This window comes from Nocardiopsis sediminis (genome assembly GCF_042650565.1).
In the GTDB taxonomy this organism is placed as follows: domain Bacteria; phylum Actinomycetota; class Actinomycetes; order Streptosporangiales; family Streptosporangiaceae; genus Nocardiopsis_B; species Nocardiopsis_B sediminis.
On sequence record NZ_JBHSBH010000008.1, the window covers coordinates 137,415 to 195,085 of the forward strand.

Annotated in this window: 23 protein-coding genes and 1 pseudogene (1 of these 24 only partly in view); 17 read left to right on the top strand and 7 right to left on the bottom strand. The window is 71.0% G+C overall.

Going from position 1 to position 57,671, the window contains the following annotated elements:
• The 4 genes and pseudogenes from ACFOVU_RS12490 to ACFOVU_RS12505 all read left to right on the top strand — a co-directional run.
• Window positions 1–1,392, top strand: a pseudogene (locus ACFOVU_RS12490) (hypothetical protein); the annotation flags it as partial.
• Window positions 1,328–1,654: a YbaB/EbfC family nucleoid-associated protein gene (locus ACFOVU_RS12495; RefSeq protein ID WP_378533550.1), complete on the top strand. Its 327-nt coding sequence runs from the start codon at window positions 1,328–1,330 to the stop codon at window positions 1,652–1,654. The pseudogene ACFOVU_RS12490 and the gene ACFOVU_RS12495, both read left to right, overlap by 65 nt.
• A 59-nt stretch (window positions 1,655–1,713) precedes the next feature.
• Complete coding sequence (locus ACFOVU_RS12500) at window positions 1,714–2,067, top strand: hypothetical protein (RefSeq protein WP_378533078.1); 354 nt, start codon at window positions 1,714–1,716, stop codon at window positions 2,065–2,067.
• A 30,254-nt stretch (window positions 2,068–32,321) separates the two neighbouring features.
• Window positions 32,322–32,930 (top strand): TIGR03086 family metal-binding protein, encoded by a 609-nt coding sequence (locus ACFOVU_RS12505; protein WP_378533080.1) that lies wholly within the window; start codon window positions 32,322–32,324, stop codon window positions 32,928–32,930.
• A gap of 367 nt (window positions 32,931–33,297) precedes the next feature.
• Here the strand turns inward: ACFOVU_RS12505 and ACFOVU_RS12510 are convergent, their stop codons facing one another.
• Complete coding sequence (locus tag ACFOVU_RS12510; protein WP_378533082.1) at window positions 33,298–33,690, bottom strand: ester cyclase; 393 nt, start codon at window positions 33,688–33,690, stop codon at window positions 33,298–33,300.
• A 521-nt stretch (window positions 33,691–34,211) separates the two neighbouring features.
• Window positions 34,212–34,964, bottom strand: coding sequence for an SDR family NAD(P)-dependent oxidoreductase (locus tag ACFOVU_RS12515; RefSeq protein WP_378533084.1), 753 nt, complete (start codon window positions 34,962–34,964; stop codon window positions 34,212–34,214).
• Window positions 34,965–35,077: 113 nt separating this feature from the next.
• On the opposite strand from ACFOVU_RS12515, the gene ACFOVU_RS12520 reads away from it, so the two are divergent.
• On the top strand, window positions 35,078–36,037 hold the full coding sequence (locus ACFOVU_RS12520; protein WP_378533087.1) for an AraC family transcriptional regulator: 960 nt from the start codon (window positions 35,078–35,080) through the stop codon (window positions 36,035–36,037).
• Window positions 36,038–36,072: 35 nt separating this feature from the next.
• Here the strand turns inward: ACFOVU_RS12520 and ACFOVU_RS12525 are convergent, their stop codons facing one another.
• Window positions 36,073–36,675, bottom strand: a complete 603-nt coding sequence (locus ACFOVU_RS12525; RefSeq protein ID WP_378533089.1) for a TetR/AcrR family transcriptional regulator — start codon at window positions 36,673–36,675, stop codon at window positions 36,073–36,075.
• Between the two features lie 117 nt (window positions 36,676–36,792).
• On the opposite strand from ACFOVU_RS12525, the gene ACFOVU_RS12530 reads away from it, so the two are divergent.
• The 4 genes from ACFOVU_RS12530 to ACFOVU_RS12545 all read left to right on the top strand — a co-directional run bounded on the left by ACFOVU_RS12530 (window position 36,793) and on the right by ACFOVU_RS12545 (window position 39,935).
• Entirely contained in the window at window positions 36,793–37,446 is a 654-nt protein-coding gene (locus ACFOVU_RS12530) for a hypothetical protein (protein ID WP_378533091.1), read from the top strand.
• A 20-nt stretch (window positions 37,447–37,466) separates the two neighbouring features.
• On the top strand, window positions 37,467–38,714 hold the full coding sequence (locus ACFOVU_RS12535) for a DUF418 domain-containing protein (RefSeq protein ID WP_378533093.1): 1,248 nt from the start codon (window positions 37,467–37,469) through the stop codon (window positions 38,712–38,714).
• 394 nt (window positions 38,715–39,108) lie between these two features.
• Window positions 39,109–39,258 carry a hypothetical protein gene (locus ACFOVU_RS12540; protein WP_378533095.1) on the top strand — a complete coding sequence of 50 codons (150 nt, stop codon included), beginning with the start codon at window positions 39,109–39,111 and terminating at the stop codon, window positions 39,256–39,258.
• Between the two features lie 95 nt (window positions 39,259–39,353).
• Window positions 39,354–39,935 (top strand): hypothetical protein, encoded by a 582-nt coding sequence (locus tag ACFOVU_RS12545; RefSeq protein ID WP_378533096.1) that lies wholly within the window; start codon window positions 39,354–39,356, stop codon window positions 39,933–39,935.
• A gap of 72 nt (window positions 39,936–40,007) precedes the next feature.
• Here ACFOVU_RS12545 and ACFOVU_RS12550 read toward each other — a convergent pair whose 3' ends face one another.
• On the bottom strand, window positions 40,008–40,502 hold the full coding sequence (locus ACFOVU_RS12550; protein ID WP_378533098.1) for a MarR family winged helix-turn-helix transcriptional regulator: 495 nt from the start codon (window positions 40,500–40,502) through the stop codon (window positions 40,008–40,010).
• Window positions 40,503–40,566: 64 nt separating this feature from the next.
• Between ACFOVU_RS12550 and ACFOVU_RS12555 the strand changes: the two genes are divergently transcribed.
• The 3 genes from ACFOVU_RS12555 (at window position 40,567) to ACFOVU_RS12565 (ending at window position 44,378) form a co-directional block, all read left to right on the top strand.
• Window positions 40,567–41,430, top strand: coding sequence for a p-hydroxycinnamoyl CoA hydratase/lyase (locus ACFOVU_RS12555; RefSeq protein ID WP_378533100.1), 864 nt, complete (start codon window positions 40,567–40,569; stop codon window positions 41,428–41,430).
• An 83-nt stretch (window positions 41,431–41,513) separates the two neighbouring features.
• On the top strand, window positions 41,514–42,821 hold the full coding sequence (locus ACFOVU_RS12560) for an MFS transporter (protein WP_378533102.1): 1,308 nt from the start codon (window positions 41,514–41,516) through the stop codon (window positions 42,819–42,821).
• Window positions 42,822–42,842: 21 nt separating this feature from the next.
• A complete protein-coding gene (locus tag ACFOVU_RS12565) occupies window positions 42,843–44,378 on the top strand; it encodes an acyl-CoA synthetase (RefSeq protein ID WP_378533104.1) in 1,536 nt (511 codons plus the stop codon).
• Window positions 44,379–44,473: 95 nt separating this feature from the next.
• Here ACFOVU_RS12565 and ACFOVU_RS12570 read toward each other — a convergent pair whose 3' ends face one another.
• The 3 genes from ACFOVU_RS12570 to ACFOVU_RS12580 all read right to left on the bottom strand — a co-directional run bounded on the left by ACFOVU_RS12570 (window position 44,474) and on the right by ACFOVU_RS12580 (window position 47,744).
• Window positions 44,474–45,103, bottom strand: a complete 630-nt coding sequence (locus ACFOVU_RS12570) for a TetR/AcrR family transcriptional regulator (RefSeq protein ID WP_378533106.1) — start codon at window positions 45,101–45,103, stop codon at window positions 44,474–44,476.
• On the bottom strand, window positions 45,100–46,644 hold the full coding sequence (locus ACFOVU_RS12575) for an FAD-dependent monooxygenase (RefSeq protein WP_378533108.1): 1,545 nt from the start codon (window positions 46,642–46,644) through the stop codon (window positions 45,100–45,102). Before ACFOVU_RS12575 ends, ACFOVU_RS12570 begins: the two co-directional genes overlap by 4 nt.
• Window positions 46,645–46,751: 107 nt before the next feature.
• On the bottom strand, window positions 46,752–47,744 hold the full coding sequence (locus ACFOVU_RS12580; protein WP_378533110.1) for a LacI family DNA-binding transcriptional regulator: 993 nt from the start codon (window positions 47,742–47,744) through the stop codon (window positions 46,752–46,754).
• Between the two features lie 219 nt (window positions 47,745–47,963).
• On the opposite strand from ACFOVU_RS12580, the gene ACFOVU_RS12585 reads away from it, so the two are divergent.
• From ACFOVU_RS12585 to ACFOVU_RS12605, 5 genes are all read left to right on the top strand, one after another.
• Window positions 47,964–49,307: an MFS transporter gene (locus tag ACFOVU_RS12585; protein ID WP_378533112.1), complete on the top strand. Its 1,344-nt coding sequence runs from the start codon at window positions 47,964–47,966 to the stop codon at window positions 49,305–49,307.
• Between the two features lie 43 nt (window positions 49,308–49,350).
• Complete coding sequence (locus tag ACFOVU_RS12590) at window positions 49,351–54,438, top strand: family 78 glycoside hydrolase catalytic domain (RefSeq protein ID WP_378533114.1); 5,088 nt, start codon at window positions 49,351–49,353, stop codon at window positions 54,436–54,438.
• Entirely contained in the window at window positions 54,435–55,301 is an 867-nt protein-coding gene (locus tag ACFOVU_RS12595) for an alpha/beta hydrolase (protein WP_378533116.1), read from the top strand. The genes ACFOVU_RS12590 and ACFOVU_RS12595 overlap by 4 nt, the downstream gene beginning before the upstream one ends.
• Window positions 55,302–55,304: 3 nt before the next feature.
• A complete protein-coding gene (locus ACFOVU_RS12600; protein ID WP_378533118.1) occupies window positions 55,305–56,777 on the top strand; it encodes an NAD-dependent epimerase/dehydratase family protein in 1,473 nt (490 codons plus the stop codon).
• A gap of 163 nt (window positions 56,778–56,940) precedes the next feature.
• Window positions 56,941–57,671 carry the 5' portion of a DUF418 domain-containing protein gene (locus tag ACFOVU_RS12605; RefSeq protein WP_378533120.1) on the top strand. The gene runs 514 nt beyond the window's last position, so only the first 731 of its 1,245 coding nucleotides appear in the window; it begins with the start codon at window positions 56,941–56,943; its stop codon lies beyond the right edge, outside the window.

The window sequence follows — 57,671 nt, forward strand, 5'->3', positions numbered from 1 at the left end:
GCCGGCGGCCTGGGCGGCGACGGTACCGGAGAGCCGCCCACGGCCGAGGAGTACGAGCGCCGCCTCAACGAGTACTACGAGGAGCAGACCGGGGGCCTCGACCGGCTCATGTCGGAGTCGCCCGACCCCGACGGCGACGGCCGCAACGACGACGGCCAGGCGCTGACCCCGGCGGAGCAGGAGTACCAGCAGGCACTGGACGAGTACTCCAAGAATCAGCGCGAGGACCTCGAACAGCTCCGGTCGGGTCCCGAAGGGGGCGGCGGCGACCTCGGTGGCGGGGGCGACGCCGCCGAGTACGAGCAGCACGTCCAGGAGTACGCCGACCAGGAGAAGGCCAACCTCGACCGGCTGCGGGACGACGTCAACGGCATCACCGACGAGAACGGGAACCCCGCGCCGGAGCTGGAGGAGTACCGGCAGCAGCTCAACGACTACTACGACCGGCGCTCCCAGGAGCTGGACGACCTCGTGTCGGGACCGGACTCCGGCGGGGGCGACCTCGGTGGTTCCGGCGGGGATGGCTCGTCGGCCGATGAGTACCAGGACCGCCTGAACGAGTACTACGACCAGCAGGCCGCGGACCTCGAGGAGCGGATGAACTCCGGCCCCGAGGGGGGCGGTGGCGACCTCGGTGGTTCCGGCGGGGACGGTTCGTCGGCGGATGACTATCAGGACCGGCTGAACGAGTACTACGACCGGCAGACGGCCGACCTCGAAGAGCGCATGAACGCCGGCCCTGATGGCGGTGGCGGTGGGCTCGGCGACTCCCTGGGGCGCGACAACGGCGGGGACCAGGAGGGCTCACCTCCGCCGTCGTACTCCATCGGCAACGGGTGGGACAGCCCGGGGTCCAGCGAGGACCCCGACGAGCAGGGCGGCCGGCCCGACGCCAACGGCATCAGGGGCGGCGGCGGCGACCTGCGCAGCAACCCGCCCGCCGACGAACCCGACGCGTTCACCGGCGGGGTCGACAACGGCAATGGCAATGGCCAGGGCGGGGGCAACTTCAGCGGCCTCGGCGGCGCCGGGATGGGCGGCATGGGCGGCGGGATGCCGCCCATGATGCCGCCGATGGGCGGCATGGGCGGGGGTATGGGCGGCGGCGCCGGTCAGGGCGAGAACGCGCGCACCCGTGCCGCCTGGATGTCGGAGGACGAACGCGTCTGGGGCACCAGCGCGGGCGAGCGGATCTCGGTGCTGGGCCGCCCCGGCGCCGACGGGAACACGAAGGGAAGTCCTGATGAGTACGTACCCGGAGGAGATCGAGCAGGCGCTCGCACGTCTACGGGAGGACCAGGAGAAACTCACGCAGGCAAGCGCAAGCCTGGCCTCGGCAACCGAAGAGGCCGTCTCCAAGGATCGGGCGATCAGCGCGAAGATCGACGCTGAGGGCCAATTGGTCGAACTGAAGTTCCGCACCAACGCCTACAAGTCGATGGCGCCGGCCGAACTGTCCGCGGCCGTCATGGACGTCGTCAAGCGCGCCCGCGACCGTATGCAGGACCGGGTGATGGAGGCCTACGCCCCCTTCGCCCCCAAGGGGATCGACATGGAGGCCGCCCGGACTGGCGGGTTCGACCCCACCAAGATGATGGCCGATCTCGGCCTGGACAAGTTCGACTTCCCCGACCCGGGCCGCACCGGCCGCTGACACGCGCGGCACGCCGGCACCGACCACCGAAACCCGAGCCCCCTGAGAGGAGCCCTGCCATGTCCAGTAACTCCATTGACGTGAAACCCGATCCGATGGCCATTGCGGCCGCGAACATGAACGAGGCGACCGACCTCGTCCACAAGATCATGGGGGACTTCAACGAGCAAGTAGCGGCCCTTCGCAACCGCGCCTGGGGGGAAGGCGACAAGATCGCCGAGATCGGCGGGGAGCAGTTCGACCCCGGCGCTGAGCAGATCCGCGAAGGTGGGACCGCGCTTGAGGGAGCACTCCGGAAGACGACCGAAAGCACCATCAACTCCTCCCGGATACTCGGCGGCATGGAGGAGGACAACATCGTCATCTCCAACGACCTCGTCAACGGCATGCCCGGTGGCGGGTCCAGGCGATAGCGGGTAGACGGTCATGGCGGGCATGCAACTTCCGGAGGGTCTGCGGCACCTCTTACTCGGGCTCGGCTTCGAGTGGTTCACCGCGGACGAGGTGCTGCTGCACGCGCTCGCCGATGTCTTTGAAGGCACGGGTTCGCGCCTCGAAAAGGAAGTTCCTCCCGTCATCGACGCCGTCAAGCGGCGGGTGCGCTCCACCTTCGATAGCCGGGCCGCCGAATACTACGAAGAATCGATCAACAAGTTCACCACGGGGGACACCAACTACGTACAGATCACGGCCGACGCGTGCTACCAGATGGCCGACTTCCTGCGGAAAGTGGCCGCGCAGGTCGCCTACTCAAAAAGAATGATCATCGGGCAGCTCTTCCAGCTCGCGGGGGAGATCGCCTGGGCCATCTACAGTGCCAAGTTCAGTTTCGGCGCCTCCTTGCTGATGATCCCCATCTTCGAGCGGATCGCCAGCCTGGCCATCCAGCGGATCCTCAACTTCCTGTTCAGCACGCTGCTGGCCCACGTCACGATCAACGTCGCCCTCGCGATGATGAACGACCAGCTCGTCCAGCTGAGCCTGATCGAGGACGACTACCAGGACAAGAACGACGACACGTTCAGCAGGGACGCGGTGGTCGGCGGTGCGGCCGAAGGCGTCTTCGGGGCGGTCCTCAGCGCGGCCGGCAGGGGGCTCAGCGACTGGATCAGCAACAACTTCGGCGATATCCTCAAGCTCAACCTGCGCGACGGCGGGCCAGACCCGGCGCCGACCCCGAACGCCGCCAGAGGACTCGGGGACGACACCCCGGTTCCGCCCCCGCGCAACGATGTCGATGCGCCGACCAGCAGCCCGTTGCCGAACGGCGCCCCCCCGCCCAAGGGGGACCGCGACGTCGAGACCGGTCCATTGGGCGGCCACGGGCGCAACCCCGACGAGGTCCCGGGCACCGGGCCGACCCCTGTTCCGCCGCCGGTGCGCGGTGCCGACGGGGCCCCGCCGCCTCCGGTGCGCGACGCTCCGCCTCCGCCGACGCGGGATGCTCCGGCTCCGCCCGGCGGGGGCGGGAGGAGCCTTCCGCCGAACCTTACCGACGATGTGTCCCGAGTGTTCGCCCGCAATGTCGAGGACCTGATGCGGCCGTTCGGGCGCCATCCGCGCCCGTGGGACAACGTGGCCACCGTGAACCGGTTCCGCGACGACATGGGCACGGTCTTCGCGAACAACTTCGGCGACCAGATCGGCCGCGACGCCGCCCGCGACCTGGGGCGCGACTACGCCGGCACCTTCGCCGCCAACTGGGGCCGGCGCGACATCGGCGACGCCCTGGCGCGGGTACTCGACGACGTCCCCGGCGGCCCGGCAGGCCGACTGTCGCCGGAGGTGAACCTGTTCCTGGCCCGGGACCTGCCCGAGGGGATCGGCCAGAGCCTCTCCGAGTTCGCCGGGAACTGGCGGCGCATGGCGGCGGAGCTCGCCATCAACCCCGTTGAGGGGGCGGCGTCCAACTTCCTGGGCGATTTTGTCACCAGCGTGATCCTCTATAACGACCCCGCGGCGAACCCCTGGGCGGCCCTCGGCGGGGCCACGAACGCGGGGCTCACCGTGGCCGGCGCGATCGGCGGGGTCAAGGCGCTGGACGGGCTGGAGAACCTGCTCGCGTCCAAGCCCGACGGGCCCATCGCCGCCACACCGCCGCCGGCCATGGAGTCCGACCCCGTGACGGGCACCGGCGCTCAGGGAGCGTCCGGCGACGGCGGCGGGCCCGCCGACCGTAACGGTTGGGGAGGCAATGGCGGGCAGGGCGGGGACCGCGGCAATGGGCCGCACGACCGGCAGGGCCCGGCCGACGATGAGGGCATCGGCGAAGCCCCGGGCCGACTCGACCTCCGTGAGAGCGACGACCTCGCCGACGACGCCCCCGACGCGGGCCCCGGGCACAGGGACCTGCCGGGCACCGGCGACAACGCGCGCCCTGCCCCGCCGCCGGAGACCCCCGAGCACCCGGCCCCGCCGCCCGGCGACCCCGCGGCCCAGGACATCCCGAGCCGGCCTCCCGGCCCGCAGGACTCGCCCACACCCGTGCGCGAGAACGACCCCGGCGTGGCCGTGACCCCGCCCGCCGGCCTACCGGGAGACGCGGATACCCGCGGCGTGGACACCCCTGCCGCCCCGCCCCGGACGTCCACCGAGTCCCCGGCGCCGCCGCGGAGCGAGGACCCTCTCGCGGACGAGGCCCTCGCAGAGGGCCCCGACGAGGTCGCCGGGGCGCCGCAGGGCAACGGCGACGGGGTGCAGCGTCCCGTCGGTGACGTCCCCATCGCCCCGGTCGGATTCGCGGGCACCCCGCCCCCCGCGGCGACGGCCCCGCCCGCGCAGGGCGGCGGGGACGGCGCGGGAGCCCCGCGGTCCAACGCCGCCGCCCCGCGCGCCGGCGCCGACAACGGCGCGCCGCGTGGTGAGGGCGCGTCGGCTACCGCGCCCCGGCCCGCGCCGGGCGAGGACGGTGCGCCCGGCGTCGCGGACGACGCCGCCGCCGTGACCACGGAGAAGGAGCAGAACGGGACGCCCCTCCCGGAGGGCTCGCCGACCCCCGAGACGGCCCCCATCCCGTTGGTGAAGACCTTCACCGACGCCCTGACCCCTCCGGTCACGGAGAGCACCGACCAGCCCCGGACGGACACCGACGCGGATCAGCAGGTCCCGGATCTGGCTGCGCACGATGCCGTGGCCGATGCCCGCGAAGAGGCGGCCCGGTTGCGGGCCGTGGCCGATGCCGCGAGGACGCGTGCGCAGGAGGTGGCCGCTGGGGCCGAGTCCGAATCCGTCGCGCAGGAGGCGCAGGCCGCCGCGCACGCCGCTGCGGTCGCGGCCGATGATGCGGAGTACTTCGCCGATCTGGCCGAGGTGGAAGCGCGCACCGCCGAAGAGCGCGCCGAGAACGCCCACCGGGCGGCGCAGACCGCCGAGCGGCACGCCGCCGACCTCGCCCGGGAATCGTCCCCCGAAGCCGAGGCCGACGAGCGGGCAGTTGTCGACGGCGCCGCCGACGATGCCGGGAGCCCGTATGACAGCCTGTCGGCGAAGTCGCCGGCCGTCGCCAAGGCGGCTGATCCTGATGATTCGTGGCGCGGGAATCCGCCGACGTCGTTGGAGCTTTCGGCCCTCATCGGTCCCAAGAAGGCATCGGGAGACGTGCCGGTCCTCCCGGGTGGGCTCGCCGATCCCTATGGTCTGTTCTCCGGGGGGCAGCCGCCGCTTCAGGTCTTCATGGCGGGCCAGCGTCGGCGCCGCCCTCGCCGCTACGCCGACGCCACGCAATACATGCAGCCCGGAGCTTCGTCCCAGGAAACCGGATACCCGGCGACCTTCCCTGCTGAGACGCAGATCCCCCAGAACACGGAACCCGAGTACTCCGAGCAATCCCAGTACCCCCAGCAATCGCCGTATTCCCAAGACACCGGGCAATCCCAGTACTCCCAGTACTCCGCTGGGTCCTACGACGCCTCGGCGGTAATGCATGACCAGCAGCCCGAAGCTTCGTCCGGGGAAACCGCGCAGGCCCAGGTCGATCGGTCCGAAGTGCTTGAGTGGTGGAACGGGACCTTCGAGGGCATCGAGGACCTCTCCGCCGGCATCCAGGATCTCGTCGCCGCCGCCGCATCGGAGCCTGTGCACCGGCAGGTGTTCGACGACCAAGGTGACGACGGCCGCACCGAACTCGTGTACTTCGGCGACGGCACGCAGGCGGTCTACAAGGACATCGCGTCGAGGTGGGACCGCAGCAACCGCGCCGATGCCGAACACCTCGCCTCCCTGGTCGGCCGCTCCATCGGCGCCAACGTCCCCGGTGTCCTCCGCCTCGGCGAGAACGACCTCTACATGCACTTCATGGACGGCGTATCGGGGTTCACCCACTTCGGCAACCCGGAGTCCCCCCTCACCCACACGCGCGACGGGCATGTTCTGGGCCTGCTCGACCTGCTGATCGCCAACGGCGACCGCAGCCCCGGGAACTGGCTGGACCAGGGCAACGGCCGCGTCGGGGGTATCGACCATGCCAGGGCGTGGCTCTTCACGCCCGAAGACCCCACCGACCTGGAGGGAATGCGCCACACCGACTCCATGCGGCCGTTCTACGACTTCGACCAGAACAGGTGGATCGCCAACCCGCTGGCCCAAGCCGACATCGAGTGGCTGCGGCCGCGGCTGGACCGGCTGCGTCCGGAGTTCGAGCGCCTGGGCCGGAGCGCGTGGTTCGACGAGATGATGGCGCGCTTGGACATGCTTGCCCGCAACGCGCGGGGGACCACCAGTCTGCTCGTGGAGGACAGCGGTCTTCCCCGTTCTCGCCGTGATGACGACCCGCCCGCGCCCGGGGGCGGGCAGGGCGGGTCCTCTTCGGGCCGGGGCGCGTCGGCTTCCGGGGAAGGTACCCGGCGGCCGGACCACAGTTCGGGCCATGGGGGCGACTCCCGGCATTGGCACTCGGGTCCGAGCGGGCATCGCAGGCACGATGTCAGTGAAGCACCGCTTCAGGACTCCACTACCGCGGATCAGCAGGTCCCGGACCTGGTTGCGCACGACGCCGTGGCCGCCGCCCATGCCGCTGCGGTCGCGGCCGATGATGCGGAGTACTTCGCCGATTTGGCCGAGGTGGAGGCGCGCACCGCCGAAGAGCGTGTGGAGAACGCCCGCCGGGCGGCGCAGGCCGCCGAGCGGCACGCCGCCGACCTCGCCCGGGACTCGTTCCCCCGAGCCGAGGCCGATGAGCGGGCAGTTGTCGACGGCGCCGCCGACGATGCCGGGAGCCCGTATGACGGCCTGTCGGTGAAGTCGCCGTTCGTCTCCGAGCCTGTTGATCCCGATGCTCCGTTGCGCGGGAAGCCGTTCACACTGCTGGATCTTTCGGCCCCCTTCGATCCCAAGCAGGCGTCGGGGGACGTGCCGGTCCTCCCGGGTGGGCTCGCCGACCCCTATGGTCTGTTCTCCGGGGGGCAGTCGCCGCTTCAGGTCTTCATGGCGGACCCTCACCGCTACGGCTACGGCTACGGCGCCGATGGCTACGGCGCGGACCCCGGCCCCTCCGGCCAATACCAAGGTACGGACGGATACGACAACCCCGCTGAAGCCTCGGGCCCGCAGTATCCGGAGGGGACGCAGGTCTCCCAGTTCACAGCCCCTCAGTACTCCCAGTACTCCACGCAAGACCAGTACTCCCAGTACCCGACGGCAGACCAGTACACCCCACACTCCACTGGGCCTTACGACGCCTCAGCACTGACGCACTACCAGCAGCCCGCGGCTTCGACCGCGGAAACCGTACAGGCCCCCTACCCCGCGTACTCCGGCGCCCCTGACCAAGGCCACGCGCCCACGGCGCCCGCGCAGTCCCGGCAACCCGCGGGCAGCCACACCCAGGCGGGACCCGCCAGATGGCACGGGTCCTACAACGGGATCGACGACCTGATCGCCTCCGCGCACACCGGAATCGCCCAACGATGGGCGTTCGGCGAGGGAGGAGGCGAGGGCGAACTCACCGAACTCGTGCAGTTCGCAGATCGGGATGGCTCGCTGGCGGTCCACAAGGTCACCGAGAACACCGAACTCACCGCGGACCCCGAAGCCGACCCCGAGGACGTCGCCAACGAGTCGGCGTCGGCCCGCCAGCGCGCCGACGCCGAACAGCTCGCCTCACTGGTCGGCCGCGCCATCGGCGCCGACGTTCCCGGTGTCTACCGGGTCGGCCCCTACGAGTTGTACATGCACTACATGGCCGGCAGGTCAGGGGAGGAGCTGGGCGACCGGCTCGGCCCCCTGCTGACCGAGACGGCGTCCGGGCGCAGATTGGGGCTGCTGGACATCCTCATCGGCAACAGCGACCGCAACCCCGGAAACGTGCTGTACACCGACCACGGGACGGTCATCGGCATCGACCACGGCGGTGGCTGGACCCTCGTGGACGACGAACCCTACGATCCCAGCGATCCACCGGACCTGAGCGAGACTCGCCACACGACGGCGATGGAGACCTTCTACGACTTCGCGAACGACCAGTGGATCGCCAACCCGCTGACCCGGGCCGACATCCAGTGGCTGGGTACCCGGCTCGCCTCGCTGCGTCCCGAGTTCGAGCGCCTGGGCCGGATGGACTGGTTCGACGGGATGATGGCGCGCTTCGGCATGCTGGCCCGCAACGCGCGGGGGACCGCGGGCCTGCTCGTGGAGGACAGCGGTCCTCCCCGTTCTCGCCGTGATGACGACCCGTCCGGGGGCGGGCAGGGTGGGTCCTCTTCGGGCCGGGGCGCGTCGGGTTCCGGGGGAGGTACCCGGCGGCGGGACCACGGTTCGGGCCATGGGGGCGACTCCCGGCATTGGCACTCGGGTTCGGGCGGGCATCGCAGGCACGATGTCAGCGAGGCACCCCTTCAGGACTCCACGACCGCGAATCAGCGGGTTCCGGACTTGGCTGTGCACGACGATGCCGCCGATGCCCGTCGGGAGGCGGTGGAGCTGCGGGCGGTTGCCGATGCCGCTCAGGAGCGTGCGCAGGAGGTGGCCGCTGGGGCCGAGGCCGAATCCGTCCGGGGGGAGGCGCAGGCCGCCGCCCATGCTGCCGAGATCGCGGCTGATGATGCGGAGTACTTCGCCGATTTGGCCGAGGTGGAGGCGCGCACCGCCGAAGAGCGCGTGGAGAACGCCCGCCGGGCGGCGCAGGCCGCCGAGCTGCACGCCGCCGACCTCGCCCGGGAATCGTCCCCCGAAGCCGAGGCCGACGAGCGGGCAGTTATCGACGGCGCCGCCGACGATCCGGGGGGCCCGTATGACAGCCTGTCGGTGAAGTCGCCGGCCGTCGCCAAGGCGGCTGATCATGATGGTTCGTGGCGCGGGAATCCGCCGACGTCGTTGGAGCTTTCGGCCCTCATCGGTCCCGAGAAGGCATCGGGAGACGCTCCGGTTCTTCCGGGTGGGCTCGCCGATCCCTATGGTCTGTTCTCCGGGGGGCAGCCGCCGCTTCAGGTGTTCATGGCGCTCGGCGGCGAGGGGGCGTCCTCTCCCTTCCAGCTGACCCGGCCGCTCCCCGGCGCCTCTGGCGATGACTCCGGTGGTCAGGCGCGGCCATCAGCTGGTGACGACAGCACGAGGATCTCTGTGACGGCCCTGGAAGGGGAGGATCGCACCATTGTCGCCCTCATCGGGGAGCAGGGTGAGGGGGAGCGCGACCCCATCAATAGCGTCTTTCGGCAGATGGCCAGAATAACGGAGACCCAGGTCGACAGCCGTCTTGGCAACATCCGTAGCAGGGTGGGGGCGCAGGACAACGCCGCCCTGGGGCGGATGGCCCGCGAGAGCGGGCTCAAGCCCGAGGCCCGCTATCTCCGCGCTACGCCCATTGTCCTTGTCACGGACCTGGATGGGGAGGATCGCACCATGGCCGCCCTCCTCGGGCAGCAGCAGGGCGAGGGGGGGCGCGTCTCCGTCAACAGCGTCTTTCGGCAGATGGCCGGAGTGTCGTTGAGTACGGTCCATAGGCGCCTTGGCAACATCCGTAGCAGGGTGGGGGCGCAGGACAACGAGGCCCTGGGGCGGATGGCCCACGCGGCCGAGCTGGTGCCCGAGGCCCGCTACCTCCGTGTCCCCACCGGCGGCCAGACCACTACCGCGGGCGCGGTCCCCGAGTCCGCGTCCCACGAGGTCACCAGCCCCGATCCTGAGAACCTGCCTGATGCCGGCGATGTCGTGAGTGGTCCCGGTGATGGCGAGGTCGGCCGTGTCCTGGTGGCCCCGCCTGCGCAATGGTTCGGCCGTGACCCGGACCAGGATCCCGGCGGGGGCATGGGCAACAACGTCCGTGCAAGGGACGACGAGGCGGCCGATCAGTGGGCGCGGATGCACCTGCCGATCGTGGAGACCGTGGCGGGGGCGGTGTCTGGGGTGGAGGGTGCCCACGTCCTGGGTATCACCGCCAACCAGGCCGGATCCTTCCTGGAGTACACCGGTTATGTCGGCGGCATGGTCGATGAGGGGCTGGCCGGCGGCTATGTCGTACCCGATGACCGCGACGATTTCGCGTGGATCGTCGGCGATATCGATACGGTTCTGGGGTCGGCGGCGCTGCCGGTGGCGGTCACCGTGCACCTGGGGGCCGGGGCGGGGTTGCTAGAGCGATTGGGTATCGACCCCCACCGTCCCCTTGATGCCGCCGTGGGCACGGTGGCGGATGTTCCGCACTACCTCGCCGGCACGTTCGGTTCACGCGCGGTCGAGGATGCGTGGGCCTATGTGATGGTCCGCGTCCCTGGGGGGTTCCCGGCCGTCCACGTGGCCGGGGAGCCGGCCGACGGGCCAGGGCGTGTGCTGGTGGCGCGGGGGTCGCGTCTTGTCGTCCATGCCGTCTACCGGCATGCCGGTGAGCGTGTCCCGGGTGGGGGTGTGGGGGATTTGTTGTTCGTGGAGGCCGAGGTCGTGCCCGCGGGGTGGGTGCCTATGCCGGGCTGGGTGCCCAGCCCTTCCGGCGATGCCTACCACGGCTACCAGGTGGTCGCTGATACCACTTCGCGGGAGCAGGACGCTTTCAGCGGCGGCTTCGGTGACTGGGGGACAGCGGGCGAATCCGGCGTCGGTGGTGACATTGACCGTGCCATTAGCGAGGACCCTTTTGCTGTCCTGGATGCAGCGGGCGTATTGGATGACGCGGAGGACATTTTCGGCGGTGCCGGCCGGGGGCAGGTGTCCGGCTCCCTTCCCCCTGCCGTCGACGACCTTTACGGCTTCTTGGGCGATGCGGGCGCTGGTGCGCGCCATACCACGGACTTAGGAGACCTGCCCGATGCGCCTGACGATGCGGACCGCGGCTCCTCCGATGCCAGCGACAGCGACGACCTCTATGGCGTCTCCGACGACGAGGGTCGCGATGGCATCCGGTCCCGGGCACCGGAACCGGCCCGATCCGCCGACTATGCCCTCGGCCGTGGTGGCGATCCCGAAAGCCTTCCCGACGCCCCTGCCGCCCTGGCCCCGGTCAGGGAACTCACCGCCGAGCAACTAGAGCGGGCTCTCGTCGGCATCAGTAAGCTGAGCAACCGCGAATTCGACTTCTTCGTGGCTTTGGGGGCCGGGCGCACCGACGAGGACATCAGGACCGGACTCGATATCCGGACGCGCCAAGCTTTCTTCGCCCTCATGGAGGGGGTCACGGGTTCTCTCGGTGTGGAGGGCCGCGAACAGGTGGTCGCCGTAGCTCGTGCCGCCGGACTGACCGATGACTCCGTCCCCACCGATCTGACACCCCAGAAGCGACAGGAACGGGCCCTCATACGGGTCGGCACCCTGGACGACGACGGGCGTCGGCTCTTGAACCTCCTGCCCAAGAGAGACAGGGATATCGCCCAGGAGTTCCGCTCGACCCGCATCGGGGCCAAAGACCGCGTCAGCAAGCTCGTTCACCGCCTTGGGGTGCTGGACCGCGCCGAAGCGATCTCCGTCTCCCACGCCGCCGGACTGGCTCAACTCACCGCCGAGCAAATAAGCCGGGCTTCGGACAAGATTAACGACCTGAACGACAGGGATGTCGAAGTCTTGCGGGATCTGGGGGCCCGGCGGGATATCGACAAGATCCACAAGCGCCTGAAGAAGCGCGGAGGCTCAGCCCTCAAGAAGGAGTCGGTCGCCAGATACGTCCGGGAGGTCGTCCGTACCTTGGGGGTGAACAACGCCGCCGAGGCGGGCGCCGTCGCCCGCGCCGCCGGCCTTGCCCCTGCCACCGCCGACAGCGGCCAGGCGTCCGCCACAGCCGCAGCAGCCGACCCCGAGCCCATCGTCGTCGACGACGATTCCGACTCCGATTCCGACGATGACGACGGGGACTTCGGTGATTTCCTCGGCGGTGAGGGTGGTCCCGGCCCCGGGCGTGGCCCGGATGATGACGGTCCTCCGGCTCCCGCGGCGGCGGGCGGACAGGGCGGATCCTCCTCAGCCGCCGGCCGGCGCACCGGTCCTACAGGCGGCGGCGGTGGCCGCACGGGCGGCGCTGGCTCGGGTCGAGGCGGCTCCTCCGCCGATCACCGTAAGGACGACGTCCGCGGCACCTCCGACGGCCTCTCCGACGGGCGGGGCCCGGTCGGCGCCGAGGCGGGCGCCGTCTCCTTCGCGTTGGAGCGGCAGGTGCCGTTGCCTCCGTCTCCCGCCCCCGCCCGGTCGGTATCAGGGTCTGCCACCACCGCTGGCGAGTTCCCGCATCCCCCAGAGGTGTCGCGGTCGGCGCACGGCCAGGGCCTTGCTGAGCTGTTCAGCAGCGAGCTCAATCGTGAGGCCGCCACGTCGCGGGGCCCGGCCACCGAGCCGGAGGCACGGGCTGAGGTGACCGGTGCCGCGTCCGAGGGGAGCGATAACCGCGCCGTGCCCCCGGCACACCAGACCCCGCTCCTCGCCGATGACCCGCGAGACGGTCACGACCCCGACGACTCCAGCCACGACGACCTGTTCGCCCCTTCGCAGGCCGCCGCGCGCGCCGCGGAGGTCGCGGCTGATGATGCGGAGTACTTCGCCGATTTGGCCGAGGTGGAGGCGCGTACCGCCGAGGAGCGCGCCGAGAATGCCCGCCGGGCGGCGCAGGCCGCCGAGCGGCACGCCCACGACCTGACTCGGGACGTGTTCCCCGAAGCCGCGGTCGAGGAGCGGGCCGGTATCGACGGTGCTGCCGACGATGTGGGGGGCGCGAATGTCAGCCTGTCGGTGAAGTCGCCGTTCATCTCCGAGCCTGTTGATCCCGATGCCCCGTTGCACGGGAAGCCGTTCACACCGCTGGATCTTTCGGCCCCCTTCGATCCCAAGAAGGCATCGGGGGACTCTCCGGTTCTTCCGGGTGGGCTCGTCGATCCGTTCGGTCTGTTCTCCGGGGGGCAGTCGCCGCTTCAGGTGTTCACGGCGCTCGGCGGCGAGGGGTCGTCCTCCCCTCTCCAGCCGACCCGGCCGCCCGGAGCGGCCTCTGCCCAGGCGGGACCGACTCAGGGGCGAGGGCCCTCCCAGGCAACAGGAGCACCTGCTCCCTTCGGGGTTCCTTCCCAGATCCGTCCGGCGGAGTTCAGGCCGAGCCAGGACACGGGCGAGGGGGATGGTGAGGGGCAGAACCCGGCGGTGGCCTCCGCCGATCCTGCCGCGTTCCCCCGCGCTCTAGCGGAGTCGGCCGCCGCGACGGCCGGAACGGACCTGTCCGAGAGCGGTCCGGTCGAGGCGGACCCGGACCTGCCTCGGCCCGGCGTCGACGGTGGCGCCCCGCCACCCCGTCCCCAGGACACAGGGCCAGACGGAGTCGATCCCGTGACTCGGGCGGCCGAGGCCCGGGGCGAGGCGGACGCGGCGCGCGTCGAGGCCATACGGCTGCGAGACGAGGCCGCCGATGCCGGCGAGGAGGCGGAACAGACGCGGGCCGAGGCCCGGCGGCTGGACGACGCGGCCGAGGCCGCCCAGCAGGACGCGCGGAAAGCCGACGACGCGGCCGAGCAGGCGCACGCCGCGGTGGCGCCGCGGCGCAGGGCGTCGCAGGAGGCCGCCCAGGCGGCATCGGAGACCGCCGATCGCGCGGACGAGCTGGAAACCACCGCAGACGCTGCCGAGGCCGAGGCCGACCGCCTACAGGAGGCGGCCGAGGACGCCGACGCCCACGCCGACGAACTGCGCACCGAGGCCGACGGCGCCCATGCCGCGGCGGCCCAGCGCGCGGCGGAACTGGAGGACATCCTCGCCACCGCCACCGGTGCCCAGCGGTCCGGCCTTGAGGCCGAGCAGGCCCGTGCCGACGCCGCCGATCTGACCCGGCGGGCCGAGCGGATCGACGGCGAGGGGAGGGGGTTACGGCGGGAGCTGTCCGCGCTGCGGGCGCAACCCGAGGGGGATCGGTCCGCGCCGGACGCGGATCCCGCGCAGGACACGCCCGATCACGTCGCGCGGATCACCGGCCTCGGAGCCGACATCGCCGAGGCCGCCGCACAGGCGGCCCGCCTGCGCGAGNNCCCCGCCCGGTCCGGTGCCGCTGAGCAGGCCGACCTCCGTGCCGCGGACCTGTGGGAGCGCTCGGGCATCGGGCCCGATGAGGTCGAGGGCCTCCGCACCGAGTCCGAGACCGTCTTCGACCATGCGACCGAGCTCGACCGGGCCGCCGACGCCGCACGCGAATCCGCCGACCGGGCTCAGGACGACGCCGACGCGGCCTGGGACACCGCGGACGGTGCGCGCGAGGCGGCCGATGCCGCATGGCGCGCCGCCGAGACGGCCACCGAGGAGGCCGACATCGCGCGGCACCGCCTGCACCAGGCCGAGCAGGACGCAGTCGACGCCGAGACCGCCCGGACGGAGGCGCGGGCCGCCGCCCATACCGCGAAGGTCGCCGCCGACGACGCGGACTACTTCGCCACCGCCGACGAGCAGCGTGCGCGCGACGCCGACGAGGTCGCCGAGACCGCCCGGGCCGAGGCGCAGGCCGCCGCCCACCGGGCCGACGACCTGGCCCGCGATGTGTTCCCGGAGACGGCGCGGCTGGGGTGGATGCTGCTGTCGTCCTGGTTCGGCACCCATCCCGTGGACACCACCGGCCTGCTGCAGGACCTTGAAGACCGCATCAACGGCAGCACCGTCCCGGGCCTCACCCCGCGGATGCGCGCCGACATCCTGGACCAGGTCCGCGCCCAGGCGAGGCAGGACATCCGGCCGTTCTTCCGCAAGGGCGGATTCACCGTCACGGTCCAGGGGCCCGGTGGGGAGTGGAAGGTGCGGTTGCACGTCGATCCCGACGCCGAGTACCACCGCGTCCCCGCGGCCTCACAGCTGCCGCCGCCGGGGCGTCGTCCCCGGCCCGTGTTGATGCACGGGGTGGGCGACCCCGCCTACGCCTACGATTTCGGTGGCGGCCACGGCGGCAACAAGTCGGTCTCGCTCGGCGTCCTCGTCACCCCGTTCTACATCGCCCCCATCGGCCCCGGCATACCCGAGGTGGACATGGTCGGCGCCCGCCTGGTGTTCCGCGGGGGGATCGGCTACCGGGTGCGCACCAGCGCGCTGGGGGTGGACGGTTCCAGCGGCGATTTCACCTACACCGAGGTCGCCGGGACGCCCGTGCCCTACGACGCCGATCTCCTTGCCACCCTGACGGTCACCCCGCCGCAAGCACCGCCGCTGGTTCAGTCATGGCCGTTGCCGGTGCGGTTGTTCGTTCCGGGTGGGCCGGGCACCAACCCGCCGGATGCCCCCGAGCGCATCACCCTGGCCGACCCGCGTTCCCCGGACGAGGCAGGGGTGCCCGGGCCCGGTGCCCGGGCGGTCGACCGCAGCTACCCGCTCTATGTCGGGGACATCTCCTCGGCCACGCCAGAGGGGCGTATGAGCCTGGCCGACTGGGTCCGGGACCGCCTGCTGGGCTACTCCTCGGCGGCCGTGAAGGACCGCCCCAACCCCTCTCCCGACGCCTCGGGGCGCAACCGCCTGGTCAAACAGCCCCCGAAGCCGTCCGCGGCGTTCACCCGGCACAACGAGACCACCCTCAACGGGTTGCGGAACGGAAGCACCGTCCGGCACCGCCTGGGCGCCATGACGACCGGCCACGCGGACCTGCCGTTCGTCGACTACGCGGGCCGCCACCGGCGGTTGCGCCTCACGTCTTCGCCGACGTCGTACCGGCGGCTGCCCACCCCGCCGAAGGCGGCCGAGTTCTCCAACATGACCCGGGTGGACGCCTCGGTTGCGCAGACCGCGAGCAAGAGGTCGTGGTGGACCGTGCTGTTCGGGGGCGGGGCCGATTTCCGTATCTCCGACCGCATCTTCCGGTTCGCGCCCGCGGTCGTGGAGTATGCCTACCGCAGGGTCATGCGCCAGACGCACGACACGCTGCAGGACGACGCCGGGCGCTATCCGCTGATGTGGGGGGCGACGGACACGGTGGCTTATGAGGTGGAGCGGACCTACTACGTCCAGTTCGACGGTGACCCGGTGCCCAGGGTGTTCCGCGGGACGACCATCGAACTCTTCACCCTTGAGGACGCCCGGCTTCTGCACACCGCCGACACCTCCGCCCCCGCGCCCGAGATTCCCACCGGGACGGGCACCCCGCCGGTTCCGCAGGACACCACTGTCCCGGCGGAGCCGCCCTTCCCGCACCTGCGCGGGCCCCGCCCCAAGAACTTCCATGGCGCCGTGCCGCGGTCGTTCGCCTACCCGGACGGTTCCCCCTTCTTCACCGGGGGCCCCGCCACCCAGCGCGAGGACGCCACCGGCGCACCGGTCGCTGAGCCCGGGAACAGCACCGAGGGGGGAGGCGCCGCCGACGGCGTGAACACGCGCGACGGACAGACGGATGGCACCGTGGCCGTCCCTGCGCGGGGTACGCCCTTCACCGAATGGCTCGCTGACCGATTGGTGCAGGCGGTCGCCCGGCGCTTTCCCGGGCTGGTCGTCCCGGAGACGTCGCGCGGCGAGTCGGACTTCGCCCACCGGCCCGACGGTCCGACCTCGCGGGTGGGCCGGGAGCACCGCCCCTTGAGGCGGGACTACGCCACCGCCCTGGAGAACACCCACCGCATCCGCACCGCGGTCGCACAGGCCGTCCTCAAGAGCAACCTGGACAAGCTCACCCACGACGGCCTGCCTGTGCACCTGGAGGACACGGCCAGTGTGGACGTCAAGGACCTGTTCCGCAGCGGGAAGAAGTTCATCCGCCCCGAACTGGTCACGGTGCGGCTCTTCGCCGTTGTCGGCGAACTGCACCACAGCGGGACCAGCGACCGGATGACCGGCGTCTACGTGAGCGGTAGCTCACAGCGGGGGGCCTCCCACGGGTCCGGGGACTCCCACACCCTGGCCGCGCGGTTCGTGGGGGGCTACGCCGGGCAGGGGGACCCGGACGCCTCCGGGACGCCCACGGGCGGCGCAGTCCAGCAGCAGCTGCGAGCGGCGCTCGTCGGCGAATCCACCACCGGCCAGGGCAATTCCACCGGGTTCGGGACCGACGCGTTCCTGCTCTACACCGGCGCGACCGACACGTGGTCCAGTGACGTGATGTTCTACGCCGTGATCGACGACTCCCAGCGCTACCATGGCACCGACCTGCTGCGCGATCGGGGTGACCTCCTGGACCAGGGCATCCAGGCCCGCATGGAGATCTCGACACCGCGTCTGGAGCGGCCCCTGCCCGCCGACGTCACCCCCCTCACCATCGACGGCGGCCCCGGCTCCACCACCGGTGACCGGCCTGGACCGGCTTACGAGCGGCTCACCTCCGAGCAGGCCCGGGCCATCATCACCGGCCGCGGGATCACCCCACCGGTGCCGGTCGCGGAGGACGGCGACGCCGCCATCGGCGATGGCGGCGATGGCGCCATCGCGAGGGTCAACGGCCGCTCGCTCAATGACCGGCTGGACGGCGCGGTGTTCATCGACTGGGTGAACACCGGCGGTGAGACGCCCGGGCAGCCGTCCCTGCTCGACCTGATCCGCAGCATGTTCTCCGCGGAGTTCATCGGTGCCCGCTACGCCGGCCAGCGGGACGGCTTGGCGCGCAAGGTCGATTACTTCACCGGCGAGGACAAGGCGGGCCGGGAGCTCTTCCCGCAGGTGCTGGAGAACCTCGCCAACCACTTGTTCAACGGGATCGTCATCCGGCCGGAGTTCGACGGCGGGATCTGGTCGCCCCACACCATCCGGCCCACGGTGGTCACCGACAGCGTGGTGGAATCCCTGACGGCGGTACCGGTGGACATGGTGATGTACTTCGAGGGCACCGCTAAGACCGCCCTCAACCACATCCGGGAACGCATCTGGCGGGTGGCCCTGGGCGGCGTCTTCCTTCCCGTCGGCAACACCAACCCCTCCAACGCCGACCCCGCCTCGACCCGCGGTGATGCCGCCGCGCCGACGATCTTCACCGGGCCCAGCGCCGGGTGGATCCGGATTCTCAGCTCCGACTCGGCGACCACCGCCCGCAACTACAGCATCCGCACCACCTTCATCCACGCGGCGGCCATCTCCTTCCTGATCCGGGGGTCCGGGATCATCCGCCAGATCGCGGAGATCGCCCGGGAACTGGACATGGTGGCGACGTTTTACCGCTCACCGGTCTACACCGGGTGGCAGATGCGCATGGACGAGTTGTTCACCGGGTTCACCCACGCCTGGGACGCCATCGCCAACCGCCTCGTCCTGGACCGTTTCACCGGAACCGACGGCACCAGCCGTCTGACCACCCGGCCCCTCCCTCCGATCCCCATCTCCGTCGACACGCGCCCCGGCCTGGCCGGAACCGGCGACACCCTGCGCCCCATCGACGCCGAAGCCGCGATCACCGACCTCGACACCAAACTCAGGGAACAGGGCCTGGAGCTGACCGCCGGCAGCCGCAACCGGCTGAACCACACCCTCAACTCCCGCCTGGCCAAGAACCCCGACTCCGGAGTCCCCGTCTCGGTCAGCATCCGCCGCATCGTCAAACGGACCGACTTCCCGAAAACCCCGGTGGAGCCGCCCTCGATCGCCGCGGTCATCCACATCGGGGTGGCCACGCGGCAGGGCGCACCCGAGGTGGGCTATGTGGGGGGCCAGAGCGAGTTCCGCGAGACCCGCTCGTGGACCGTCTCCACCACCACCTCCGGCACCCGCGGCGGGCTGACGACCACAGGCGTGGGCGGATTCGGGACCCTGGTGCCCAACAGCACCTCCACCAACCCCGACGCCGGCGCCCACCACTCCCAGGATGCCTCACCCGCCGTACTGTCCACGCTGGCCACCCCGCACGACACCACCGTGGGGTCCTCCGAGACCACCACGGCGGCGACGACCGACGCGCGCACGCGCACGATCACCCTGTTCGCGCCCGGCCCCTTCGCCCGCCTGGGCACCGACAGCGACCTCACCCTGACCCTGGAGATCGTGGGAGACGGCCTCTCCCCGCGGGTGGAGCTGCCGCGGAACGTGCGCACCGACGGGATCACCGCCAGCGGCGACGGGGGACGGGTGCAAACTCTCTACCCCGCTGCCTACCTCCACCTCGGCCCCGACGCCCCCGACACCGGCACCCCCCAGACCTCCAGTGGGGGACCGGAACCGTCCGCGCAGAGCGGTCGCCCCCCCTCGATCGTCGTGCCCGATCCCGGTGCCGCCACCCCCGAGGTCGCGCTGGCCGGGTGGAAGCACCCCGCGACCGGCAACGGCCCCGCACCCGATGCGCACAACGCGGGCGACCTCGTGCTCCCCGTGGCCATCGAGAACGGCGGCAAGGCGATCCTGGACCTCGCCCACACCGTGCTCGCCGCCGCCAGGGGATGGAAGCCCGACGCCGGCGCCGTCGCCGAGGGCCGCTACACCGACGCCGCCATCGCCGCCGCCCGTGGCCACGCCGTCCGGGAACTGGGCCTCAACCCCCGCTCCGACGCGGTGCGCCAGGAACTCGCCGCCTCCGTGCTGCCCTCCCACTTCATCAGCGCCAACACCAGCGGCGGCATCGGCTTCGACGACATCTCCCGCACGTCGTGGGCCATGGCGGTGCGCCCCGACTACACCTCGGCGCGGGTGCTGTACGTGGCGCCCACCGGCAGCATCACCGACACCGACTCCCAGGGGACGGCGACCTCCATCACCTCCGACCACAGCGGCGGAGTGAGCGCCTCGGGTGGTGTCGCCCTGGCCGACACCACCACCGGCGGGTTCAGCGAGCACCACTCGGGAACCCAGTACACCTCCGGCGAGGCCAACCGGACCTCGCACAGTGGCGGATCACACGGCGAGACCGTCGCGCCCAAGCGGCCCTACAAACTCCACGGGGTTCATGAGGGGCCGCTGTATTTGGTGGAGTTCGACTCCGACTGGGCGATCGCCGCCCAGCACACCCCGGGCGCCGTATCCAGGTTGGTCGGACGGGGCGCGACATCTGGCCCGCACCTGGGCCAGGCGCGGGCCAAGGTCACGGCGTGGGTTTCCCAGGACGTCGCCATACGGCTGGGCATCCTCGACGGCGGGCGGGCAGCGGCCGCCGCGGGACTCGTCGACGATGTCGCCGTGAAGCAGCAGGCGCTGGCCGAGGCCGAGACGGACTACCTCAAGGCGCGCCGCGACCTGTGGTGGGCCGCCCACGAAGCCAACGGGCAGCCCGCCGGCAGCGACGCGTTCAGCGCCTACCAGCGGCTCGACAAGACGGTCGAGCGCCGCGGCGCGGACTACAACCAGGCGTTCACCGACTGGCTGACCGCCCAGAACACAGCGGTCGCCGCGTTCACCGGCGGGGCCGCGCCGGCCGCCGGCACTTCCCCAGGGACGGACGACGCCCCCGGCGGCGGCCGCGGTCGCTTCGAGCGCGGCGGTGAGGACCGCGGAGCCGGCGGCGGCCGAGGAGACGCCCGCGAACGGGACGGTCATGGCGACGGTCCCGGTGCCCGGAGAGGCGGAGGCGGCACGACCGGCGACGGCTTCAGGGGATGGGGAGGCCGCGGATCCCGGGGCAGCGGATCGCAGGATTTCGACGTCGCGCCGCCGCTGCGGACCGAAAGCGCCGGTGTCCCCACCGCGGGGAGCGACGCTGCGCAGCGCCACGCACCTATGGACGCGGACGCGGGGACCGTTCACCCCCTCGACGCCGACGACCGCGGGCCGGCCGGTATCGAGGCCGGTGGTGGTCACCGCGTGCCGGAGCGGCAGGCGCCGGCACAGCCGTCCTCCCCCCGGAGCACGTCGCTGCCGGAGCCGGCCACGAGCGCCGAGGACCTCCCGGGATCACCTCCGCCGGCGCAGCCGGCGGCGCCCCGCAAAAGCCTCGACGATCTCTTCGGAGCTGCGCTCAACCCCGCGGCCACACCGCGGTCTCCGCGCACCCAGGAACGGGAAGCGGCCGAGGCCACCGGTGCCGGCACCCGCTCCGGCAGCGAAACGCAGGCGGCCGCACGACCGAGCGAGACCGACACGTTCTCCGACGGGTTCCCGGACCCCGCGCCCCCCGTGCCGGAATCGGCCCGGTCCGACGATCCCGGCGGTCAGTGGGACGGTAACGCCCCGGCCTCGCTGGATCTCAGCGCCCTGGCCGGTGGCGAGGCCAAGGATCCGGAGACGTTCAGGTCCACCGACGAACGCTACGAGAACCAGCTCAAGGAGCTCGGGATCTCCCCGGCCGAATATGCGCGGCCCTGGGAGTTCATGGTGGGCACCGACGACGCCGAGCAACCCATGGACCCCTACGCCTACGCCGACCTCGACGCCGCCGCCAACCTGAACTTCGACCACTTCCCTGACCCCAACGATCTCCGATTCAGGGCCGACTCCGACGAGGAGATCCCCGACGCCGATCCGAACCAGAACCCCCCTGACGACCCCGACGGGATCTTCGGCGGCTTGGACGACCTCCCCGGCGGGGAGTATGTCGGCTCCGGCGGCGGATTCGACTCCTTGGATCCCGGCAGCCTCGGCGGCCTCGGATACGACCCGGCCGGGCTGGACGAGGGTCCCGTTGAACTTGGGGGCTGGGGGGAGGCATCCGCGGAGAGCGGGAGGGGCGCCCCCATGGGCGATGACGTCGTCTCCGGTTTCCCTTCTCGCGCTCCCGTCGAGGCGCAGAACGCCGATCCTGGTGCTCTTCCCGATGATCCCGACGTCGGTCCGGGAGGGGCGGTCGACCGTCTTTGGGCCGACGACGATGGTCGTTCTTCCGCTCCCGCGGCGGACGCGGAGCCTGGCCCGGGCCAGCGGGCCGGCGCATCCGGCGGTGTCGCCCCCACGGCCGGGTCTGCTGGTACCGGGAGTGGTGGTCGTGCCGTGCCTCCGGCGCGCGAGAATGCGCTTCCGCCGGGCCCTCCGCGGCCTGCCCCCCGGTCGGCGGCCGCCGCGGAACTCACTCCCGCCCAGCGAACCGCCGCTCTTGCGAAGGCGAAGGACCTGACCCTCGAGCAGCGTCGGGCCCTTGCCCTGCGCCATAGCGGTCTGAGGTTCGGCGAGATCGGTAGGCTCCCCGGCTTCACTGTCAACTCGGCCATGGATCTCGTGGCGCGTGCCGCCCGCCGTATGGGAGTGAGTAGGGCACAGGCCGTTGACCTCGTCGGCGACCCTCGATTCCCGTCCCTGCCCGGCCCGTTGTTGTCCCGCGCGCCCGAAACGTCCAGGGGAGACCTCACCCCCGCCCAGCGAACCCACGCATACGCCAAGATGGATTCACTCACCGACCGCCAACACACCGCCTTCGGCCTCCTCGGCGCCAAGCTGAGCAAGGCCGAGATCATCACAATGATCCAGGAGCGATACGGGGTGGAGCGCAGAACGGCCGAAAATGACATCTGGTACGCCCTTCACCATCTGGGGCTGAACCGCGACCAAGCGGTCAACCTCGCCAGCGGGGCCCTGCCGGACTACCGGGACACCGCCCTCGCCGACTCCAGCGGGGAAATCGATGCTCGCGCACTCGTGCAGCGGCTCGAGCCCCGCCAGCGCCGGACCCTGGCTCTCCTCCTGCGAACAGACCTTTCACCGGCCGACATCGGTGAGGGCGTCGGCGCGCACCAGGGGCAGTTGGAGTCGGAGGCGGAGGGTGTTTACCGCCGCTTGGGCGTGGACCGCGACGGCGCGGTCGGCATCGCCCGCGCGGCCGGGCTGAGACTGGTGCCGGAGCAGGACTTCCCGCCGGCCCGGGCCCGCGAACTCTTGGAGCAAGCGGGCCTGTCAACCGTCCAGCGCGAGATCCTGCGCCTCCTCGTCCAGGGGCAGACCCGCTCCCAGATCGTCGAAAATACGCCGTGGGCAGAAGGAACCGTCAAGAAAAACCTGGTCAGGCTCTATAACCGATTGGGGGTGTTCAGCAGCGCCGAAGCGGTAGCCATCGCCCGCGCGGCCGAGCGCACCGTCGACCCTCAGGCCCTGCCCGACGCCCTCGGCGAGATCTTCCTTGACGTGCGTGACGACACGTTCCTTCTCGACGGTGCCCCGGCTGCCCGCAGTGGCCTGGCCGCCGGTGAGCCGGGCACGGCACAGACCGACCGGGACCGCGCACGCGAACACGTCGGTGAACTCGCCCGCAGATACCTGGAGGGGCTTAAGCCACTCCAGCGCAAGATTGTGAACCTTCTGAGACAGAGAGTGGACAAGAAGGACATCGGCGCCAGACTCACGCCGAAGCTGGCGCAATCCACGGTCGTCAACAACATCCACCACATCCGCAGCCACCTGGGTGTGCCCTCCACCGACCATGTGACCACCATCGCCCGCGCGGCCCAGGGAGACATGGATCCCGACGTCCAGAGCAGCACGCTGGCCCTCATCAAGAGGGGCTTGGCGGACAGCGCCCGGCCCGACATCCGGCGCAGGCTCGATGACCGCAGCCCAGGCTCGGCTCAGTTGCTCGTTGAGGACATCGATCGCCATCTGGAGGCGGCCGAGCGCGCTGAAGCCGACGACTCCGGCAGCGAGGACGGGTCTGTTTCCGACGCCGACGATATGGACGTCGACTCTTCGGATTCCGATGATGATGACGACCCCGCGCCCGCTCCCGTGGCGGTCAGCACTGAGCAGATGCTCAGGGCTAAAATCGGCGAGCTGGACCTTAGGCAGCGCGAGGTTCTGTGGTATCTGGGGGACGGGCTGGGCGACCAGGAGATCGCCAGGAGCGTCAGGCCGCCTATTGGCGCTGCCGTTGGGGACTTCCCGGTCGCCGTGTACGTCGGCCAGATCATCGACACCCTGGGGGTGAACAGCCGCGCCCAGGCCGGTGCTGTCGCCCGCGCGGCCGTCGCCGTCGGCGTGCTCTCCGCTGCCTCCACCGCCGGCGGCGGCCCGGAGCGCACCTCGGTCCCGCGAGCCGGCAACGAGGCCATGGTCGATGATGACCGCGGTCATCTTCCCGACGCCCCCGATCTCCCCGCTGGTCCCCGTCCCGCCCTGGAGCAGGCTGCTGGATACCTGTTCGTGGGTCCCCAAGGCGGCCCCCTCCTTGGTTTCCGGAGGGACGCAGGCCCCTTCGATGACCCCGGTCAGGAACACGCCGTCGGCCACAACGACGCCGACGACCTGTATCGCTACTCCGGTGACGAGGGCGGTGCGGGGGATCGTTCCGGCGGGCCCGCCACCCCTCTGGAGCTTCCTGGTGATTCCCGCGGTGAGGATGGCGACTCCTCCGATTCCGACTCCGAGGGCGAGGACGGGAATCTTTCCGACGCCGACGACATGGACGTCGACTCTTCGGGTTCCGACGGTCATGACGACCCTCCCGCACCCGCTCCTTCCGCGTCGGGTGGGCAGGACGGGGCCTCTTCGGCTCCGCGCCCGTCGCGCTCGGGAGGAGATACCCGGCGGGACGGCACCGGTGGTACCGGCGGCGCCGGCTCGGGCCGGGGCTCAGGGGAGTGGGGGACGCGTGGCCCGGCTGTGGACGACGGCGAGCAGGACGGCTCCAACAGTGACGCGGACGGTTTCAGCGACCTCCCCGATGCTTCCCACCCTGGCCAGGGTGAACCGAGCTCTTCGCTGACCGGGGAGGACGGTGTTCGCGAACTCATCGGTGAACTCGCCGGTATATTCCTGAACGTACTCACGCCCGGCCAGCGCGAGGCCCTGGACCTCATGAAGCGGGGGCGGAGCAACAAGGACATCCCGGCTTCCGCGAGCACCATCAGCAATATGTACGATCGCCTGGGCGCGGGCGATCGTGACGATGCGGAGGCCATTGCCCGCGCGGCCGATGCGACCAGCGACCTCGAGCCCGGCGGTCTTCTCGGGCCCGACCCCGGGATCGGCGACGGACGTCTGAGTGTGCTGTCGCCTTACCAGCGCCGACTCCTCCAGCTTCTCGACAGGGATGATCGACCTCCGGGGCAGATTCTCCGGGCCCTCGGCAACAAGACGCAGACCTCCGAGGTTGTCGGGGCCGAAAGGATCTTCGGGCGCCTAAACGTAAACAGCCGGGAGCAGGCGACCGGCGTCTTCCGTGAGTCCATGGAAGCGGCTATGGAAGCCGCTGATCGCGCAGCGGTCGCACCCGGCCGCGCTACCGCCCGGGAACTCGCGAGCGGGCTGACCCCCTACACGCGCAGGGTGCTTTACCTCATCGAGCGGGGCTTGGCGCACCCCGGCATCGCCGGCAAGCTCAAGGACGGAGAGCGACGCTCGGCCGCCGACCTCATCGACGAAATCCATCGCCGTGTGCAGGTGACCGCCCGCGTTGACGCAGACGCCGTCGGTCGTACGGCTGTCGCCGCCGGCGTGCTCTCCACTGCCTCCACCGCCGGCGGCGGCCCGGAGCGCACCTCGGTCCCGCGAGCCGGAGACGAGGCCATGGCCGACGACGACCGCGGTGACCTTCCCGACGCCCCCGATCTCCCCGCTGCTCCCCGCCCCGCCCTGGAGCAGGCTGCCGGAAACCTTTTCGTGGGTCCCCAAGGCGACCCCCTCCTTGATTTCCGGAGGGACGCAGGCCCCTTCGATGACCCCGGTCCGGAAAACGCCGTCGGCCACAACGGCGCCGACGACCTGTATCGCTACTCCGGTGACGAGGGCGGTGCGGGGGATCGTTCCGGCGGGCCCGCCACCCCTCTGGCGCTGCCTGATGATTCCCGTGGTGAGGACGGCGACTCCTCCGATTCCGGCTCCGACAGTGACGCGGACGGTTTCAGCGACCTCCCCGATGCTTCCGACCCTGGCCAGGGTGAACCGAGCTCTTCGCTGACCGGGGAGGACGGTGTTCGCGAACTCATCGGTGAACTCGCCGGTATATTCCTGAAGGTACTCACGCCCCCCCAGCGCAACGCCCTGGACCTCATGAAGCAGGGGCGGAGCAACAAGGACATCCCGGGCTCCGGGAACTTCTCCAAAATCTACGATCGCCTGGGCGCGGGCGATCGCGACGATGCGGAGGCCATTGCCCGCGCGGCCGATGCGACCAGCGACCTCGAGCCCGGCGGTCTTCTCGGGCCCGACCCCGGCTTCGGCGACGGACGTCTGAGTGTGCTGTCGCCTCACCAGCGCCGACTCCTCCAGCTTCTCGACAAGGATGATCGACCTCCGGAGCAGATTCTCTGGGACCTCGGCGCGTCCGGGACCGCCGTCTCCGGGGCCAACGGGATCTACAGGCGCCTAAACGTAAACAGCCGGGAGCAGGCGACCTACATCTTCCGTGAGTCCATGGATGCCGCGATGGACGCCGCTGATCGCGCAGCGGTCGCACCCGACCGCGCTACCGCCCGGGAACTCGCGAGCGGGCTGACCCCCTACACGCGCAGGGTGCTGTACCTCATCGAGCGGGGCTTGGCGCACCCCGGCATCGCCGCCAAGCTCAAGGACGGAGATCGACGCTCGGCCGCCGGCCTGATCGACGAAATCCATCGCCGTGTGCAGGTGACCGCCCGCGTTGACGCAGACGCCGTCGGTCGTGCGGCGGAACAGGACTCCGACTCCGAGGGAGACCTCTACGACGTCTCCGACGTTGAGGAGGGACACGGCCGTGGCCATGGCGGGCGTGGGCGTGGGCCCGATGATCCTCCGCCTCCGGGCGGCGGTGCGGGTGCCCTGTCCGGTGGCAGCGGCGGCGCTTCCTTCTCTGGGCAGGGACCCACCGCTTCTGGGGGTGGGAGCGGTGGGCCCGGTAGCCGTGGCTATGGCCACGCCGGTGGCTCGGGGTCCCGGACCCGGCAAGGCGCACCCCCGGCCGGCCTTCGCGAGAACGACGTCCACGACACCTCCGATGGGCGGGGCCGGGACGCCACCGAGGGTGTCGCCGTCTCTGTTGCGCCGGAGCGGCAGGCTCCTCCGCCGTCGTCGCCCGGGGAGAGCTTGGCCGACGTGTTCAGTAACGCGCTCAATCGCGAGGCCGCACCGCAGGCACCGCGCGGGCAGGAAGAGGTCCGGGACGGGGCGGATTCTGACGGTGGCCGGGGTGGCGTGCAGAGGGATCGTGGCCGGGCCGTGGACGATGAGTCCGACTCTGATGGCGATGTGGACGGTTTCTATCCTCCTGGCCCGGTGCGGTCGCGGGAAGCCGCCGGTGTCGGTGGTCCGTGGGGTGGCGACCGTCCGGTCGCACCGGGTTCGAGCGCTTCGGGTGATCCCAAGTCGGGCGGGGAGCGGGGGCCGGAGTTCGAGGGGTTCGTTGATGGCCTCGTCCGCCGGTACCGGCTTGAGGAGTTCGGTGATGTGGACGGTGTCCGTGGTGCGGACGTGGGTGTTCATGGGGAGGGGGGTGCCCAGGAGGGGTCTGATGCCGGGGTTGGAGGTGTTAGCGGCGTCGTGGGTGGTGATGGGTTGCTTCCCGGCGTTGCTTCTCGTGCTGTCGGCGCTGGCGGTGGTGCGGTTGAGGGTTCTGGTGCGTCGGGCCGTGAAGGGCTGTCCGGCGGTGAGGGGGTGTCTCGCGGTGATGTTTCGGGTGATTGGGTCTTTGACCGTTTTTACGATCCCGCGCCTGGCTCGGAGCCGGTACGGTCGGCCGATGCCGATGCCGATGCCGATGCCGATGCCGATGCCGATGCCGGTGATCGGGGGGCGGGTGTCCCCCTGAAGGGTATTGATCTGTCTGGGCTGGCAGCTGGCAAGGACGGCAAGCACAGTGAGGATGCCCGCACGTTTGAGGAGTTCCTCGCCGACCTGGTCTACCGGTACCGGCTGGAGGACATCGGGTACCACTCCGCCGAAGACGCGGAGCTCCAGGTCTTCCCGGCCCGTCCCGGCAATCCTGGACAGCGCTCGGACGCCCTCAACGATCCCCCCGCCTACGCCCCCGGTACCCGAATCATCCCGGTCACGGCGCTCGAGGGTGACGACCGCAACATCGCCTTCCTCGCCGGGAAGGGAAAGACCATCAAACAAATCCAAGCACTGACAGGAATAGCGCAGGGCACGATCGGGCATCGCCTTGTCGAGATCTACGCCCGCGTGGGAGTGGACGGCAAAAGCGGACTGGCCCACGAGGCCCGCGTCAACAACCTCCAGCCCGACCTCCGCCACCTCAACCCCGGGGCCGTCCGTCGTCTCATCGCCGGCTTCGAGCCTGCCTCCCACGCCGACACCGGCACGCCCCGTATCGGCTCCTCGGCGACGAGTGACACTGGACAGTTCCCCGACGCCCCCCGCCCCCAGGGCGGTTCTGTCGATGGCCAGATCGGCCGTACCCCGTTGCCTGCGCCTGCGCTTTGGGATGGCGTTGACCGGCACCAGGATCCCGGCGGGGGCATGGGTAACACTGTCCGTGCGCGGGTCGATGATGTGGCCGCTGATGAGTGGGCGCGGATGTACCTGCCGATCGTGGAGACCGTGGAGGGGGCGGTGGCTTCGGTGGAGGGCGCCCACGCCCTGCACACCACCGAACTCCAGGCCGATTCCTTCAGGAAGTACATCGACCATCTCCGGGACATGGTCGATGAGGGGCTGGCCGGCGGCGATGTCGTACCCGATGACCGCGACGATTTCGGGTGGATCGTCGGCGACGTCGACACTGTTCTGGGGTTGGCGGTGCTGCCGGTGGCGGTCACCGTGCACCTGGGGGCCGGGGCGGGATTGCTGGGCCGGTTGGGTATCAACCCCGGCCATCCCCGCGATGCTGTGGGCACGGTGGTGGACGTCCCGCACTACCTCGCCGGCACGTTCGGTACGCGCGCCGCCGACGACGCCCCCGCCCATGTGATGGTCCGTGTCCCTCAGGGCTTCCCGGCCGTCTACGTGGCCGGGGAGCCCGAAGACGGGCCGGGCCGTGTACTGGTGGCGCGGGGGGCACGTCTTGTCGTTCACGCCGCCTACCGGCACCCCGCCGAGCGGGTGCCGGGCGCGGGTGTGGAGGATTTGTTGTTCGTGGAGGCCGAGATCGTGCCCGCGGGATGGGTGCCGATCCCGGGCTGGGCGCCCAGCCCTTCCGGCGATGCCTACCACGGCTACCAGGCGACCGCTGATACCGCTTCGCGGGAGGAGGACGCTTTCGGCGATGGCGACCTCATCGGCGCCTTGGATGCGGAGGGCACGTTCGGCGGTGGCTTCGACACCGACATGTTCATTGACGGGGGGGTCGGCGCCCAGGGGGCGCCCACCGCCGAGGCGGCCGAGCGGACCGTCGACTCCGAGGTCCTGCCAGACGCTCCTGGCGACGTCTTCCTTGGCATTCCTGAGGTGGCCGGCGAGGACCGCGCTCGCGAACGCATCCGTGAACTCGCCCGTAGATACCTGGCCGGGTTGACGTTTCGCCAGCGCGGGATCCTGAACCTCATGAGGCAAGGGTTGGATGACGAGGCCATCTCCGAAACGTTCAAGCCCCGGATGTCGCCAAAAACGGTCGGGGGTCACGTAAGGGACATCAGCAGGCACCTGCACCTGCACTCCCGAGACGATGTGATCGCCATCGCCCGCGCGGCCGAGCTGGGCACGGATCTCGCTGCCGGCCAGGGGCCGGGGACCGCGAGCGGATCCGGCCGCGGTACCGCCGGGGCAGGCGGGAGGGGGCTGACCGACGACCACCGCAGGGCGCTGGACCTCATCGAGGAAAACTTGAGGAATCCCGTCATCGTCAGCAGGCTCGATGTCGGTGAGTCGGGCTCGGCCGCGGGCCTTGTCAATGACATCCGTCGCCTTCTGGGGGAGGCTGACCGCGTGGACCTCGATGCCGTCGTTCGAGCGGTACAACAGGACACCGGCGGGCAGGACCAGGATCCCGGCGGGGGCACGGGCAGCACCATCATCGACGCCTTGGATGCGGCGGGCACGTTCGACGGTGAGGGGTTCTCCTTCGACTTCGACGGTACTTTCCAGGAAGGGGCATCCGACCCGGAGCCCATGTTCGTCGATGACGATGATTCCGGCTCCGACTCAGAAGGTGGCGACGACGGGGATCTCTACGTTTACTCCGGCGGTGGTGGGCGGAGGCCCGACCCCGGGCCTGGCACCGGCGCTACAGGCGGCGGCGATGGCCGCACCGGCGGCGCTGGCTCGGGTCGACGCGGTGCCGCTACCGACGACATCCGCGACACCTCCGACGGCCTCTCCGACGGCCGGGGCCCGGTCGGGACCGAGGACGGCGTCGGCTCCTCCGGGCCGGAGCGGCAGGTGCCTGTGCCGCCGTCTTCCGCCCCCGCTCGGTTGGCATCAGGGCCTCCCACCCCCGACCGCGACCTCCCACGACCCCCGGCGCCCTCGCAGTCGTCGCCCGGCCAGAGCCTTGCCGAGCTGTTCGGCGGCGCGCTCAACCGTGAGGCCGCACCGCGAGAACCGCGTATACCGGGAGAGGGCCGGGACGAGGTGGATTCCGACGGTGGCCAAGGTGGCGTGCAAAGGGATCGTGTCCGGGCCGTGGAGGGCGAGTCCGACTCCGGTGGTGCTGTGGACGGCTTCTACGCCTCTGCTCCGGTGCGGTCGCGGGAAGCCGCCGACGCCGACCGCGATGCCTCCGATGCCAGCGACAGCGACGACCTCTATGGCGTCTCCGACGACGAGGGTCGCGATGGCATCCGGTCCCGGGCACCGGAACCGGCCCGATCCGCCGACCCCGGCTATGCCCCCGGCCGTGGTGGGGATCCCGAAAGCCTTCCCGACGCCCCCGCCGCCCTGGCCCCGGCCAGGGAACTCACCGCCGAGCAACTAACCCGGGCTAAGGGAAACATCAGCAGACTGAGCGACCGCGAATTCGACTTCCTCGTCGCTCTGGGGGCCGAGCGCACCGACGGGGAGATCTTCACCAGACTCGATATCCGACCGGGCCCCGCATTCTCCGCCCTCATGGAAGGGGTCACGGGTTCCCTCGGTGTGGAGGGCCGCGAACAGGCGGTCGCCGTAGCCCGTGCCGCCGAACTGACCGACGACTCCGCCCCCGGTGACATGGGGCACGGGGCTCTAATGGAACGGGCCCTCACCCGGGTCGGCGTCCTGGACAACGCCCGGCGGCAGCTCCTCGGCCTCCTGCCTAAGCAAAACGGCGACATCGGGGAAGAGCTCCGCATGAGTGTCTCCCGAGTCACACAGGGTGTCAGGAGCCTCGTTCACCGCCTGGGGGTGCGAGACCGCGGCGAGGCGATTGCGGTCGCCCGCGCCGCCGAGCTGGCCCCGGCTGAAGGACCCGCCGGCGAGCGCCTCGCCCAGGCTGCGGACAGGATCAACAAACTGACGGATCAGCAATACGAGGTCTTCGTCCATTTGGGAGCCGAACGGGATAATGGCCAGATCGCCCGGCATGTCAAGACGCGAAAGGGCACATTCATCAGTGAAGACCGGGCCGCTCGTCTGGTCAGCGCGGTCGTCGACACCCTGAAGGTCCACAACCGTGCCGAGGCGGGAGTCGTTGCCCGCCGCGCCGGCCTCGCCCGTGCCACCGCCGACAGCGGCCAGGCGCCCCCCACGGCCTCGGCAGCCGGCCCGGAGGTCCCGGAGGCCATTGCCGTCAGTTCCGATGAGACTGACAGCGATGCCTCCGATTCCAGCGACCGTGAGGACCTCCATGTTGTCCCCGGCGACCATGACGGAGGCCCCGACGCGCCCGACGACCGCGGGTTCCTTCCGGACGCCCCAGCGCCCGGCTCGGAGCGGACCGTCGACTCCGAGGCCCGGCCCGACATCCCTGGCGATGTCTTCCTTGGCGCCCCTGAGCCGAGCAGCGAGGACCGTGCTCGCGAACGCATCCATGAACTCGCCCGTAGATACCTGGCCGGGTTGACGGTCGGCCAGCTCGACGTCCTGAACCTCATGAGGCGAGGGCTGGACGACGAGGCCATCGCCAATGCGTCCGATCGATCGCCGGCAACGGTCAGGCGCCGCGTAAACGACATCAGCCGGCACCTGCACCTGTACTACCGCGACGATGTGATCGCCATCGCCGAGGCGGCCGTGGCCGAGCCGGGCGAGGATCGACCTACCGGCCGGCTCACCGACTTCCACCGCACGACACTGGCCCTCATCACGGAACGCTTGGGCGACCCCGAAATCGTCGGCAGGCTCGATGGCGGCGAGCCGGGCTCTGCGGCGGGCCTCGTCAATGAGATCCATCGCCTTCTGAGGGAGGCCGATCGCGTTGACGCCGGCGCCGTCGTTCGAGCGGCCTACCAGGACACCGGCGGTCAGGAATAGGCCCAGGGGAGGGAAACCCTTGATGCTGTGGGCACGGTGGTGGACGTCCCGCACTACCTCACCGGCACGTTCGGTACGCGCGCCGCCGAGGACGCCCCTGCCTATGCGATGGTCCGTGTCCCTGGGGGGTTCCCGGCCGGAACACACCCCTCCCCGCGGAGATCGCACGAATCCATGGGCGACGAGCCTGTCTCGTCGGCTCTCGCCCATCCCCACGACCGAAAAGGAACCGATGTCCTCTCACCCAGTACTTGCCGTCCTTGACGACCTGGCGCGCGTGATCGGTGCGACGCCCCCCGATCAGGACACGGCGCCGACGCCGTGCGCCGGCCTCGACGTGGTCTCGTTGCGCCGGCACCTGCTCGGCGGGATCGGGTACTTCACCGTCGTCCTAGCCGACCCCGACGGCGACCAGCGGCCCGACCCGCGCAACTACACCGGCCCCGACGATACCGACGTCCTGGTCGCGGCGATCGGTGAACTGTCGGGGGCCGTGCGTGCCGCACTCGCCGACGGCATCGAGACGGCTTCGGTGCGGGTGCCCGCGCTGGGCGGTACTTTCCGCGGCGACTACGTGCTGAGCATGCTGGTCGCCGAGGTTGTGGTGCACGGCTGGGACATCGCCCGCGCCACCGGTCAGGCATGGGACCCCGATCCCGCCGCGTCGGAGCAGGCGCACACGCTGCTCGCCGACCAGATCAAGCCGGAATTCCGGGGCGAAGGCATGCCCTTCGCCCCTGAAGTGCCCGTGAGCGTGGACGCCACGGCGCTGGACCGGCTGCTGGGCTTCGCGGGCCGATCGCCGGAGTGGACACCGGCACCCGTCACCCAGCGTGGGTGAGCGGTGCGGCGGACCAGGAGGGTCCCGCCGCACCGCTCACCGCGGTATCGACTCCTTCAGCGCGGTGCCCCCTCGCGCGTGGACGTGCCGGTCTGCGGAGACGATCCCACGGCCAAGGCGGTGGCGATCGGGCTGACGCGCGCGATCTGCGGCCACGACGGTAGCGACGTCGGCGTCGGCCTGCCGGGCACCTCGCAGGCGACCGTCGCGCCGGCGCCGAAGACCACCGGGACCTGGCCTTCGGCGACGGCCGTTCGCGGCGATGGCGTGGCCGGGCGCGCGCTGGGCGAGCTTGGGCATGTGGCGCCGCGCCGGTTCCGGCGGGGCGCCGCGTGTGTCGGGCTCTGCGCGTCCGGGCCCGGCGGGGTCAGCCCGCGAGCTGCTTCTTCAGGGCCTCGGCGTCGTGGACGGCCGACATCTGCGCGAACTTGCCGTCGCGGATCCGGTAGATGGCGAATTCGTCGATCTCGATCGCAGCGCCCGTGGGGGCCACCCCGAGCCATTCCTTGGTGGGGGTGCCGTGGTTGACGGAGTGGCAGGCCAGGGTTTCTCCGTTGATCGCCACCTCCTTGATCTCCCAGTGGAAGTCGGGAACCGCGTCGGTGATGCTCTTAAGTGCCGCAACGACGTCGGCGCGAGTGGCCGGCTCTCCGTGCGAGAGGATGGACTCGTGGACGAACTCGTCCATGCGGTCGAACTCATGCGCGTTGAGCGCCTCGCAGTAGCGGTCGTAGAACTCGCGCATGTCGAAGTCGGACATGATCGCCCTTCTCGCCCGGTGGCCGGGCTGTATTCGTGTGCTCATGGTTCACGTGCGACATCCGTCGCGATCTCGTCGGCCGTCTTGGTCCGCACGTAGCGTTCGGGGTCGGTGGTCCAGGTCGTCATCCCGTCACGGATGTGCTTCTCCGGGGCCTGGACCGATGTGTGGGCCCCGCGACGCGGCCCGTAGATGGGGGTGTGCGCGTCGGCGGCGGTCGTCCGGAACCCGTTCGGGCAGGCTCCATCCGATCGCCTCCAGCGCGGTCGCGTCCGGGGCCGCGAGTTCGACCGGCACCTGGCCGTCGTCGCCGAGCCCCCTCGTGCGGGGTGGGAGGGCGACGTGGAGGCGCGGGGGAGCGCCGCGGAGGTCTCGACGTGGGGAGTCGTTCGCGCACCACCCCACGGCCATGACCGCCCGCATCGCCACGGCCCGCGCCGTCGCCGAGCGAGTGCGCCCGGGCGATGGTGGCGGCATGGAACCTGGGACGCTTCGGGTGCCACGCAGCGTGGGGTGCCTGCTCAGATCTGGTTCTCTCCGCCGTCGACGTAGAGGTTCGCGCCGACGACGTAGCTGCTCTGTTCCGAGGCCAGGAAGGCAATGGCCGCGGCGGCCTCCTCGGGCTGGCCCATGCGGCCCTTGGCCACGGTCGCGGCGACATTCTCCTTGACGGCCCGGGCGGTCTCCTCGTCGCCGAACGCGGCGGTGCCCCCGGGAGTCTCGATCCATGCCGGCGAGACCACGTTGACCCGGATGCCGCGGCCCTTGAGCTCGGTGGACCACGTGCGCGCGAAGGACCGGACGGCCGCCTTCGACGCCGCGTACGCGCCGAACGCCTCCACGCCGCGGTCGGCGGCCGTGGAGCCGGTGAGGATCACCGAGGCTCCGTCGTTGAGCAGCGGGAGCGCCTTCTGCACGGTGAACAGCGTGCCGCGGGTGTTGACCGCGAAGGTGTGGTCGAAGTGCTCCTCGGTGGTCTGCTCCAGCGTCACGAACGCACCGACCGCCGCGTTGGCCACGAGCACGTCCAGCCCCTTGCCCCGGGCCCGGACCGCGTCATAGAGCCGGTCCAGGTCGGCCTTCTTGGCGATGTCGCCGGCCACCCCCGTCGCCCGGTCGGTTCCGATGGTCTTGACGGCGGCCTCAAGTTCGGATTCGCGTCGGCCGGTGACGAACACGTAGGCGCCCTCGTCCGCCAGCCGTAGGGCGGTGGCCAGGCCGATACCGGTGCTGCCCCCGGTGACCACCGACGTCTTGCCTTCCAGCTGTCCCATGTGGGTGTCTCCATCACTGTCTCGATGCCGATCCGTTCGGTATCGATACTGCGGGAAATCGGCGATACTATCCATGATGCAGAATCCGCCATTCTTTACGTATCGTCCAGGAGGTGTCGTTGGTGCTCGGCTTTCGGGATCCCGTGGCCGACGCGATCAGCCTGCTCCGGCCCCGCACGGTGATCGGGCCCAGCCTCCTGGCCGCGGGGGAGTGGGCGTTGCGCTTCGACACGTTCCTGCACGTGCGGATCGGCGGGCTCGTGCGCGGCACGTGCTGGTTGATCCTCGACGGGCACGAGCCGGTGCTCCTGCACGAGGGGGACACCTTCATGCTCGGCAACCCGCCGCCCTACGTGCTGGCCAGCACGCCCGACGCACGCCCGCGCCCTGCGCAGCCGGTGTTGGCGGGTGCCGAAGACGGGTTCGTGCGGATCGGCCCGCAGGCCGAGGAGGACCTCTACCTCTGCGTCGGGCACATCGCGTTCGACGACAGGAACGCGGCCCTGCTGACCGATCTCCTTCCGCCGCTCGTGATCGTCCGCGTGGCCGATCCTCACGGCAATCGACTCGCGCAGCTGATCGACCTCCTGGCCACCGAGGTCGGAGTCACCGCCGCCGGCGGCCCGCTGGTGCAGAACCACCTCGCACAGATCCTGCTCGTGCACATGCTGCGCGCTCACGCCGGTCAAACGGACCGGCCCACCGGCTGGCTGGGCGCCCTGAACGAGGACGGCATCGGTGCCGCCCTGCGCGCCGTGCACGCCGACGTGGCCCACTCCTGGAGCCTCAAGGAGCTCGCCGACATCAGCCACATGTCGCGTTCCGCCTTCGCCCAGTCCTTCAAGAGCCACGTCGGGGTCCCGCCGTTGGAGTACCTGATCCAATGGCGCATGAGCCTCGCCCGCGACGCCCTCGCCCGCGACACGCTGTCGATCTCCGAGCTCGCACAAGCGACGGGCTACCTGTCCGAAAGCGCGTTCAGCACCGCGTTCCGCCGCGTGGTCGGCTCATCGCCCGCACAGTTCCGCAACCAGGCACGTCAGCCATCGCGCTCGGCCGCGAACGGAAGCTGAGGCAGGCGCGCCGGTGCCCGGCTGCGCCGCGCCCATTAGCCGCTCAGGACGCTGTCAACGGCGGCGAACAAGGTCGCGTTCTCGGATATGAGGGCTGATTCCGAGCCGGGTAGCGCCCTTTCCAGGGTGAGGCCGTTGATGACAGTGAGCAGGAACTTCGCGCGTTGAGCGTTGTCGCCCTCGGGGAGTGATCCTTCGTCGGCGAGGACGGACAGCCAGTGCTCCACGCGGTGCTGCATCTGCCGCTCAATGGCGAGGTACGCCTGTCGCGTGTCCTCGGTCGGCTCGGCGGCGATGAGCATCCGGTAGGTCGTGCCCAAAGCCTCTCTCGCCTGCTGTCCGGTCCCGACGGGCGCGATGATCTGCCGCAGGCAGCCGACCAGCCGGTCCCGCGCGGGCGTGTCCGTGTCGTGGATGGGGTCGCTCGGGAAGGCCAGGCCGTAGATGCCGGCGAGCACCGCGTCCTGAAGGGCGCGCTGCGTCGGGAAGTGGTGCCGGAGTGAGCCTGTACTCACGCCGGCCCTGGCGGCGACCGCCCGCACGCTCAATCGTGCGGTGGGGTTCTCACTCACCATCGTCGCGGCCGCAACGAGGATCCTCTCGCGAGAGCTCGGCTTCGAGTCGGCTGATTCGGTCATGGGCAATTCCACCTCCTCCCCAACTCTACTAGCACACCGTACTAGCACGGTGTGTTAGTCTCTGCTGTCGCTAGCACAGTGTGTTGGAAACCGGACGGTTCAGGACGGGGAGAGGGCATGCTCGATCAGTGGCGCCGTCGGCGGGCGGCAGCACGCGTCAAGGACGGGGACGGACGCCAACTGAAGCGCTTCCGTTGGTGGCACCTACTCGGCCGCTCCCTCTTCTACATCCGCCTCCCCGGCGACGACGGGCGCGAAATGGAGTACGCGGTCGACGTCTCGCACTGGGGCGAGCAAGAGGACGGTGACGTCAGGGCGCACCTGTACCGCGACGGCAGACACCGCGCCCAGTCCAAGATGCCCGCGGCCTTCCCCGTCCCGGGCGGTCGCATCGAGGTCGCGATGAGCGCCTTCGGGCTCAGACGCTGCCACTACGTCACCACCGGCGGCGCAGAGCAACAGCTCACCCCCGACCCGAGATCCCCCGAGGGACGCCGCGCCCGCCTCCACCGCGAGCACCCGAATCTGAGCCGCTGCATCGGGCTCGTCTCGGTGGTCGTGCTCATCGTCGGAATCGGCCTGAACCTGCTGCAGGCTCTCGGACCGATCTCGCAGATCCCCCCGGTCAACGAGGTGACCGGAACCTTCACACCGCCCATCCTGCTGCCGTTCTGGCTCAACATCACGCTCGTTCTCGCCGCCGCGCTGGGCAGCACGGAACGTGCACTCCGGCTGCGCCACTCCTGGCTACTCGACGGCGCAGGCAACTGACCCCCCACCGAAAGGACGACATGACCATCCGCAACCCCCATCCCGCGCCGGCCCCGTCGGCCGGCGGCCCGGTGCGCTCGACTCCGCTGTCCGAGCGGTCCCTGGCCCCCGACCTGGCACGGGGGATGATGCTGCTGCTGATCGCCCTGGCCCACGTGCCGTGGTTCATCTACGACGCCCCTGCCGGCCTGGCCCTGCTTCACCCCGCCGACGGCAACCTCGCCGACAGGATCGCCCAGGCGTTCACCGTGATCATCGTCGATGCCCGCGCCTACACGATGTTCGGCTTCCTCTTCGCCTACGGGGTCGGGCAGCTCTACGCCCGGCAGATGTCCCGGGGCGCCGGCCCTGCCGACGCTCGCCGCCTGCTGCGCCGGCGGCACCTGTGGATGCTGCTGTTCGGCGCGGTCCACGCCCTCCTGCTGTGGCAGGGCGACATCATCGGCACCTATGGCCTGATCGGTCTGATCATGGTCCCCCTCTTCCTCAACCGCAGCGACCGCACCCTCAAGGCCTGGATCGCCGTCCTGCTGGCGGCCGGGGCCCTGTACAGCGCCGCGACGGCGGCGGCCGGCCTGGTGGCCCCGGCGGCCGACGCGGTCCCCGTCGCCGACGTCCAACGCATGAGCATCGCCGAGACCGGCTACCTCCCCTCCGCCGCCATCCGCCTGTCGGACTGGGGGGCGGTGCTGGTCTCCGGCCTGTTCACCTTCGCGCTGCCCACGGCGTTCCTGATCGGGCTGCTGGCCGCCCGCCACCGCCTGCTCGACGAGCCCGCGCGCCACCTGCCGCTGCTGCGCCGCCTCGCCGTGGCCGGCATCTCCGTCGGCTGGCTGGCCGGGCTGCCGCTGGCCCTCCAGCACATCGGCGCCATAGCGCCGGCCTATGTGCCGGTGTTCTCCGGGTTGCACCTGTACGCCGGGATCTTCACCGGAGTGGGCTATGCCGCGCTGTTCGGCCTCATCGCGCACTGGATCGCCACCCGCGGCCGGCAGCGGTCGCTGCCGGTGCGGGCGCTGGTCTCCCTGGGCCGCCGGTCGATGAGCGGCTACCTGGCGCAGTCGCTGGTGTGGGGGCCGGTGCTGGCCGCCTGGGGGCTGGGTCTGGGGGTGTACCTGTCGAGCTGGTCGGCGATGCTGGTGGCCGTGGCCACCTGGCTGGTGACCGTCGCCGTGGCGTATGCGCTCGACCGCACCGGCAGGCGGGGCCCGGCGGAGGTGCTGCTGCGTGGGTTGACCTACCGGGCGGTGCGGTCGGGCAACGACTGAGAGGGCGCGTATCGAGTCGTGATCAATCCCCGGGTTCGGCCCCGCTCCGAGGCTCTGAGCCGGTAGATCGTCGTGTGTGACTCGAGTGCAACTGACGGACGATAAGGGGGAGTTCATCGCGCGGTACCTGCCGATTGGCGAGTGGGCGCGGCCGCACGCGTTGCGGCCTTGCCCGGCCACGCAGCGGCTACGTGATCGGACCCGAACGGGACGCGGCCGCGTAGCCGCCGCAGGTGAGTCCCGCCTCCGGCGGCCGCTTCGACACCGAGGGCGATGGGGGAACCGCCCAACGACGGCGTCAGGTGATCGTCGGCATGTCCGGTACCGGCCATGCGATGGCGATCATGTTGCGTGCTCGCCAGGGTGCAGAGAGGAACAACCCTCGAAGGAAACCATGAAGACGACCCGACTGCGCCAGAAGATCACGGTCGGCCGCGAGGCCGGGTCCGGCCGGTTCGGGGCGGGCTGCAACCAGTGGCGCCCAGGCGCGATGGACCACATCATGCCGACGACACCGGCTGCTGCCCCTTACTGCTGCGCCTGACGAATCTCGGGAGACGATCAGCGATGCGGTTTTGGCCGAAGCGCAATCCTGACACCAGGTGGAGATTCACTGGCGCCAGTATCTCGGCGACCGGTGTGGGCTTCAACTGGCAGCACGAAAAGAGCGACCATTGGCGGGCGCGGGAGATCGTGCATCGGCTGGAAGACCACCGGATGCTTTACGACCCTTACGAAGCCGAGCGTATCCAGCCGGTCATCGAATCCGCGGAGCGGTTGCGCGACTATTTGGCCGAGCAGATCCCGCAATGTGAGTCCGCCGCGTTGCGTGACCACCTGCGTGACATGCAGGCCGCCGTGCGCAGATGTCTCACCCGGATTCACCGCGCGCAAAGCCGAATCGATGAGCTCTGGCCGGCGGTGAGCGAGTTGCGGAGCCGGGTGGGTACAACTGCGGAGGCGATCGCGGACAGATTTGATATCCCCGTGAACGGCGATCTCGCCCGGATCGTCTACAACGGTGAGTCCGCAGTGGCAGCCCGAGCGGCCGCCTTCGTCCGGGGCTCACCCCGGACGCCCGACGGCGCCCCGTTCCCGACCTGTCCGTCCTGTGGCGTTCACGACTCGCGCATCAGATGGACCGCCGACTCTCCCCCCGGCCGGTCCTGGTGGTGCACCGTGTGCGACACCCACTGGACCATCCGGTGGCCGACCACCTGAAGCGCGCCAAGGATCACCCCAAAGTGGACATACGGCTCGGCGGAGGCGCGGGCGTGCAGGTGAGCAGGGAGATCAGGCGTGTACGGTGTCGGTCCCGTCGGCGGAGCCCAGGCCTGAGGCGCAGGCGGTGAGTGCGCGGCGGAGGGCCGCGGCGTCGTCCGGGGAGACGTCGCGGAGCATCAGTTCTTCGATGCGGTCGGCGCCGCGGTCGCAGGCGTTCAGGGCGGTGTGCCCGGTGTCGGTCAGGTGGGCGCGCAGGACGCGGCGGTTGGCGGCGTCGGGCTCACGGGTGATCATCCCTTTGGCCTCCAAGGCGCCCACCATTTCGGTCGCGGCCTGGGGGCTCACGAAGGAGCGGCGGGACAGCTGGGCGGCGGACAGCCCCGGCTGGGCCCGCAGGACGCTCAGGGCGGTGTACTGCAACGTGGTCAGCCCGTGCTCGCGGGTGATCTGGTCCAGCTGCGCGCGTGCGATGAGTTCGACTCGCTTGACCAGGTAGATGATGCGCGGGCCGGCGTCGCGCGGGGCATGTCCCGGGTCGTCGGCCGCACGGGCGGGTTCCGTCATGGTTGACAGGGTATCAAGGCCCTTGTTACACATTATCAAAATCCTTTATATAAAGGAGTTTGCTATGGATCCTGGTGCCGAAGCCCCGCCGGGCGATGCGCCCGGACCCTGGGGGAGGACGGTCCTCGTCACGTTCGACGAGGGCATCGCCTGGGTCGCACTCAACCGCCCCCACAAGCGCAACGCGATGAACCCCGAACTGAACGACGAGATGGTTCGAACCCTGGACGCCCTGGAGGGCGACGAGCGCTGCCGCGTGCTCGTCCTCACCGGGGCCGGCGACGCCTGGACGGCGGGCATGGATCTCCAGGAGTACTTCCGCGACGTCGACGCGGCCGACGACCCGGCACTACAGAATCGGGTCCGCCGCGCCGCCGCGGACTGGCAGTGGCGACGGCTGGCCGCCTACCACAAGCCCACGATCGCCATGGTCAACGGCTGGTGCTTCGGCGGAGCCTTCACGCCGCTGATCGCCTGCGACCTGGCCATCGCCGACGAGGAGGCCCGCTTCGGCCTGTCCGAGATCAACTGGGGGATCCCGCCCGGAGGGGTCGTCAGCCGGGCGCTGGCCTCCGTCGTGCCCCAGCGCGACGCCCTCTACCACATCATGACGGGCGAGACCTTCGACGGCCGCGCCGCAGCCCGGATGCGCCTGGTCAACGAGGCAGTTCCCGCCGACTCCCTGCGCGCACGCACCCGGGAACTCGCCCTGCGCCTCGCCGGCATGAACCCCGTTGTGTTGCGGGCCGCCAAGACCGGCTACAAGGTCGCCGCCGCGATGCCCTGGGACCAGGCCGAGGACTACCTCTACGCCAAGCTCGAGCAGTCGCAGTTCCGGGATCCGGAGCAGGGGCGCAGCCGCGGCATGAAGCAGTTCCTCGACGATAAGAGCTTCCGCCCCGGCCTCGGCCACTACACGCGCGGCTGAGCAGGCGCGCGCACGGCCCGGCAGGAGGCGCGGCACCGGGCATCCCTCCACCGCTCAGGGGCACCCCCGGAACGGAGAACACCGTGGCCAGCCCTTCCCGACCCCCCACCACCGCCGCCCACCGCGAGGCCCGCAAGGTCGCCGTCGCCAGCTTCATCGGTACCAGCATCGAGTGGTACGACTTCTTCCTCTACGGGGCCGCGGCGGCGCTCGTCTTCGGTCCCCAGTTCTTCCCCTCCGAAAGCACGGTCGCCAGCCAGTTGGCCGCCCTGTCCACGTTCGCCGTCGGATTCGCCGCCCGCCCGCTCGGCGGCATCGTCGCCGGCCACCTGGGCGACCGCATCGGGCGCAAGCACATGCTGGTGGTGTCGCTGCTCGTCATGGGCGGGGCGACGGTCCTGGTGGGGCTGCTGCCGCCCTATGCCCAGATCGGCGTCGCCGCGCCGATCCTGCTCGTGCTCCTGCGGCTGGCCCAAGGGCTCGGCGTGGGCGCGGAGTGGGGCGGGGCCGCCCTCATGGCCGTCGAGCACGCGCCCCAGGGGCGCCGCGGGCTGTACGGCGCAGCCCCACAGCTCGGCGTGCCCGCCGGAGCGATCGCGGCGAACCTTGTCATGCTGGCCGCCTCCACCACCACGGCCGAGGCGTTCGCCGCGTGGGGATGGCGGCTCGGCTTCGTCGCCAGCATCGTCCTCATCGGCGTCGGCTACGTGATCCGCCGCCGTATCAGCGAGAGCCCGCTGTTCGAGGAGAACCGGCGCACACCCGGCGCCCTGCGCCCCGCCCCGCTCGTCGAGGTCCTGCGCAGCCACCCGCTCAACGTCCTGCGCGCCGCGTTCGCCACGGCCGCGTGCACCGGGCTCGGCTACATCGTCCTCACCTACACCCTGTCCTACGGCACAACGGAGCTGTCGTACTCCCGGAACACCCTCCTGGTGATCGTCACGCTCGCCAGCGCCGTGCAGCTCGGAGCCATCCTGGGCTGGTCGGCGCTGACCGACGTGCTGGGACGGCGCCGCGTGTTCATCGGCGGCGGCCTCGCCCAGATCGCGATCGGCCTGCTGTTCTTCCCGATGTTCGACCGCGGCTCGTTCGGCTGGGCACTCCTGGCGTGCGGCTTCGCGGTCATCATCGTCTCCGCCCAGTACGGTCCGCTGCCCGCGCTGCTGGCGGAGCTGTTCCCCACCCGTGTGCGCTACAGCGGCATCTCCGTCGGCTACCAGATCGGCAACGTGATCGGCGGCGGACTCGCACCCATCGCCGCCACCGCGCTCTTCGCCACCTCAGGCGGATCGAGCGCCGTGGGGATCTACCTCGCCGGGATGGCCCTGCTGGCCACGCTGGCGATCATCCTCACCCCGGAAACCTCCGCACGCGACCTGCGGACCATCTGACATCGGGTCGAAGGGACCGCCATGCGCAACCACGGCGTCGGATCATGGCCCGGCCGCAGGAGCCGCGCTGCCGGCACGCTCACCGCCCTCGTGCACGCGGGACGCGCCGCCACCTACCGCGAACTCGACCAGCGCTCCCAACGGCTGGCCCACGCCTTGGAGGTGCGCGGGGTGGCACGCGGCGACCGCGTCGCCTACCTGGGCCCGAACCAGCCCGAATTCCTTGAGGCCATGTTCGCCACCGCGCTGCTGGGCGCGGTGTTCACCCCATTCAACACCCGCCTAGCGCCGGCCGAGCTGGCGGCCCTCGCGCGCGACAGCTCGCCCGCTGTCCTCGTCGCCGACGCCCGCCGCGCCGCCGACGCCACCGCCCTGCGCGACGCCGGCCTGGTGGGCGGGCTCCTCATCGCCGGTGGTGGTGACGCCGACGACGACCTGGACCGTGCGGTCGCCGCCGCCCGGCCCGAGCCGATCGACCGGCCCGTCGAGCACGCCGACCCCTTCCTCCTGCTCTACACCTCCGGCTCCACCGGCCGCCCCAAGGGCGTGGTGCTCACCCACGGCAACGTCACCTGGAACTGCCTGAACACGCTGGTCGACACCGACCTGACCGGCACCGACACCGCACTGGTCAGCGCGCCGATGTTCCACACAGCGGCGCTGAACATGCTGTGCCTGCCCACCCTGCTCAAGGGCGGGCGGCTGATCCTGGAGGAGGGCTTCGACCCCGAGCGCACCCTGGACCTCGTGGAGCACGACGGCGTGACCGTGATGTTCGGCGTCCCCACGATGTACGACCGGATCGCCCACTCGCCGCGCTGGGAGTCGGCGGACCTCTCCGGCCTGCGGCTGCTGCTGTGCGGCGGTGCCCCTGTTCCTCCGGCGCTCATCGAGCGCTACACCGGTCGCGGGCTCGCGTTCGTGCAGGGATACGGCATGACCGAGTCCGCCCCGGGAGCCCTGCTGCTGCCCGCGGCCGACTGCCGGCGCAAGGCCGGCAGCGCCGGAGTGGCGGCGTTCTTCACCGATGTGCGCATCGCGGGTTCCGGTCCCGGCCCGGCCGAGGTCCTGGTGGAGGGCCCCAACGTCACCCCGGGCTACTGGAACCGGCCTGAGGAGACAGCGGCGGCGTTGCGCGAGGGCTGGCTGCACACCGGCGACGCCGCCGAGGTCGACGACGAGGGCTACTTCCGCATCGTGGACCGGTTGAAGGACATGTACGTCACCGGCGGTGAGAACGTCTACCCGTCCGAAGTCGAGGCCGCCCTGTCCGACCACCCCGCCGTGCGCGAGTGCGCAGTGGTCGGAGTGCCGGACCCGGCCTGGGGGGAGGCCGGCGCGGCCCTGGTCGCGCCCGTTGCCGGTCGGCGGCCCGGCACCGACGAACTGTACGCGTTCTTGGCACAGAGGCTGGCCCGGTACAAACTCCCTGCGACCATCACGTTCGCCGACGAGCTTCCGCGCAATGGGGTCGGCAAGATCGACAAGCCGGCGCTTCGCAGCCGCCTCGCCCCCGCGGACAAGGGCCGGGCACCGGACGGATCGACGGGAGCGTAGGGCTCTCCCTTCCTCGCCGAACGCTCGGCTGTCTGGGGACTTCGAGGAGATCCCGCTCCGTACGGGCGGCGACCGCCTCAGGTAGTGCGTGCCGGTCATCCGGGGGGCCGGATGGAGAACCCCGCCTGCGCGAGGAGCCGGCGCAGGTACTGCGTTGCATCCTCCTGGGTGATCGGCTCGGGGTCGAGCAGGAGCCGATGGATGATCGCCCCTTCCATCATGTCGATGAGGATGTCGACATCGGCCGCCGGTTCGAGCTGCTCGTCGAGTTGCGCCTGGAGCATGATCGCCCGGGCTCGCTCGCGGCGCGGCAGGACATGGTGGGTCCGGTAGGCCTTGAGCAGGGTCGGGTGGCTGGTGCCGGCGGCGAGGAGGCGGGCCGACAAGGCGCGGAAGCGCGGATCGGCGATCGCCTTGCCCCACTGCGGCAGGAGCTGCTCGATCACCTCCGTCAACGGGACCCCCGGCGCAAGGCGGGGGGCGACATTGGGCAGCTCAGCACGGACCGACTCGATGGCCTGGGCGAGCAGGTCCTCCTTCGTGCGCCAGCGGCGGTAGACGGTCACCTTGGTGACCCCGGCGCGTTTGGCGACGTGCTCGATGCTGGTCTGGTCGACACCCCGTTCGATGAGCGATTCGACGGCGGCCCGCAGGATCGCCGTGTCGGCCTCCGGATCACGCGGACGGCCGGGGCTGCGCCGCGCCGGAGTCCCATCGGCGGTCATACCGGCGCCTGCCGACGGCCCAGCGCTCCGGTCAGCCAGCGTGTCAGGTCGGCGACCGCGGCAGGGCCCTGCCAGCCGAGGTGGCCATCGGGTCGCACGAGCATCACGATGCCCTCACCTGCGGGTTTCTGTGGACGCAGCACGGTGACATGCTCGCCAAGATACCCGCGCGCCGCTGCGATGAGTTCGCCGGGATCGGCCGCGGTGGGCGGTACGAGGAGCGCCCAAGCGCGGCCGAGTTCGGCGTGGAGCCGGGTCGGTGTCCCGTCGGCGCGCCGGCAGTCGAGGTCCTGGACGCGATCGCCGGCGTGTGGCCCGTGGCCTCTGCGGGCTTCGCCCAGCGGCCCCTTGCGGTAGGTGACCCAGAGCTGGGAGGCGGTCCTGGTCGCGCTGCGCTGAACGGCGGGCAGGTTGAGCAGCGGGACGAACAGGTGATCGCGCACCATGCGTGTCACGGCCCGCTCTCCCACCAGGATCTTGGTGTTGGCGGTGGTGTTGGCGAGCACTTCGGTGGCCAGCGGCCGCCGTTCGGCGGTGTAGGTGTCGAGCAGTCCGGTGTCGGCGCGGCCCGCGGCGACCAGGGCCAGCTTCCAACCGAGGTTCTCTGCGTCGCCGATGCCGGTGTTCATCCCCTGCCCGCCGATCGGACTGTGGATGTGGGCGGCGTCTCCGGCCAGGAGGACGCGTCCGCGCCGGTAGTCCGCCGCCAACCGGCGGTGGATGCGAAAGACCGAGGTCCACTGCGCGTCACGGATCTCCACGCCGCCATCGCCGGAGCGGACGGGGATGATCTGCTCGAACCGATCGATGATCTGTTGCTCGTTCAGGCGCTCGTCGGCGGACAGTGCGGGGACGTCGGCCATCAGGCGCCACAGGTCCCCGTCCTCGCGTTCCTCCTCGCCGGTGCCCCGCATCGGGATCGCGAGAAGGATCCCGTCGCGGTGGAACCACCCGGCCGACGTCGAGCGGTCCCGGTCCCAGCTCGCGTGTACGTCCGCGAGCAGGAACTGCTCGACCACGGGCACGCCGGGGAATTCGATGCCGGTGAGGCCGCGCACGGTACTGTGAGCGCCGTCGCAGCCCACCGCCCAGGCCGCGCGCAGCGGCGTCCCGGATGCGAACCGGGCGGTGAGGCCGTCGTCGTCCTGTTCGAGGTCCGTCAGCCGGGTACCCCATTCGACCTCGGTCCCCAGTTCGTGCAGCCGGCGCCGCAGTTCGCTCTCCACGCTCGCTTGGGAGACGAACAACGCCTGCACCGACTCGCCGTCGACGGGTGCGAAGCGCATCGTGGTGAGCGGGCGGCCCTGTACGTGCATCTCCATCCCCAGGGGGGCGAGGGCCTGCTCGGGCAGGCTGCCCAGCGCTCCCAGCCGGTCGAGTACCTCGACCCCGCGCGCGTGGAGGATGTTCGCGCGGGAGGTGACGGCGGGCCTTGGGGCGCCGTCGACCACGCGGACCGGGACGTTGTGTGCGGCGAGGGAGCAGGCCAGTGTCAGCCCTGTCGGCCCTGCCCCGATGATCAGCACTTCGGTCGACTGCATCATCGCTCCTTTGTATACGTGAACGTATCCGTATACTAACGTGCGCCGCTGGAGTGGTGGAGCGGTGGGGGGCGGCCGCTCCCCACGGCGATCCGGGGAACGGGTCTCTAGGTGGACTCCCGCCGGATCAGGGCGACGTCCACGGGAATGTGGCCCTGCGTGTACGGACGCCCCAGTGCCTCATCCAGCGCGCGCTGGGCCAGGGCCCTTCCCAGTGCACCGGTGTCGACCCGGACGCTGGTGAGGGAGGGGAGGAACACCGAGGCCAGCGGGCTGTCATCGTGCCCGATCACGGCGAGTTCCTTGGGCACGCGGATTCCCGACCGCAGGGCGGCGCCGACGACGGTGGCCGCGGTGTCGTCGTTGTAGGCGAGTACCCCCGTGATCCCCTCTGCGTGCCATCCCGGGACCAAGGCGCCGGCGTTCTCCCCGTCGATGACGTGGAGGCCGCGCCATTCCAGGCCCAGCTCCGCACAGGCGCCGTGTGCAGCGTCCGCGCGCTGGTGGACGAGGGGCGTCAGGCGGGGGTCGCCGGAGGCCGCGAAGAGCATCCGCCGGTGCCCTTGCTCGTGCAGGTGCCGGACCTGGAGCGCGGGCCCCGAAGTGAGTGCAGGGGCGTTCTGGAACCCCGAGCCCGGCTCCTCCGCCGAGGGGATGATCCGGGTGACGCCGCTGGCGTGCAGCGAGTCGAGATCCTCGGGGGAGAAGGACGTGAAGCCGACGACGACGTCGGGGTGCAGCGACTCCCACAGGGGGCGTGACCGGCCACTGGGATGGGGGGTGTAGGTCACCATGCTGTATCCGGCCTCGTCCAGGAGGAGGGACGCCTCCTCCAGGTAGCGGCGCATGCTGTAGTCGACCGGCCAGTCGGGGGTGACGAAGAGGATGATGCGGCTGTGCCCGCTGGCGAGTGCCTGGGCGGCCCGGTGCGGGCGGTAGCCCATCCGGCGCGCGGCCGCCAGGACGCGGTCGCGGGTGCCGGCCGAGATGGTCTGGCCCGGAGTGTCGTTCAGCACGAAGCCGACGGTCGCCCTGGAAACCCCCACCTCCCTGGCGATGTCCGCGGCCGTCACCCTCTGCCGTGCACCACGCCCTGCCATCGGTTCGGGATCTCCTTTGTAGCGGACAGAATCGCGGCTTGCGCGCTCTAGCAAACGAAGGCTACCAGTACCACGGGCCTCCGATCCGGTAGTGGCGCCACCGCGTGGCGCGCATCTCGACTTGCGCGCGCTAGTTACGTGTGTTTACGATCACGACACAAAACTAGCGCGCGTTAGCTCGTAGGGCGGCGCGCTGATGCACGTACCGGAGCAGCCGCCATGACCTTGGACCCCAGCGACACCCGCTCCTCGCAGCCTCCAACCGGCGGTGCCTCGCCATCCCCGCCGACGGTCCCCGCCATTCCCGAGGGGGCGGCCGTCGAGGATCCGCCCCCGGTCGGTCCCCGCTACATATGGCTGATGGTGCTCGCCCAGTTCGGTGTGTTCGTCGCCTTCATCACCCCGATCGCGATCAGCCTGGCCATCCGGGTCGAGCAGCTCGCACCCGGCAACGAGGAGTACCTCGGCTACATCACCGGGGCCGGCGCCTCCGTGGTCATGGTCTTCGGCCCCCTGCTGGGCGTCCTCAGCGACCGCACCCGCACCCGCTTCGGGAGACGCCGCCCCTTCATGGTCGCCGGCCTGCTGCTCGGAGTCGTGTCCCTCATCGTCATGGCCCAGGCCCCCACCGTCCCCCTGCTGGGCCTCGGGTGGATCCTCGCCCAGCTCGGCTGGGGGCAGGTCCTGGGCAACCTCCAGTTCTCCACCGCCGACCGGCTCCCGGAGTCCCAGCGCGGCAAGGTCGCCGGGCTCATCGGGTTCGCCACCCAGGTCGCCCCCGTTCTGGGCGTGGCCGTAGCCGGCGGGCTTTCGCGGAACAACCTGCTGCTCTTCCTGGTCCCGGGTGTCGTCGGGGTCGTCCTGGTGCTGCTCTTCGTGCTCTTGGTCCACGAGGACGACAGCCGCGCCCGGACCTTCGCCGAGCCACTCACGCCGCGCACCCTGCTGGGCAAGTACCTCTTCGACCCGCGCCGCTACCCCGACTACTCGCTCGCCTGGCTGGGAAGGTTCCTCTTCTACTTCGGGCTGACACTCAACACCACGTTCACGGCGTTCTTCTTCGCCTCGCGCCTGGGGATCGGTGTCCAGGAGGTCTCCGGGATCATCGCAGTGCTCGCGCTGGCCGGCGTCGTCGCCACCACTGTCGGTGCCCTCGGGGGCGGCTTCCTCTCCGACCGGCTGCGCCGGCGCAGGGTCTTCGTGTCCGCCTCGGGCGCCCTGTTCGCCGCGGGAGCGGTCACCATGGCCTTTGCCGCGGACCTGCCCTTGCTCATCGCCGGGTCCCTCCTGAGCTCCGTGGGCATCGGCGGCTTCGCAGCGGTCGACCAGGCCCTGCTGCTGGACGTGCTCCCCGAACGCGAGACCGACGCCGGGCGCTTCATGGCCATCATCGGGTTCGCCACCTCCATCCCCCAGGCCTTCGCGCCCTTGATCGCCCCGCTGATCCTCGCCATCGGAACCGGTCCGGGCGAGGACAAGAACTACCTGCTGCTGTACACCGTCGCCGGATTGTGCACCTTCCTGGGCGGCCTCGTCGCCCTGCGCATCCGCTCGGTGCGCTGAGCCGCCGCCCCATGAGAACCGACCACCGAGGAAGTCCCTGAACATGAGCATCACCGTGTCCCCGGTCCGCTTCGAGCACCACCGTGAGGCGCTCGGCATCGGAGAACCCGCCCCGCGACTGAGCTGGATCATCACCGACGCCTCGCCCGGGTGGCGCCAAGCACGCTACGAACTCCAGGAACGCGACGGCGGTACCGTCGCGGTGGACGGCGGCGAGAGCGTGCTCGTCGCCTGGCCCTTCACACCACTGGCGTCGGGCGCGCGGCGCGAGGTACGGGTCCGGGTCACCGGCGAGGACGGGACCGCGTCGCCGTGGAGTCCCTGGGCGGCCGTTGAGGCCGGCCTGCTGGCCCCTGGCGACTGGACCGCGCGCATGGTCGGCCCCGACGCCACGGCAGAGATCGAGGGCGCGCCCCTGCTGCGCGGCTCCTTCGAGCTGCGCGACGCCCCCATCGAGCGTGCCCGGGCCTACGCCTCCGGCCACGGGGTCTTCGAACTGGAGCTCAACGGCGCCCGGATCGGCCGCGATGAACTCGCACCCGGGTGGACCGCCTACGAGTCGCGCCTGCGCTACATGACCTACGACGTCACCGACGCTCTGCGCCCCGGCGCCAACGCCGTGGGCGCCTGGCTCGGTGACGGCTGGTGGCGCGGCCACCTCGGATGGGACGGCCGCAGCGCGCTGTACGGCACCGAGCTGGGGGTGCTGGTCCAGATCGAGGTCCACTACACCGACGGAGAGCGCCAGACGATCTGCTCCGGCCCGGGATGGAGCGCCGGATCAGGCCCGATCCGCGCCTCCGACCTCTACGACGGCGAGGAGTTCGACGCCCGCCTCCACGACGCGGCGTGGTCCATGCCCGGCTTCGACGACACCGGCTGGGCACCGGTCGCCGAGCGCCCCTTCGACCCCGCCGTCCTGGCCGCGCCCGACGGCCCCCCGGTGCGCTGTGTCGAAACACTGCCGGTCGCGGAGGTCCTCACCTCCCCGTCGGGCCGGACCATCCTCGACTTCGGCCAGAACCTCGTCGGGCGCCTGCGCATCACCGTCCGCGGAGCGGCCGGCGACACGGTCGTCCTGCGCCACGCCGAAGTACTCGAACACGGCGAACTCGCCGTCGGGCCCCTGCGCGCGGCAAAGGCCACCGACACCTACACCCTGCGCGGGGGCGGCGAGGAGGAATGGGCGCCCCGGTTCACCTTCCACGGCTTCCGCTACGCCGAGGTCTCCGGGTGGCCGGGGAATCTCGATCCCTCCCGCGTCGTCGCCGAGGTGCTGCACACCGATATGGAGCGCACCGGCCGGTTCTCCACCTCGGACCCGCGCGTGGAGCGCCTGCATGCCAACGTGGTGTGGGGCATGCGCGGCAACTTCGTGGACGTGCCCACCGACTGCCCGCAGCGCGACGAACGGCTCGGCTGGACCGGCGACCTCCAAGTGTTCGCGCCCACCGCCGCCTACCTCTACGACGCCTCGGGCATGCTCGTCTCGTGGCTGCGGGACCTGGCGGCCGAACAGCGCCGCTACAACGGCACCCCCATGCTCGTGCCCGCCGTGACGGTCGGCTACAACGGGCCCATGGCCGGGTGGGCCGACGCCGCCGCGGTCGTCCCGTGGACCCTCTACCAGGCCTACGGGGACGCCCGCATCCTGGAGCGCCAGTTCGACAGCATGGCCGCCTGGGTGGACGAGGCCGCCGCTGCGGCGGGAGAGACCAGGATCTGGTCCGCCGGCTTCCAGTACGGGGACTGGCTCGACCCCACCGCCCCCGCCGGCCGGCCCGAGGCGGCACAGACCTACCCCGAGATCGTGGCCACCGCCTACCTGGCCCGCTCCGCCGCGATCGTCGCCGAGGCCGCCACCGTCCTCGGCCGTGCAGCGGACGCCGCACGGTACGCGGCGCTGGCCGACGAGGTCCGCGCCGCCTTCCACCGCGAGTACGTCTCCCGCTCCGGGCGCCTGCTGTCGGACTCCGCGACCGCCTACGCCCTCGCCCTGCGGTTCGACCTCGTCGAAGACGACACCGAGCGCCGCCGCGCCGCCGACCGGCTCGCCGAGATCGTCAAGGGCAACGGCTACAAGATGTCCACCGGGTTCATCGGCACCCCGATCATCTGCGACGCCCTCTCCGGCAACGGCCACGCCGATACCGCCTACCGCCTCCTCCTCCAGACCGAGAGCCCCTCCTGGCTCTATGCCGTGGAACACGGGGCCACCACGATCTGGGAGCGCTGGGACTCGCTGCTGCCCGACGGCACGGTCAACCCCAGCGGGATGACCTCGTTCAACCACTACGCCTTCGGCTCCGTCGCCGACTGGATGCACCGCGTCGTCGCCGGGCTCGCCCCCGCCGAGCCCGGCTACCGGCGCATCCGCGTCGCGCCCCTTCCCCCGCGCCGCGGCCTGACCGAGGCATCGGCCTCCCTGACCACGCCCTACGGCCCGGCCGCCACCGAGTGGACCCTGACGGCAGGGCTCCTGCGCGTGACGGTGACCGTGCCCGTCGGCGCCACCGCCGAGGTGGTGCTGCCCTCCGGGCAGGAGCGGACCGTGGAGCACGGCACCTACACCTTCGAGGAACCCTTCGAGATCGACAGCGCGGAACCCCGTGTCTTCACCGTCGACTCCACCCTGGGCGAGATCGTCGACGACACCGAGGCGATGCGAGTCCTGACCGGCGTCATCACCAAGTACATTCCCGAAGCCGCCGGGCACCTGTCGGCCGGCATGCGCGGCCAGGAGGCCGTCACCCCCCGCCAGATCGCCGGTATGCTCCCCCGCACCGACGGGGTCCTCGGCGACCTCGAACGCGGCTTCGCGGCGGTCTCGGCCGGCGAGGAGATCCCGCTCGACGCCATCACCGCCCCCGAAACCACGCAGGGGGGCGACGACGGACTGGCGCATCGGGCCGCGCTCCTGAGCGGCCGCGACTTCTGGTCCACCCGGGAGGGCGAAGGCATCCGCTCCATCGTCCTGGCCGACGGCCCCCACGGCGTGCGGCGCCAAGATGGTACGGTCGACAACCTCGGATTCCACCAGAGCCGCCCCTCGACGTGCTTCCCCACCGGCGCGGCCATGGGATCGACCTGGAACCCGGCGCTCATCCGCGAGATCGGGGAGGCCCTGGGCCGCGAGGCCCGCGCGCTGGACGTCGACGTACTCCTGGGCCCGGCGATCAACATCAAGCGTTCCCCCCTCGGCGGGCGCACCTTCGAATACCTCTCCGAAGACCCCCACCTCACCGGTGCGCTCGCGACCGAATACGTCCACGGGGTGCAGTCGACCGGAGTGGGGACATCGGTCAAGCACTTCGCGGTCAACAGCCAGGAAACCGACCGGATGCGGATCGACGCCCGGGTCGACGCGCGCGCCCTGCGCGAGATCTACCTCCCGGCGTTCGAACGGGTCGTCACCGAGGCGCGGCCCACCACGGTCATGAGCGCCTACAACGCGATCAACGGCGCGTTCTCTTCGGAGAACCGGTGGCTGCTCACCGAACTCCTGCGCGGCGAATGGGGGTTCGACGGCCTCGTCGTCTCCGACTGGGGCGCGATCAAGGACCGGGTCGCGGCCCTGCACGCCGGTCTGGACCTGGAGATGCCCGGAACGGGGGACGACGGCGCCCGCGAGATCACCGCCGCTGTGGGCGACGGACGGCTCGACCGATCCCTCGTCGAGCAGAGCCTTGCCCGGCTCGCGCACCTCGCAGAGCGCACCGCCCCCCGAGACCCGGCCCCCGCCGCCTTCGACGCCGACGCCCACCACGCCCTGGCCCGCCGGGCGGCCGCGGAGGCGGTCGTCCTGCTGCGCAACGAGGGCGCCGCGCTGCCGCTGCGGCAGGGCGAGCAGGTCGCCGTCATCGGCGAGTTCGCCGTGGCGCCGCAGTTCCAGGGCGGCGGTAGCTCCCACGTCAACCCGACCCGCCTGGACATCCCGCTCACCCTGCTGCGCGCGGAGCTCGGGAACGACCGCGTGAGCTACGCCGCAGGCTACTCCAGCGCCCCCGGGACCGACGCGGACCGGCTCGTGGCCGAGGCGGTCGAGGCCGCCCGCGCCGCCGATGTCGCGGTCGTCTTCGCGGGGGTGCACGAGGCCGACCAGTCGGAGGGCTTCGACAGGACCGACATCGACCTTCCGGCTCCCCACGTCGCGCTCATCCGGGCGGTGGCGGCGGTGGCCCGGCGGACCGTGGTCGTGCTCATGAACGGCGGCGTGGTGTCGCTGGAGCCCTGGCACGACGAGGCCGACGCCATCGTCGAAGGCTGGGCGCTGGGCCAGGCCGTGGGCGGGGCGCTGGCCGATGTGCTCACCGGAGCGGTCAGCCCCTCCGGGCGCCTCGCGGAGTCGGTCCCGCTGCGGCTGGCGGACACGCCCTCCTATCTCACCTTCCCGGGGGAGAACGAGGTCGTCCGCTACGGCGAGGGCGTCTTCGTCGGCTACCGCCACTACACCACGGTCGGCCGGGCCGTCCGCTACCCCTTCGGCCACGGGCTCGCCTACACCTCCTTCGCCTACGAGTCACTCGAAGCGCGGGCCACCGGTGCCGACACCGCGACCGTGACCGCCACCGTGCGCAACACAGGCGAACGGGCCGGGGCCGAGGTCGTCCAGATCTACATCGCCCCCGCGCCCTCCCGGGTCCGGCGTCCCGTCCGCGAACTGGCCGGCTTCGCCAAGGTGCACCTGGAGCCGGGGGCGACGGCCACGGTCGAGATCCCCTTGGGGCGGCGGGCCTTCGCCCACTGGGACACCACCGGCGACCGCTGGTGGGTGGAGCCGGGGACCTACACCGTCGAGCTGGGCCGTTCGTCCGAAGACATCGTCGACACCCGCGCGGTCGATCTCGGCGGCGACGAAGAGGCGCCCGCGCCACTGGCCCCGGATTCGACCGTCAAGGACTGGTTCGGGCACCCCGTCGTGGGCCCTGCCCTCATGGAGGCGATGCTGGCCGGAGCCACCGATGAACAGCTCGCGGCGGCCGAGAACAACGCCGACATGCTCAAGATGGTCGAGTCCATGCCCATGGACCAGTTCGCCCGCTTCCCGGGCGTCGACATCCCTGACGCGACGCTCCAGCGGCTCATCGACATGAGCATCGAGGCCGCCCGCCCCGCCGGAGCCGACCGGTGAGACGCGGCCACCGTGCGGCGTTCATCGCCGCCCTGACCGACGGACTCGACGTTCGCGACGGCACAGTGGCCGGAGAGCACGCGGACGTGCCCGTCCGCCGCTACCGGGCGGCCGACGGACGGGCCGGGGAGCGCCTCGTGTGGGTCCATGGCGGCGCGTTCTCGCACGGGGGCCTCGACCAGCTCGAATCCCATGCGGTATCTGCCGCGCTCGCCCGCCGCGGCATCGAGGTCGTGGCCGTTGACTACCGGCGTGTTCCCGCGTGGAGCCGGTTCCGCGACGCGCCCGCGGGGCCTCTGCCCGGGGTGCGCTTCCCGGTTCCCCTCGACGATGTCATGACCGTCCTGCGCGAGCATCCGCACGCCTGGCTCGGCGGGGCCAGTGCCGGCGCCTGTCTCAGCGCGGCCGCCGCCGCACGGCTGGCCGCAGGCGGCGAACACGGGCCCCGCGGGCTGGTGCTGGCCTACGGGACCTTCCACGCCCACCTGCCGCCGGTACCCCCGCACATCCGCCGCCGTGTGCGCGGGAGGCACCGGTTCACGCAGTTCCGCCCGGAGACCGTCCGGCGCATGAACCACAACTACGCCGGATCCAGGCAGGCCATGGACGACCCCTTCGCGTTCCCCGGCGGGCACGCGCCGCGAGGGCTGCCGCGCACCCTCATGGTCGACGCCGACCACGACACCCTACGAGCCTCAGGCGAGGCATTCGCCGCGGAACTGGCCGCGGCCGGGGTCCCCGTCGAGCACCATGTCGTCCCCGGATCGGCCCACGGATTCCTCGATCGCCCGCACACCCCCCACTTCACCTCGGCGACGGCCCTTATCGCCGACCGCCTCACCCGCCATCAGAAAGGACGGTGACCCATGGCCGCTCCCGACGGACGCCGCCGCATCCTGCTCACCGGGGCCACCGGCAACTGGGGCAGAGCCACCCTGCGCGCCTTCCGGGACCACCCGCGGACGCAGGTGGTCGCCTTCGCCCTGCCCACCGACGCCGACCGGGCTGCACTGGCGGAGTTCTCCGGGATGGAGAACCTGGAGACCGTGTGGGGCGATCTCACCCGGTATGCCGATGTCGAACGGGCCCTTGACGGCGTGGACGTCGTCCTGCACGTCGGTGCCGTCGTCTCCCCTCTGGCCGACCAGCATCCGGAACTGGCGTACCGCGTCAACATCGGCGGCATGCGCAACATCGTCCGCGCCGTCAAAGCGGCCCCTGACCCTGGTGCGATCGCGGTCGTCGGCGTCGGCTCGGTGGCCGAGACCGGCGACCGCAACCCGCCCCACCACTGGGGACGCGTGGGCGATCCCGTCCGCGTGTCGCGGTTCGACGCCTACGGCCAGACCAAGGTGGTCGCCGAACGGCTCCTGGTCGACTCGGGGCTGCCCCGATGGGCCTGGCTGCGCCAGACCGGCATCTTCCACCCCGGGATGCTGGAAATCCGCGACCCGATCATGACCCACTCCCCGTTCGCCGGCGTGATGGAATGGGCCTCCGTCGAGGACTCCGCACGCCTCCTCGTCAGGGTGAGCGACAGCGACGTACCCGAGGAGTTCTGGGGCGGCATCTACAACATCGGCGGCGGCGAGGCCTGGCGCCTGACCAACTGGCAGCTCCAGCTCGCGATCGGCGCGGCCATGGGGGTTGCGGACATCCGCCGCTGGTACGACCGCAACTGGTTCGCCACCCGCAACTTCCACGGCCAGTGGTACACCGACAGCGACCGCCTCCACGAACTCGTCCCCTTCCGGCAGGACACCTTCGACGACGCCCTGGACCGGGCCATCGCCGCCGCCCCGCCCTCCGTGCGCTCCGCCGGCCGGGTCCCGCCCTGGATCGTCAAACACCTCGTAATGAAACCGCTCGCTCGCAAGCAGCGGGGGACGATGCACGCGATCCGCACCGGCGACAGCGCGGCGATCACCGCCCACTTCGGGTCCCGCGAGGACTGGGAGCGGATCGGCGGCTGGTCGACCTTCACCCCGCCGGAGCCCAGCCGCACCCCGACACTGCTCGACCACGGTTACGACGAGTCGCTGCCGCCGAAGCAGTGGGGGAGCGCCGTCTATCGGGAGGCCGCCGCCTTCCGCGGGGGCGTACTGCTCTCCGACGACGCGCGAACCGGGGACACGGCAACGCCATTGGCGTGGCGGTGCGCGGAAGAACACGTCTTCGCCGCCAGCCCCCGCCTCATCCTCAGCGCAGGCCACTGGTGCCCCGAATGCGTGCGCGACAGTGCCGGCTACGCGGAACAGGCGCAGCGCAACCCCTTCCTCGCGCAACTGGAGTCGACGGAGGGGACGATGGCCCACGCAACGCTGTCGCCAGCGGACTGATCCGTCCTTGGGCTCATAGAGATCCTCTGGCACCGCCGCACCCGTGCCTGTTCCGTGGCGGCGCCGGTGACACCACGTCATGCGTCCACGTTGACGAATGTCATGGCGAGGTCGTGACACGGTCGACTACCGTCCGGGCGCGGCGGCCGATGGAATCGATGACATGACGACCGCCCCCCATCCCGACGGTCCGCAGCACGGGCCCTCCGGTGCCGCCGGCGCGCCGGTGCTGTCCACGCCGGTCACCGAGCGCGTCCTCGCCCCCGATCTCGCGCGCGGCATGATGCTGCTGCTGATCGCGCTGGCTCATGTGCCGTGGTTCATCTACGACGCCCCTGCCGGCCTGGCCCCGCTGCACCCCGCCGACGGCAACCTCGCCGACAGGATCGCCCAGGCCGCGACCCTGATCTTCGTGGACGCCCGGACGTACACGATGTTCGGGTTCCTGTTCGCCTACGGGGTCGTGCAGATGCACACCCGGCAGATAGCGCGCGGCACGAGCCCGGAGGAGGCCGGCCGGCTCCTGCGCACGCGCCACCTGTGGATGATCCTCTTCGGCGCGGTGCATGCCCTGCTCTTGTGGCACGGCGACATCATCGGGACCTACGGCCTGATCGGCCTCATCATGGTCCCGCTGTTCCTGAACCGCAGCGACCGCACCCTCAAAATCTGGGTGTTCATCCTGCTGGGCGCGGGAGCCCTGATCACCATCGGCCCCGCGCTCGCGGCGGGCGCAGAGGCCGCGGCCTCAGCGGCCGACTTCCAGCGGATGAGCATCGCCGAGACGGGCTACCTGGCCTCGGCCGCGATCCGCCTGCCCACCTGGGTCCTCGGCCTGTTCTCCGGGGTGGCGGGCCTGGCCCTGCCGACGGCGTTTCTGATCGGCATGCTCGC

What these genes read in the sequence shown, in the direction of transcription:
- ACFOVU_RS12600 (WP_378533118.1), top strand. Translation starts at nt 55,305, where the DNA reads ATGGCCGCTCCCGACGGACGCCGCCGCATCCTGCTCACCGGGGCCACC.
- ACFOVU_RS12535 (WP_378533093.1), top strand. Translation starts at nt 37,467, where the DNA reads ATGACCATCCGCAACCCCCATCCCGCGCCGGCCCCGTCGGCCGGCGGC.
- ACFOVU_RS12500 (WP_378533078.1), top strand. Translation starts at nt 1,714, where the DNA reads ATGTCCAGTAACTCCATTGACGTGAAACCCGATCCGATGGCCATTGCG.
- ACFOVU_RS12590 (WP_378533114.1), top strand. Translation starts at nt 49,351, where the DNA reads ATGAGCATCACCGTGTCCCCGGTCCGCTTCGAGCACCACCGTGAGGCG.
- ACFOVU_RS12575 (WP_378533108.1), bottom strand. Translation starts at nt 46,644, where the DNA reads ATGCAGTCGACCGAAGTGCTGATCATCGGGGCAGGGCCGACAGGGCTG.
- ACFOVU_RS12580 (WP_378533110.1), bottom strand. Translation starts at nt 47,744, where the DNA reads ATGGCAGGGCGTGGTGCACGGCAGAGGGTGACGGCCGCGGACATCGCC.
- ACFOVU_RS12565 (WP_378533104.1), top strand. Translation starts at nt 42,843, where the DNA reads ATGCGCAACCACGGCGTCGGATCATGGCCCGGCCGCAGGAGCCGCGCT.
- ACFOVU_RS12510 (WP_378533082.1), bottom strand. Translation starts at nt 33,690, where the DNA reads ATGTCCGACTTCGACATGCGCGAGTTCTACGACCGCTACTGCGAGGCG.
- ACFOVU_RS12525 (WP_378533089.1), bottom strand. Translation starts at nt 36,675, where the DNA reads ATGACCGAATCAGCCGACTCGAAGCCGAGCTCTCGCGAGAGGATCCTC.
- ACFOVU_RS12550 (WP_378533098.1), bottom strand. Translation starts at nt 40,502, where the DNA reads ATGACGGAACCCGCCCGTGCGGCCGACGACCCGGGACATGCCCCGCGC.
- ACFOVU_RS12540 (WP_378533095.1), top strand. Translation starts at nt 39,109, where the DNA reads ATGAAGACGACCCGACTGCGCCAGAAGATCACGGTCGGCCGCGAGGCC.
- ACFOVU_RS12570 (WP_378533106.1), bottom strand. Translation starts at nt 45,103, where the DNA reads ATGACCGCCGATGGGACTCCGGCGCGGCGCAGCCCCGGCCGTCCGCGT.
- ACFOVU_RS12530 (WP_378533091.1), top strand. Translation starts at nt 36,793, where the DNA reads ATGCTCGATCAGTGGCGCCGTCGGCGGGCGGCAGCACGCGTCAAGGAC.
- ACFOVU_RS12515 (WP_378533084.1), bottom strand. Translation starts at nt 34,964, where the DNA reads ATGGGACAGCTGGAAGGCAAGACGTCGGTGGTCACCGGGGGCAGCACC.
- ACFOVU_RS12585 (WP_378533112.1), top strand. Translation starts at nt 47,964, where the DNA reads ATGACCTTGGACCCCAGCGACACCCGCTCCTCGCAGCCTCCAACCGGC.
- ACFOVU_RS12555 (WP_378533100.1), top strand. Translation starts at nt 40,567, where the DNA reads ATGGATCCTGGTGCCGAAGCCCCGCCGGGCGATGCGCCCGGACCCTGG.
- ACFOVU_RS12505 (WP_378533080.1), top strand. Translation starts at nt 32,322, where the DNA reads ATGTCCTCTCACCCAGTACTTGCCGTCCTTGACGACCTGGCGCGCGTG.